Here is a 57,671-nt window from a genome sequence, read left to right on the forward strand (position 1 = left end):
CCAGCGTTCAATCTGAGCCATGATCAAACTCTTCAGTTTAAAATCATTAGTAGCTTATGGCTACAAATCTTGGCTCATCAATTACTGACTTAATATTTACTCAAATAAACTTCGAGAAATTTAAACCAATTAATCAATGAAATATTTTCGATCGATCAACCAGTAAAAATCCACACAAGTTGTTCTTCTATTCTCTTAATGATCTTCTCGATGATTCGTCATCATCAAGCCAGGTCGGCTATATTACTCTCAATTTCTTAAAAGTCAACAGGTAATTTAGATATTTAGCAAACTTATCAACCAACTCAAGAATCCAACCATTTTAGCCAAATCCTTGTTTCTCAACAAGTTTTTATCTGCATCACCGCCGATGGATGTGCATTCTACAGTATTCCCAACCCAATGCAACACCCTTTTCAATTTTTATTTAAATAATTTAACTAAGCGTCTATTTTTTACACAAATAAGGCTGAAAATGCGGAATTTGGTCGATTATTTGCTCGGTTTTATTTTTTTCCTGCCAATGTAATGGTCTGCAATCGATATATTCACAGTATCCGGTACCTTCATAATTTTTATTTTTCCATAATAGCTGGTAATGAAAGCTACCTACATATCCTGCAGCAAGACCAAACTTATAGTCTCCCCGACTTTTGGCCTGCAACTGGAAAATCACTTCATCTTTTTCTTGATACTGCCAAATAAACTCTCGTGGCAAATACATTTCCCGTCCATTCGGTGTTTTGACTTTCGGATATACACGGGTGATATCCAGAACGACTTGATGTTCATAGACAACATTGGTCTCTTTTGTTTGTATTTCTATCCGTGAAAAGACAATGTTATTCCATTGGTTTCTGAGTTCAGACATGATGATTTGCAAATCAGGATGAATCTGAATAATTTGATAGGTGAAAAAATGAAAAGCGATAAAAGGAAAATAAATCGCCCGGGCATGTTTTAAGACACCTCGCGCTTCAATTTGGTATTTTTGTTTTTTATAAACAATTTCACCCTCACATTGGCAAGAGACATACCAGTAATCTGCCACCCCCCATTGCAAAGCCGAGTGATTTTCAATATCCGTGCAGATCTTCACTTTGAGCTGACAACTGAGTTCTTCATCATTCCGTTTAAAATAATAATGAGGAAAATCGGCCTGAATATGATCGACATCAAGAAACTGATAGCGATCTACTTCTAACTGGCATTGTTCTTTTGCACTATAACTTTTTAGATGCCCCACCGTAGATGCGCTGCTACTGACCAGAACAGTAGCAGTATCAATAGCCGTCGTGGTAATGGCACTGGCGTTATAGCAAATCGGAATACGGGGTTGTCCAATCAGGCTAATAAAATTGAAATAATGAAATGGCTCAGGCAAATTCGGCAGGATCAGGGCCTGATAAACAATTTTAAATAAACCCTTAGGCGGGTGAAAAGTTAAAGCATCTGACTTATTGAGGTTCAGCTGCTTTAATTGATTATTACTCATCAATATTGGCATACTGAACCTCCTGAATTTTAGGTTGTTATTTTTTCATCATTTTTTTTGGCAAACAAAGTCGTTACAAATCCTGAAAGCACATAGAGAATACATACAATCAAGATCCCTACAGGAATGTTGTACGTGATTGCAGCAAAAATCAAGACCACAGGCAACATCACGACAAAAGGTACACGTTTACGATCCATTTGTTTAAATGAATAGTATTTGATGTTCGAAATCATCAGTAAACCGACTGCGACCATGACCACCGAATTAATCACCTGAATCACAATATCTCTTAAATCAAAGATAAACGGAAAATCACGACCAACCCATACTAATGAAATCACGGTAACGGCGGCAAGCGGACTGGCAATTCCGATAAAATAGCGCTTATCCACTACACCAATCTGTACATTGAAACGCGCTAGACGGAAAGCTGCACAAGCGGTATAGATAAAGCAACAGGCTAAACCAATACGCCCAAGGTCATGCAAGCTCCAGCTATACATCAAGATTGCAGGCGCCACACCAAAAGCCAATAAGTCAGAAAGTGAGTCGTATTGTTCACCAAATGCACTTTGCGCACCAATTGCACGTGCCACACGACCATCTAGGCCATCAAGTAATGCAGCCAGGAAAATGGCATAGATTGCCTGGTTAAAATTGCCATTCATACTGGCAATAATTGAGTAGAAACCAGAAAGAAGTGCAGCCGTTGTAATTAAATTCGGCCACAAATAAATGCCACGACGTTTCACTTTTTGTCCTTCGTGCGTATGCTCTTCTTCTTCTACTTCAAAAGTGATGCCATCAAAAGAATGGGCATCTTTATTTAAATCAGAATCAGGTTTAAGAGAATTTGTCATTATTTTCAATTCCTCAAGAATATTTGGACGTTGATGGGTTATTCACCCACCAACCAACGCACTGCAGCATGTCCACCATTTTCACTCATACGCAAATGTGGAAATAGCCATTGTAATGCCTGATCCGCATCTTCCGAGAATTTCCAAGGTGGATTAATCACTAACAAACCACAACCATTCAAACCGACTGGTGTGTCATCTGGCCATACACAAATTTCACAAATCAATTGACGGCGAATACCGGTTTTCAACATTTTCTTTTCAAAACGGTCAATCATCGCGCGATCTTTGATTGGATACCAAACAGCGAATACCCCTGTTGGCCATTTTTTATGAGCGGTTTGCAGTAATTCAACCAGCTGTGGAAAATCTTTACGCTCGATTTCGTAAGGTGGGTCAATCATGACCAATCCACGCTTTTCTTTTGGTGGAATGACCCCCATCAGACCTTCATAAAAATCACGCTCATGCAGGCCAGCACGTTTATCACGAATATTAAAATATAATTGCTGAAACACGTCACGCTGCATTTCAAACACAGTCGCTTTATCTGTTTCACGCATGCCTTCAAGCGCAAACCAAGGTGATCCTGGATAAGCACCTTTGCCCGAAGCTGCACGCATATCTTCAACAATTTTAAGATATTGCTTTACCCCTTCCGGTGCATTTCGTTTAATCGAATCGTCAAGTTTGACCAAACGATGAATACCCGTTAAGAATTCACCTGATTTTTGTGCTTCAGAAGTCGATAAATCATATTTACCGGCACCACCATGGGTATCAATATATCGATAAGGTTTATCTTTCGTATTTAAGCGAGCAAGCAGTTGAAGCAAAAGTACATGCTTCATAACATCGGCAAAGTTACCCGCATGGAAATGGTGACGGTAATTCATGTTGACAATTTATTCCTCAATTCAACGGGTAGTTTAACATGAAAATAGGGGCCGATGACATTTCACCTTGCGAGCCCTAGCTCTCATTGCGACTGTTGACATTTTTTAGCTGATACAAGGCATGGTTTTCGAAATTTAGCATTCTAAATAAGAGAAGCATAACGCCGAAGCAGCAAAAAATGTCGCAGTCCTTGAGCTTCGCCTTGCGCTGCAATCAAAGCAATGCTTTGCTTTTGCTCAGGGTTATAGCTAAAACTGCCCTAAACTTCGTTATGAAACTTGACAAGGGAATCGCCATTGCCTACGTTCCATGCCTCGTTTATGTCGTTTTAGCTTATAACGCAAGGCATGATTGAAATATCAGCGTCCCCTCAACTATTCTTTAGCGTTGATGTGATCGTCTAAAATCGCACTTTAATCCAACCCATCCTAAACTGGAGTGCCATGCAACCCACCTCTCTTGCTGAATCATGGAATTTAGAGCAAATTCTGGATGATTTAAATGAATTTGGCTTTGCCTTAATTGATGATGTCTATTCACATGAATATGTACACTCTCTTGTTCATGAATGCACCTCTCATCTTGCTGAATTCAGAGCAGCGGGAGTACAAAACGGTGTGGTCAGTCATATCCGGAGTGACCATATTCTTTGGATTGATGGTCAGTTACCGATTGCCCAACAGCATCTCAAGGCCTTAGAAGTATTATCACAAACTTTAAATCAGGCCTTTTATCTCGGCATCAAAGAAGTAGAAGCACATTTTGCCTGCTATAACGCAGGTGAATTTTATGCTTTGCATCGTGACAATCCGCAACAAAAAAATGACCGGATGATTTCCACCGTATTCTATGTGCATGAAAGCTGGCAAGAAGATTGGGGCGGTCAATTACGTTTGCAGGATAAAAATGGTCAATGGCATATTATCCAGCCCTCGCCTAATCGTCTGGCGATTTTCCAGAGCGATTTATTACATGAGGTCCTACGCTCAAAACAACAGCGCTTGTCGATTACTGCATGGTTACGTAGTGGAAGCTCAATCTGGAATCAGGGCCAAGCCCTTTAAATTGCTAAAAACAGCCTTATATACCTAGGCATAACTGACGATTCTGGATCAATACATGTCGAACGAAACTAAACAAGTCATTGCACGCATTGGTGAAACTGACCAACTCTTTTTAGAGAACAATAGTCCTGAACTTGCTTTAGAGCGTGCAGACCTGCGTTTACAGCTGGTTGTACTGAGTCATGTACGTCAGGAACAGTTGCATTTCTTGCAAGAAGCAATCGTATTGCTTGAACAGGCACGAATTGAATATGAGGAAATGCCCTTAAGCCTGTATCTCAACCTGTCGTTGTCTTTAGCCAAAGCTTATATGATTTATTTCGAGTTGACCAAAGAGCAACGTTTTGCCCTCATTACTCAGCAGATCTTAAAGCCCTTGGCACATCATGAGCATCTTGATATCTATTTCTTTTTGGCTTATGCATCTGCCGTTAAGCAAGAACAGGCCTTAACACGACACTGGTTGAAAAAGTATGTCTCTTGCCTAGAACATGATCTGGAATTATTACAGCTTCACCCCGCTTTTGTTGAAGTCCGTAAAGAAGACTGGTTTAGCACCCTATTACGCAATAAAGCTCACTGATGTGAGCTTTATTTTTATCGAATTATGACTTGGTACTGTCTACATGCAACTGTTGATTCAGTTCATCAATCACAATGGCCCAGTCATCATCTTTGTCCCAGTGACTTTTCAGAAAATCTCGCTGACCCGCACTCCAGAACTCGGCTTCATGCAATTTCTGGTCAGCACCAAGCTGATGCGTTTTCACAAAACTTTCAATTGCAGCATCATCTGCCCCAAGCCCAAGTTGCTCAAATAAAAGTTCCAGTGTGGGTTGTTGTTCAAACATTGTTATTCTCCATAAGTACTTCTGATTAAAATAATTTAACAGCAAACTCAGCGAATATGCTTAGGTATGTCTATATTTTCTTGTTGTTTTTTGTGATTCATGTATAAAAAAAGCACTCTATAGAGAGTGCTTTTTTCAATTTATCAAACTGATAAATTATTTAACCATGTCAGCAATCGCTGCACGTTCTTCTTCAAGCTCGTTCAGCGTAAAGTTGATACGCTCACGGCTGAATTCGTCAATTTCTAAACCTTGAACGATTTTGTATTCACCGTTTTCAGTGGTTACAGGGAAACCGAACATTACGCCTTCAGGAATACCATAAGAACCATCAGATGGAATACCCATAGTGACCCATTTGCCGTTAGTACCCAACGCCCAGTCACGCATATGGTCAATTGCAGCATTCGCAGCTGAAGCAGCTGAAGACAAACCACGCGCTTCGATAATCGCAGCACCACGTTTACCAACAGTTGGAAGGAACACATCTTTGTTCCAAGCCGCATCGTTGATTTTGTCTTTTAAGCTTACGCCATTTGCTGTTGCGAAACGGTAGTCAGCATACATAGTTGGAGAGTGGTTACCCCAAACAGTCATGTTTTCGATGTCAGAAACTGCAACACCTGCTTTTTGAGCAAGTTGAGTCAACGCACGGTTGTGGTCAAGACGCAACATTGCTGTGAAGTTTTTAGCAGGAAGATCTGGAGCAGATTTCATTGCGATGTAAGCATTGGTGTTCGCAGGGTTACCCACAACCAATACTTTAACATCACGGCTTGCAACTTCGTTCAATGCTTGACCTTGGCCAATGAAGATTTCGCCATTTACTTTTAATAAGTCAGCACGTTCCATACCTGGACCACGTGGACGTGAACCAACTAATAACGCGTAATCAGCATCTTTAAATGCAACTTTAGGATCATCAGTCCCGATCATGCCTGCCAATAACGGGAAAGCACAGTCATCAAGTTCCATCATCACGCCTTTAAGCGCTTGTTGAGCTTTCTCAAAAGGAACTTCAAGCAATTGTAAAATGACTGGTTGATCTTTACCTAACATTTCGCCGCTTGCGATACGGAATAATAAGCTATAACCAATTTGACCAGCAGCGCCTGTAACGGCAACACGAACGGGTTGCTTCATGTGATATTCTCCAATGAGATGCGTTAGCACGATTGAACGTTATTGTTATTCAACCGAATTATCATAAACGGCAAAGATTGTACTCTAAAGCGAATGCATATGCATGTAAAAGAGAATGAATTTCAACGAAAGTCTAATAGAAAATACAAATCAAACTAGGTAAAAGCCTAATAACTACCTTTAATCGTAAACTCACTTGGGCAGCCCGTCAAAATATGGCTAGCACATTGTTTATATTGACCATTTTTCTGATAACAAACCCGAATTTCCGTCAAAACCGAATTAAATTTTGAAGATTGGCAGGTAAAACGGATGCCATTTGGCGGCAACGATGGATTAAGCTTGGTAAACTGCTGTCTCAGGCTTTCTTTTTGTACTTCAATGGTATTTGGACTGGTCAAGTCAGCCGGTATTTTCAGGCGTTCAGCAAAATTAATAATGGTTCTAAAATATTGGCTGGCATTCATTGGCATACAGCCGCCCACATCCTGCCACAATTGGACCCGTGCATTTTCATCCGGCATAACCCGTGCAACCACTTTCGCTTGTAATGGTGACAATCTCGCAGAGGTCTTGGTCGAGCAATCCCGGTTTAATGGCACTTCAGGCAGCAAACTTGCAATGGTCAGCGAATAGCCTTCCAGACATTTACGTTGTTTTTGTCTTGATGAATCAAATGCGCAGGCAGCAGGCGTCATTTGTACATGCATGACATAACCGGCAACATCCTGTTTATCAGCTGCATATAACGGTGCAGCGAATGATAAGGCCAGATAACAGATCAATGCCTGTATCGCTTTCATCCACTGCCCTTTTAATAAGTCGACGGCTTTCATCAAATGCAAAAACTTCATTATCTCAATTAAACATCTTCGTGTGTTTAAGGACTATTGCGCACAGGTATGGTACTCATGCGTTTTTCTAACGACTGTGCGCCCTGTCCCAATACCACACCATAGTGCGTGGCATTGGTCATGACATGTTTCACATAGTCACGTGTTTCCAGTAATGGAATGGTTTCGGTGTACTGATCTGCGGCCATGGTCTGATTATCCGGCTGCCAACGACGGGCACGATTCGGACCAGCGTTATAGCCTGCCGTTGCCAGTACCGAACTGCCACTCAATTGACTCTGGATCATAGAAAGGTAATAGGTACCGTAACGAATATTGGTATTCATTTCACTTAATGCCGCAGGGTTATAGGTTTCACCCATTTGGCGTGCAATCAGTTTTGCGGTGTTTGGCATAATCTGCATGAGACCGCCTGCCCCGACATTGGAACGTGCAGAAGTCACAAAACGACTTTCCTGGCGCATTAAACCATATGCCCAAGCGGGATCAATACCAGCATTGTAACTATGACTGGTGACATTGCTGCGGTGCGGTGTTGCATAACGATAGGTATCGTTATGCCGAGAGGTGGTCCGGTCAGCCGCATAAATGGCGCGATCATACCAGCCCATGTCATGCGCGCGTTTTGCTGCAGCAAGCAACAAACCATCATCATGTTGCAAATAAGCCTGTCGGACCGCCCAGTTCCATTCACGGTTGGTATAGTTTGCAGGCGCATTGATATTTCTTAACGCAAAGGCACGGCGAAAATGAATATTCTGGTTCAGACGCTGGGTATCTTGAGCGCTCGGCTGTTCATTATAAGGCTGATGGTTATAGCGTTCACCAATACGGTCTTTGGCTAGCAAATTATGATAATCGTCGCCACCTTGTGCCAGTTTACGATAAATCTGCTGAGCCGCCTGCTTAGAACCACCATCGGAACGTTGCTCAGAGGCACGTGCTAACCAGTACTGCCAGCGATCTTCCTGTTTTTGGGTTACCGACATTGCATCAATGGCACGAATCAGACTTTCCCAGGCCCCGAAACGAATCGCCTGACGCGCGTAGATTTCAGCTTCTTCTGGGCTAAATGGATAACCATAACTCTGATCGAAAGCATTGAGCACTTCACGGTTAAAACCGTTTTTCATCACAGTGGTACCACCGACATAGCCAATGGTGCGGTAAAGATATTTCTGTACAGGTTGAGGCACATCCTGAACCACACGCTGCACATTACCTAAAGCATTGGTTAAGTCACTATCGGCAACACGACCGAGCGCAAAAATCAGATAAGCATAATCGGCATCGTTGGACTTAGGCGCACTCCATAAATAGCCCAATGGATTGGCCTGAATCTGGTTAAACTGAGCCAGCGAAAGATTCAAGCCCATGGTTTGAGCTGTCGCAATTGCTGGGCCAGATTGACCTGCGCGCAATTGTCCCCACAAACGTTGCTGACGATCTTGAGTACTCATTAACGGGCTAGACAGCATCAAACGACCCAAGCCATTACACGATTCAGGTTGGGTACTGGTGGTCAGCCAGATGTCTTTATATTCAGCAAAAACCAGACTATCGCCCGTCTTGGCACGCACTTGTGCTACCGCACAACTTTCTTCCTGATCAGGATTGGTGACATAACTGAGTACGGGCTTGGCATCGGCGAAACTGGCCTGTTTGACTTTTTCTTCGACATAATCGGCCGCGAGTTTCTCAGCCATTGCGGATTGCGGATAACGCTGAGCAAAACTGATAATCGAGGTGGCAGGCTGGAAGCCGAGATTGGTATTCAGTTTCCAGTATTCTGGATAATAACCCAATGCATCATTCTGCATTGAATATTGGTATTGATCGAGCAAAGCCGTGTTACCTGAGTTAGCAGCACGTAGGGCGTCATTGAATTGTTCATCCAAAGCATAGACCGATGAACAGGCAATCATTCCACTCATGGCAATAAAACGACGGAAACTGTTCTTATTATTCGATTTACGTCTTCCTGTTGTTATTAAATCACACTGCTTTTTCATCTTCATCAATATCTATGCCCAATTTTGCCTGCTTACATAGTGTAATAAGTCTAGCTTCTCACTATTGTTGTGTTATGTAAATTACTGATTCATATTCATTAAAATTCACACAATTTTATTCACAAACTGTCCATTTTTGTCAGTTTTTTATTCTCTGCGCACAAGCAAAAATACTGCTATAATCCGCGGTTTATTTAAATCCACCTTGTTTAGGAGCCTGCATGACGGTTCAAACATTCATTCCCAGTGCTGTAAAAGCTGCCTCAGAAAACACTGTTACCCAGCCCATGCACACCGCTGATGTTTCAATTAAGAAGTTATATATTGAAACTCAAGGGTGTCAGATGAATGAGTATGACAGTCATCGTATGGCAGATTTATTAGGTGATTCGCACGGTTATGTGCTCACTGACAATCCGAATGATGCAGATATTCTGCTGATGAATACCTGTTCGATTCGTGAAAAAGCCCAAGAAAAGGTCTTCAGTGGTTTAGGCCGCTGGCGCAAACTTAAAGAAAAAAATCCTGATCTGGTGATTGGTGTCGGTGGTTGTGTTGCTTCTCAAGAAGGCGACAACATTCAAAAACGTGCACCCTATGTCGACATGGTCTTTGGCCCGCAAACCTTGCACCGTTTACCGCAAATGCTGGATCAGCATAACGAGCAAGTAGAAAAGCCAAAGAAAGAAAAAATCAAACTGGTGGATATTTCTTTCCCGGATATCGAAAAGTTCGACTTCCTGCCGGAACCACGCGTCGAAGGCTTTAAGGCATTTGTCTCTATCATGGAAGGCTGTTCTAAATATTGCTCTTTCTGTGTGGTTCCTTATACCCGTGGTGAAGAAGTTTCACGTCCGCTGGATGACGTGCTGGCTGAAATTGCCGGTTTAGCTGAAAAAGGGGTTCGTGAAATCAGCTTACTGGGCCAAAACGTGAATGGTTATCGTGGTGAAACCTTCGAAGGTGGCATCTGTACCTTCCCGGAATTATTGCGCTTGGTTGCAGAAATTCCAGGGATTGGTCGTCTACGCTATACCACCTCTCACCCGCTTGAATTTTCAGATGATCTGATCCAGTGCTACCGTGATTTACCGCAAATGGTGTCGCATCTACATTTGCCAGTACAAAGCGGTTCGAACGATGTACTGCAAGCCATGAAACGTAACCACACCATTGATGTGTACATTGATAAAATTGCCAAGCTACGCAAAGTACGTCCAGATATGCATTTATCCAGTGACTTCATTATCGGTTTCCCGGGGGAAACAGATGAACACTTTGCTGAAACCTTGCAATTTATTAAAGATTTAGATTTCGATCACTCTTATAGTTTTGTTTATTCAAAACGTCCGGGCACCCCTGCATCGGACTTACCGGATAGCACACCTGAGCAAGTGAAAAAAGATCGACTTGCGCAAGTTCAGGAAGTGATTAAAAAATCGAGTATCGATAAAACTGATGCCATGCTCGGTAAAATTGAACGCGTGCTGATTGAAAAAGTATCGGATAAAGACCCGAATGTTTTAATCGGTACCGCAGACAATACACGTTTAGTCACCTTTATCGGTGATGCCACGTGGGTTGGTCGTTTCGCAGAGATCGAGATCACTGAAATCAAAACTTTAAATTTAGTTTACGGAGAACTCTTGAATCTTGAACCTGACGTGGCGTAATGTAAGGGTTATTCCTACAAAGCAACAAAAAGGGTTTATCTTGACTGCAGCGATTCGACGTACAGTAACGTTCCCTGAGATTCAATTGGAACGCTTAAAAAGCATGCTCGGTGCGTATAACGGGCATTTAAAACAAATCGAACAACGTTTAGATGTCAAAATTACTCACCGTGGCGATGCCTTTTATCTCGATGGTGATATAGAAGCGGTCGAAAGAGCCGAAGCACTATTGCAACGGCTCTATCAAGAATCAGAAATTTCCTCACAAATCAGTGCCGATGTCATTCATTTGATGATCCAAGGTTCACAGACCGACCGTGAACTCATGGATGATTCAGAACAGGAACATACTGGCCTTGACAGTGTTTGGTTGCAGACCCGCAAAGGGCGAATCAACCCACGTGGTGCCAATCAAAAACGTTACGTACAACGCATTTTACAAAGTGATATCTCATTCGGTATTGGCCCTGCCGGGACAGGTAAGACCTATCTGGCGGTTGCTGCTGCGGTTGATATGCTGGAACGCAATGAGATTCAGCGCATTTTGCTGGTTCGCCCAGCGGTTGAAGCAGGTGAAAAGCTGGGTTTCTTACCCGGCGACCTGACCCAGAAAATCGACCCGTACTTGCGTCCGCTTTACGATGCGCTGTATGAAATGCTGGGTTTTGAAAAAGTAGCCAAACTGATTGAACGTCAGGTGATTGAAGTTGCCCCGCTCGCCTATATGCGCGGACGCACCCTGAATCACTCTTTCGTGATTTTGGATGAAGCGCAAAACACCACCCCTGAACAGATGAAGATGTTCCTGACCCGTTTAGGTTTTGGCTCTCGTGCCGTGATCACCGGTGACGTGACTCAAGTTGACTTGCCACGCGGCCAGCAATCCGGTTTGGCACAAGCCTTACGGGTACTGGAAAATGTGCATGAAATTCATATCACCCGTTTCCACTCACGTGATGTGGTGCGCCATCAACTGGTACAAAAAATTGTTGAAGCTTACGAAGGCTGGGATAATGAGCAGCAACGCTTGTCAGCAGAGGCCCGCGCCGAACGCAAAGCCAAACAAGAAGCACTGATTGCAGAAAATGATGAGAAAGCTGATGCTCAGCATTAAATAATATTAATCTAATTCGATACTCGGAGCTGTCATTCGCAACCTGAGCGAAGATAAACAAAGCGATGCTTTGTCTGAGCGCAAGATGAACAGCTATGCTGTGAATGAAGGATGCGGATCTAACCTTGCAATAATGTAAAATCAGGTTTTGCCTACTTTTGCCAAAACAAAAGTAGGTCACGCCGAAGGCTTATCCAGCAAATGGATGAGAATATGGCAAGATTCCACCATGATCTTTATCTACATTTCTTAGACTCAATCTAAGCTCGTAGATCTAATTTATATCTAAGGATCTATTTTGAAAATCAATTTAAGTCTTCAACAAGACTTTCAAGCTGCTGAATTGCCTCTCAAACGTGGGCAAATCAAAAAAAATATCGAAACTGCACTGCGTCATGTCGGTTTCGATGTCAATTGTGAAATCGGGATTGCCTGTGTCGACATCGCAGAAAGCCATGAGCTCAATCTGCAATATCGTGAAAAAGACAAACCGACCAATGTGCTGTCTTTTCCAAGTGACATCCCTGAGGAAATGCTCAGCTTACTGGATGCAGAGCCACTCGGTGATTTAGTCATTTGTATTCCTGTGGTTTTGCAAGAAGCTGCTGAACAACAAAAAACACCAAATGATCATTTCAATCATTTATTGGTCCACGGCGTTTTACATTTACTCGGTTATGACCATGAGACCAGCGAAGCTGAAGCTGAAGAAATGGAAGCTTTGGAAATCGAGATTCTGAAAAAACTGGGAATCGCCAATCCTTACCAAGCCGATGAAAGCTAAGCCAAGCTCCTATGTATATCGTTATTTTTAAAGCCACGATCAAACAACTTGATGCAACGTATTCAGACATGGCCCAAATGCTCAGACATAAAGCCTTGAGCCAGTTTAACTGTGCCAAGTTTGAAGCATGCAGTGAAAATGGTTTTGAAATTGCCCTGTCTTATTGGCATAGCCTTGAAGATATTCAACGTTGGCAACAAGATGCAGAACATCAAGTAGCTCAGCGCTTAGGTAAACAAAAATGGTATCAGGACTTTAGCGTTGAAATCTGTAAGATTGAACGAGCCTATTCCAGTCAAAAGGAATTGTGAATAAAGACAAACTTATCCACAAAGCGCATAAAAAACGGCTGAATCCAGCCGTTTTTTATTGATTCAATTTTAGAATTGGTAGCGGAAAGTCAATGTTGCATTCCGTGGCGCTCCATAGTTCATACTATTTGCACCAATACCATCATAATATTCCTTGTCTAATAAATTATCTAAGTTAAGTTGCACACTGATATTTTGATCAACTTTATAACCCAACATTGCGCTCAGCAAGAAAACCTCATCTTGCTCAATCAAACTGGCACCAGTTCCCGTATACGTTTTTCCTCTATAATTTACGCCAAAGCCCGCATTCCACTGTTCCGCTTTATATTTAACAAATAAGTTTGATGTGGTACGAGCACTGTTGACTGCTACTTTCTGATCTTTAGCATCTTTGGCCTCAAAGTTTGCGATACCAAAATTCACGCCCCAGTTCTGGTTTATTTCACCATCAATTTCAAGCTCAACCCCTTTACTAACAACCCCATCAACAGCTCTATATGCTTTTTCATCAGGTTTAACACCAATAACGGTGACGCCTGAGACCTCCTCAGCAAAATTACTTTGTTCAATTCTGAATATAGAAAGCGCAGTATTTAGGCGACCGTCGAACCATTCACTTTTTATACCTGTGTCATAATTTCGACCAATAATCGGATCAATGTAATTCGCATTTACATCGCGACGATTTTGAGGTTTAAAAATATCCGTATAACTTGCATAGAAAGAATGATCTTGAGCAAAATCATAGACAAGCCCTATATAAGGCGTGACTTGATCTCTGAACTCACGATTCCCCTTACCATCTTCAGACTCATATTCCCAGTTCGATAGTCTTGCACCTGCCACTAATTTTAATGGATCAAGCACTTGGAATTTACCTGCAATATAGATACCTGTTTGTGTCGTTGTATTACCTGGCAATTTCTGTGGATTGGTAATAGGAGTGAGCAATTTGGTATTCATATCGGAAAAATCGAGTTGTTTCCATTTATCAATATCCAGATCATTTGTTCCTTTGTCCTTTCCTTGAATGGTTCCATAACGACTATTGACCAATTCACTTTTATTCCATGAACCACCCAATATAATTTCTTGCTTACGATCTGCAATGGTGAAAGGTGCTGATATATACATATCAATGTTATTTTCATCATTACGAGCATCTGACGAATACACTGAAACAGAACCTAGACTTTTATTGGTTGCCTTATCGACCTTGCCATCAATATAAAGTAAGGCGGTTTCTTTATCATTTCGCTGAAAGGAATAGGCAATATTTAAATTTACATCATTAAAAAGATTCTGTTTTAAGCCAGCAAAAACTGCTGTTGTATTAACATTCCAGTACGTCCAGTCTGAACTCACTGTTAGAGAGCGATCAAATTTGGTCCGCGTCCCATCATTATAAAAAGCAGGTAAGCCTCCCCAACGTATTCCATCACGATTTAATTCTTGGTAGGTCGCCGCAAAGGATAAATTTGTTTTATCCGTAACATCATAGTCAATTGCACCATAAACAATATTACGTTCTCTTGAGAAGAAATCCATGAAGGAGTCTTCATCTGAGTGCTTTATATAAACTCGCCCACGTAAAGAACCATCTGCATTTAATGCATTCGAAAGATCCGCAGAACTGGTATAGCGATTCCATGACCCAACAGATGCATTCACATTACCTGTGAATTCTTTGGCATTGGCACGTTTACGTACCATATTTATTCCCATCGAAGGGTTACCTGCGCCCGAGTTTAAGCCATTGGCTCCTTTGACGACTTCAACGCGATCATAGATTCCCAAATCCAAATCACCTTCTGCAAGTGATGATGTACTTGGCATGCCATCGATCAGGTGATAATCCACCTGAAAGCCACGGGCAAAATAACTTTGACGCTCATCTGTACGAGAAACAGTTACGCCCGTGACATTACTCATGAAATCTTGAAAAGAATCAATATTTCGGTCATCCAAATATTCACGTGTATAAACTTTCACAGCTTGAGGAGTATCTCTCAAAGACAAATCAAATTTAGTCGCAGTATTGGTACTTTTAGCTGTGTAACTTCCAGTTCCTTCGGTCGTTACCTGATCACTTTGTTCAGCTTTGACTGTAATCGTTGGCAACTGTGCAGTGTCATTAGATGGTTTACTTTCTGCAAAAGCCAATGATGGAAAAATAATTGTTGCCATCGCCAATACAAGCGGGTGCGCTTTAAACAGGCTCAAAGTCGGATCTTGGTGCATGAAATATGTCCTTATAAAGGGAAGTGCATTTGAAAACATGCATATCCTTCCCCCCGAAAATTTAAAGAAGGATGCATTCATTTTCAAAAAGGAGATTTAACAAAAAAGACGACGCAAATGATAATTGTTTTTATTATCAATTCAATAATTAATGAATAAATTTAAACTATTGTTTTTAATTAATTTAAATTATAAAAAATTCATTAAAAATATAGTCATTTGATTTTTATAGATATTTAATTTGGTTTTTAATCATCATAAATTCCAATCAGAAAGTATACTTGACTTCAATGCACTTCAAACTCTGCATCGACGGGGTCAAAACGCCAAGTCCGTATAATTCGCAACTCCGAAATATCCTTTTTCATTGCTGCATCAAATGCTCCAAATGGTGCACCACGCCGTACTGACGCTTTAGCAGCTTCATCCAAAACGGAATGTCCCGAACTTTCGATTAAGCGAATCGCCCGAATCCCGCCCTCCGCATTCAGAATCACCATTAAACGCACTTCTCCGGCTAAACGCTGCTGCTTTGCCTCATCCGGATAATAACGGTTGCCATACAATTCGACTTTTTGACGGAACTTATCCAGATAGGCAGCGGATGCATCTTGTTTGGCTTGAATGCCATCAACCGTTTTAATGCGTTGTTTGCGGCTAAAATTTTGCTGTCGTTGTAAATATTGTGCTTCCAAGCTCGCCACCATCGCGGCCTTGGCCTGAAACTGGCTTTGTAACTCATCCAGCGTCTTTTTACGTTCGCTTTGTTCTGCCTGTTTTTGCCAGCTTAAAACCGTCATTAAGACTTTTTCTTCAAACTTGAGCTCACGTTTCTGCTGAACTTTTTCCAGACTTTCTAGTGTAGACTCACCTGTTGTCGCATCAGCCTGCATGGGCGCTGGCATATCACTGGACATACGATGCGCTTGACGAAAATCACCCGAACCCTGTTGATCCGCCTGGGCCAGAAAATCCGCCTCTTTGACTTTATCCGCACTCGGACGCACAGTGACTGCAATCTCTTTGGTTGAGGTATCTGCAGGCGATGGCATGGTAAAATGAATAGCCAGTACAGCACCATGCAGCAGCATCGCCAAAGCAACCGCCCCGACAAAAAGCGGATCTTGCCACCAATAACCAGACAGCGCTGAACGAAAATTTATTTTATTCCACATGCGATTCAAGCGGCAAAAAATGCCTCATCCCCAACGGTGATAACCGTATAAAAACCCAAACAATATTCAAAAATTTACAAAAATGTGATCCACTTATAGTTACAGTGTTTCCATAACATCATTTTATGAAAATGTAGCAATTAATTTTGCTACACTGCAAGTTAGAAATTTATTTTTATTTTTTAGTTAATACAAAGATCGTGGTATTGCATGACCTATCAATTCACTTTCTGGAACAACTTTTATGCAAACGCTAATCTCGTCCGTTTTTAAACGTCTACGTAAAGTTTACCAAAAAGCAGAAGAATTCATCGAAGAAGAAAGAGAATTTTCGCTTTCGCAAGTTTTTGTGAATGCCACCATGGAGCGTTATGTCACAGAAAATGTCGACATGATGCAAGACCTGCATGCCGACTTATATGATGGCTGGTTACGCTTATATACCACGCTAGATGTAAAAGGCTTACATACCACGCTCTCGGTCGACTTGAAATTGATTCAGATGGAAATGAATCAAAACGTACAACTGATGGTGTTTGAACAGATCAGCAATACTCAGGTCATTGAAGCAAAATTCAAGAATATTTTTCAGAAATGGGGCTTTTACATTGCCATCTGGTATTACCAGAAATTTCGTGAAGAAGATCCACTAGGTAAAATCCTGGAACATTTTGATATCGTCAAGGTCAAGGATGAATTGCTTTATCTGGATCTGAATCGCTGGCTTGGCAAGAAAGCCAGTATTATCGAAACGCTGAGCAAAGTGCATGTAAACCGAGCCCGGGTTCGTCCAGCAGAGTTAATCGTCTGGGGCAATGTTAATCTGGCTGCAATTCTGTCGCCGTCAAACGATGACGACTTTGATGAAGATGGGCTGGAAGATACTGAAGTCACCCCGATTCAGCAAAAAGACCCTAAGCAGTAACAAATTGATTATTCGGTGGTATGTTGCACCATAACCCATACCACGCATATACACAACTTCATGATTTATACGAAAAATTAACAAGCGCTTAGTAAAAAGCCTGATCTTTTCTTCACAATCTAGCAGCATAATAGTATTCAATCGTAGTTTGAAATGAGTGATTGAGTTATCCAGATCACTCAGAGGATAGAATGTTATGACAAAGAAATTATTGAAAGTAGCGGGTATTACCTCTGCGGCCATTTTAAGTGCAAGCTTATCTAGTCATGCATTGGCGATGGCACCTTTTCAGGCCAGCTATCAGTTTAGCTACAACAATAAAAATCTGGGTTCTGCAACACGTACCCTTTCCCAACAAGGCAATAACTGGACCTATAAGTTCAATGCCAAAGCCGGTGCGATTGCGTCTGCCTCTGAAACTAGCCAGTTTAATTTTGCCAATAACAGAATTACCTCACAAAATTTCAGCCGCAGCAGCAAGATCCTGATTCACAACAATACGATGAATATTAATTTCAACCCAAGCAGTAAAGTGGTGAATACCAAAAAGGATGACCAGAGCCGTTCATTTGCATGGCAGGCGGGCGCGCTGGATGAGTTGAATGCCGAATTGCAAATCCGTGAAGATTTGAAAAATAATGCTCTGAAAAGCAAATACTTGATTGCAGATGCCAAAGCGTTGGATGAACGTCGTTTTGTTAAACAGGGTACTGAAAGTATCAAGACCCCTTATGGGACATTTGATGCCATTAAAGTGGTCATGCAGCATGATAAACCTGAACGTAATACCGTGTTCTGGTTAGCGCCAAAACTTGACTATCTGCCAGTAAAAATGGCGCATAATGATGGAAAATCGTCTTACGGACTGTTATTAACCAGTTATTCGGGTAAAACAAACTAAGCAACTGGTCAATTTTGGCTTGCATTTTTTTTGATGCTTTTTAAAATATGCCTTTGCTTGAACAAGCATCCGTTTAGAGGATTCTCCCGTGTACGCTTTAGAACAGAAAATCTTAAATGAAGGTATCGTTCTATCTGATCAGGTGTTGAAAGTTGACGCTTTCTTAAACCACCAAATCGATCCTGTGTTAATGCAGCTGATTGGTAAAGAGTTTGCCGCTCGCTTTAAAGATGCAGGTATTACTAAAATTATTACCATCGAAGCTTCAGGTATTGCACCTGCAATCATGGCAGGTTTAGAACTTGGCGTTCCTGTTATTTTCGCCCGTAAATACCAGTCATTAACACTCAAAGACGACCTTTACCGTTCTAAAGTGTTCTCGTTTACCAAACAAACTGAAAGCACCATTGCGATTTCGAACAAGCACATCAGCTCAAGTGACAAAGCGCTAGTGATTGATGACTTCCTTGCCAATGGTCAGGCTGCTTTAGGTCTTATTGACCTGATCCACCAAGCAAACGCTGAAGTGGTTGGTGTCGGTATCGTGATTGAAAAATCATTCCAGCCGGGTCGTGACGTGTTGCTTGAAAAAGGCTACCGCGTTGAGTCCTTAGCCCGTGTTAAATCTTTAGCAGACGGCAAAGTGACTTTTGTGACTGAATAAGATTCAAACACGAGAAAAAAGCGGATGACAATTCATCCGCTTTTTTTATTTAACAACAATCCCAGTTATATAGCACTTTGGAAAAATCTCTGTTCTTTAAATCTTCTGGGTGAATAAAGAAATTCCCTACACCCGAATCGCCCCACATAATTTCGTTTTCGGCATCATCGGTATCCAGCTGGAAAAGCAGTACATAATCTTGAACTTTTTCATTATATTGACGTGGATCAGTTTGGGTAAAATAAGGATAACCGCCTAAACGGTGTCCACTTGCGGAAGCAACTTCATCATAAGGCTCGATAAAATCATCTTCGAAATCGCCACCTTCGAATCGCTCTTCAAAATCGTAAAGCTCTTCAACCCCTAAAATCTTCGGTGCAAAGGCAAAATCACCGAGGCTAATGGGCTGAGAAGTGAGGTTAAATTCAATCGAGTATTGTCCCGTAAATGGTAAATAAGCATCTTCATCAAACTCAAGCTCGGAAAAATCCTGTTTTAATTGCGCTGCGTCTGCAATCACCTGATCAAAATATAAGACCTTAAAACCCGATTGCTGTTGTTGGTCGTCGAAATTCATTCCATACAAATCATCGGCTGCAATATAGAACTGCAAAATTCCCTGGTCTGGAAAATTGGGTAAACTTGGAATTTCAGCAAAATTAAACTGTGCCAACAAGGCCAACGGATTGCCATTAGAATCGACTGGATAAGCGGTATCCAAAGGTAAATACGGCTCTCCCCCAATCTTACTTTGCCATAAGCTTAAGTCATCACTTGCTGTGAGTTGCATCGTAATTGTTGGCAGAATAGTGGCTGAAATTTTTTCTAGGTATGGATGTAAAATATGCGGTAAATGCTCGGCTTGAAGATTCATTTTGTTGATTGTCTCTGTCGTTATTTATAGAACTTAATATAAAACAAGCAGCTAAATTAAAATAGAGAACAAAGTCTGTACCACGACAGTTAATGACGCTCAACTGCCCCCTTATTTATTACCTAAATTCTGCTAAGATGAGCCCAGGCAAAATCTGCGATAGGAATGACGATGCGTACATATTTAGACCTTTTACAACATATCCTCGATAATGGCGGCGACAAAGGTGACCGTACAGGAACAGGAACACGTTCAGTATTCGGTCATCAGATGCGCTTTGATCTTTCACAAGGTTTTCCATTACTGACCACCAAAAAAGTACATTTCCGTTCCATCGTGATCGAGCTGCTCTGGTTCCTCAAAGGCGATACCAACGTTCAATACCTAAAAGACAACAAAGTCACGATCTGGGATGAATGGGCAACGGCTGAGCAAACGGCGCGCTTTGGCCGTCCAGAAGGCGAACTTGGCCCTGTTTATGGTCACCAATGGCGTAACTTCGGCGCAACCCAAAATGCAGATGGCAGCTATCAGCAAGATGGTTTTGACCAGATCAAATGGCTGGTGAATGAAATCAAGACCAATCCAAACTCACGTCGTTTGATCGTGTCTGGCTGGAATCCGAATGAAGCAGGTAAAGTTGCTTTGCCGCCTTGTCATACCCTGTTCCAGTTTTTTGTCCAAGATAACAAATTATCCTGCCAGCTGTACCAACGCAGTGCCGATGTTTTCTTAGGCGTACCCTTCAATATTGCCAGCTATGCCTTACTAACACACATGATTGCGCAAGTGTGCGGTTTAGGGGTCGGTGATTTTGTCTGGACAGGTGGCGACACACATTTATATGCCAACCATTTTGAGCAGGCCCAATTACAGCTTTCTCGTGAACCATTGCCACTCTGTGAATTAAAATTAAATCCGGAAATTACCGATATTTTTGATTTTAAATTTGAAGATATTGAAATTGTTGGCTATGAGTCACATCCAGCAATTAAAGCACCCGTTGCAGTTTAAAAGATTAGAGAGAATATAAAATGGCATGGCAAGGCACTGAAGTTGTTCACGTAGTTGCGATGGATAAAAATCGCTGTATCGGCAAAGGCAATGCTTTGCCGTGGCATATCTCGGCTGATCTTAAGCACTTCAAGGCCATCACGCAAGGTGGTGTGGTGATCATGGGGCGTAAAACCCTTGAATCTATGGGCCGTGCTCTTCCCAACCGTGTCAACTGGGTGATTACCCGTGATCCTGAATGGCAGTTCGAAGGGGTTAAAGTTGCACACAGCATCGAAGAGGCATTAAACGGCGCACTTACAGATGCACAACACGCTGAAAAAGCCTCTTTATTTATTATTGGGGGTGGAGAGATTTTTACTCAAACCCTTAGTATTGCTGATCGCCTAGAGTTAACCCATGTGGAACTTGACGTTCAGGGCGATGCACATTATCCAGAACTCTCTGAGGATTTTCACAAAGTAAACTCAGAACAACATCGCGATGAGAAGTCTGGTGTCGCTTTCGAGTTTGCGACCTACCAAAAATAATAATGGATCGCAGTTGCCATGCATAATATAGGATCACGTGAGTTTTTTATTGCCTTAGGGATCGGGCTTTTACACGGTCTGTTCACCTTATGCGTGGTTCTTTCCAGTGTCTGGCTTTGCCTTGCGCTCTGGATTCAACAACCGCTCGGTACCTTCTTTAGCCGGGTGACAATTGTACTCTGGAGCCTGTTTGCACTGAGCCTGCTGGGTGTCTATTTCAGTGGTCATCTCATCAGCCGCCGTACCGATATCATTATTTATTGTGTTGCCTTTGCCTGTTCCTTGATCTGGTATTTTTCTATCGAAGCCAGACAAGACCGTGACTGGAATCCAGAAGTTGCCGAACAGCTCAGCTATAGCAAACAAGGTGATCTGGTTAGCTTACACAAGGTTCGTAACTTTGACTGGCATGCGGACGGGACGTATGACATCCGCTGGGAAGACCGAAACATTGATCTGAACAAAATTACCGGGATCAATGTCATCACTTCTTACTGGATGGGTCCGCAGATTGCACATACACTGGTCAGCTTTGATTTTGCCGATCAAAAGCCTTTGGTATTTTCAATTGAGATCCGCAAAGAGAAAGGCGAAGATTTTTCTGCCATTGGCGGTTTTTTCCGTAAATATGAACTCAGCCTAGTCGCTTCAGATGAAAAAGATATTGTGTATACACGCAGTAATATTCGTCATGAACAGGTGTATTTATTTCCGGTCAAAATGCCTGCAGCCGAGCGCAAAGCGCTGTTTATTGAATATCTGAAGCAGGCTGATGAGCTCCGCGGTGAAGCAAAATGGTACAATACCCTAACCAGTAACTGCACTACGCTGGTATTTGATATGGTTCAGGCCATTAACCCACAAAAATTACCGAAAGATTATCGCTTACTGGCTTCAGGATATTTGCCCAACTATCTTTACGACCTGAAAGCACTTAACCAGAATTACAGTATCAATGAATGGTATCGTCTGGCACATATCAACCCACGTGCTGAACAGTACGATCAACAGTCCAATAAAAGTAGCGAGTATTTTTCGGATGTAATTCGCGCAGGTTTGCCGAAAGTTGAGTGATTTTTCCACTAATTTCATTAAAAGTATCTGAACATTTACAAAAGGATACTGAATATCCTGTGCTACTCCATGTTGTTTTCTTTTAATAAATACTTATAGAAACACAATGATTCGGATTTAAAATCTTATGTTAAAGCCTTTTTTAACAACATGTACTTTGGCAATTGCCGTAGCAATGACGGGTTGTGCAGCCACAGAATCTCTCCAGACTTCACCAAACGCTTCTCAGAAAGAAAGTATCGGTCTTTATAACCGTAACTGGATCGCTACCCATATCAATGGTGTGGAGATTAAAAGCAATGATCTTTCTGGCAAACGTCCAGCCATTCAGTTCGATGCTCAAGGCAAGCGTTTCTTTGGTGCAGATGGCTGTAACCAGATTCAGGGGACTTTTGAAAGCCAAGGTTCGATCTTACGCCTAGGCCCAATTGCTTCAACCATGATGGCATGTATCGGCAAGGACAATAGTGCCCTTTCTCGCCAATATGCAAATGCTTTGGCAAGTACCACCAATTATGAACTGAAAGGCCATGAGCTTAAATTCATGGATGCATCCGGCAAAGTACTGGTCAGCTTCGTAACAGTCATCCAGCCGCTTCCTTAACGCGATTACTATAAAAAGTAAAAGCTCGTTTCAAACACGGGCTTTTACTTTTTGGGTAGTTCGTTTAAGTTAGTGGCATGCTTAAAATTAAAAATCGGGGAGTTATATGCAACAGGCAATGTTAGGTGGTGGATGCTTTTGGTGTGTAGAGGCCGTATTTCTACAACTGAAAGGTGTTGAAAAAGTGGTAAGTGGCTATGCCGGCGGGATTACCCAAAACCCAAGCTACGAGCAGGTCTGTCAGGGCAATACACAACATGCGGAAGTCATCCTGATTGATTTTGATGAACAGCAGATCAGCTACACCCAATTGTTGAATGTATTCTTTACCACTCATGATCCAACCACATTAAACCGTCAGGGTAATGATATTGGCACCCAATATCGCTCTGTGATTTATTACTTTGATAATGAGCAAAAGCAGCAAGCTGAGCAGGTCATTCAAAGTCTGGAAGATGAAGGGCTGAATATTGTGACTGAACTCAGTCCGGTACCTACGTTTTACCCGGCTGAGGAATATCACCAGAACTTCTTTGCCCGTAACCCGTCACAAGGTTACTGCAACTTCAGTATTCCTCCTAAGCTGTCTAAACTCCGCGCCAAGTATCTTGACCTGCTCAAAGATGAATAGACATAAAAAAAGCAACTCACCGAGTTGCTTTTTTATTACGATCGCGCTTTAGTTTTCACTTACAAACGCAATATCACTTAAGCCGGCTTCACTGGCACGCGACATGACTTGTGCAACCGTATCATATTTTGATTCTTTATCTGCACGTAATTGCACTGTCGGTTTTGTCTGTGCCTGACCCGCTTCTTGGAAACGCTTCTCTAGCTCATCCAGGCTAATGATTTGTGCATCCCAAGCCACTTCACCTTTGTCATTAATACTGATGGTGATTGCTTTTGGTGGCGGATCAACAATTTCAGCCGTTGTTTTTGGTAAACTTAATGGAATTGATGGGTTAGCAACCGTTGCTGTGACTAAAAAGATAATCATCAATACCAACATAATGTCGATCAGAGGAATGAGATTCATCTCATTCATGCCACTGTCGTGGTCTTCACCCAATTGAAAGCCCATTTTAAGCTTGACCTCCAACTAAACTTTGTTGAGTCGCTTTAGTTTCTGTTTTTGCCGCTGTTTCTTGCTGCAACATGGTATCGATTAACAAGCTATGTGCCTGATCTTGTAAGTCATGTGCCAGGCCACGGTTGAAACGTACACAGATGTTATAAGCCATTACTGCAGGAATTGCGACGGCTAGGCCTAGACCGGTCATAATCAAGGCTTCACCGACCGGTGTTGCTACCTGAGCCAAACCAGCCTGTCCGCTTTTACCTACCGCAACAAGCGCATGGAAAATTCCCCATACTGTACCGAACAAACCCACAAACGGTGCCAATGAAGCGATTGTTCCAAGCACTGATACCCCTTTTTCTGCTTGAGATTTCTCAGCAGAGATCTGGCGAAGTAATGCCTGTTCAGCGACAGCTTTACGTTGTTCAAACGATAAAGGCTGTAACTTTGATTTTAGCGCAGCCAAAGCTTGCACCAGTTGGTTATAAGCCTGTTGTTTTAACTGGCGTGTTCCTAAAATGCGCAGAATGAAAATAGTCCACGTTGCAATCGACATTGCTAATAGGATGAAATACAGTGTCTTACTTACTGCATCTGCATGTTGCCAATAAACTGAAAAGTTCATATACGAACTCCTGATTTAATCTGCTACAAAAGGCTAAGAGGAACTCTTCACCAGCTCTAATGGGAGATCCCCATTAATAGCTCGCCCATCTTTAGTTGGTTTAAATTTCGCTCTTCGTACTGCTTTGAGTACGATGTCATCTAATTTCGGTAATCCTGTTGATTTTTTTACCGTTACATTCAAAATTTTGCCTGAGGGTTCAGCTTCAATATGTACAATAATTGTCCGCTCACTACCCTCTAAATCCGAATCTTTATAAGCAGGCGCAGGTTTTCTCGACCAAGACACTTCACCAGGCGCAGCAGGCTGACTCTTTCGGGCCTCCTCTTCTGCTCTTTGATTTCTAAGCGCTTGTTCACGGGCTTGCTGTTCTTTCAACGCCTGTTCACGAGCCTGTTGCTCTTTTAACGCTTGTTCCCGCTGGAGCTGCTCTAATCTCTGCTTTTCCAACTCTTGCTGTTTCTTTAATTTCTCTTGCGTATCATCTTGTTGAATCACCTTTGGTTCTACCTTCTGTACTTTCTGGGCAATAACTTTTGGCTTTTCAACAGGTTTTGGCTCTACCTTCTTCTCTACAGGTTTAGGCTCTACTTTAGGCTTGATCGGCTCTACTTTTGCAGGAGGAGGTGGCGGTGGTGGTACATCTTCTTTAATTGTTAAAAAACGTACTTTTAACGGCTCTTTGTCGACGGGCTTAAGCTCCATCGTTTTCATGTGGCTAACCGCCCACAGAACTCCTACATGTCCAATCACAACCGCAACTAAGGCAGTGATGATTTTCTTTTTCATCGGGTGTGGCGTGTTGAATGTAGCAGGAGATTGACTCATAAGAATCTAAGTACCTATATAGATGGTGAGACTTTCAAAAAAGCGATTTCACTCATCGGATAGAACAATGAAAGTGCCGTAATAATAAATGAGAAGTGTTTTCATTTGCAACCATTTTTTCTTGTATATTTGCTAAGCTTTGAAAAATAGGCATAAAAAAACATGCCTGACGGCATGTTCTTTTTATACAACGGCAGGATAGCGTTTCTTAGAACACTACGGTTTTATTGCCATCTACAATAATACGGTCTTCTAAATGCCATTTTACCGCACGTGCCAAGACATTACGTTCAACGTCTTCACCTAACTCACGCAGCTGTTCAACGTTATAGTCATGGCTCACACGTTCAACGTCCTGTTCAATGATCGGGCCTTGATCGAGATCAGCCGTCACATAGTGTGCTGTTGCACCAATCAGTTTCACGCCTTTCTCATAGGCTTGCTTATATGGATTTGCACCCACGAAAGCTGGCAGAAAGGAATGGTGAATATTGATAATCTTCATTTCCCATTTCGCAACAAAGTCTTCGCTGAGAATCTGCATGTAACGCGCCAGCACCAATAAATCGTTGCCTTGCATCATTTCATCAATCTGAGCATAAGCTTCAGCTTTATTGTCTTTATTCACTGGGACAACATGGAAAGGAATACCGAAGTTTTCAACCGCTTCACGCAAATCTGGATGGTTTGAAATCACCTGGGTAATTTCACATGGTAATGAGCCACGCGCATGACGCCATAACAGTTCTAGTAAAGCATGGTCAACTTTCGACACCAGAATACCGACTTTTTTCAACTCGCCAACGAAATTCATTTTCCATTGCATTTCATAACGTTCAGCCACATTTACAGCAAAAGTCTGCATAAGCGCTTCTTTACGAGATGGCAAATTATCAAGTTCAAATTCAACACGCATGAAGTAACGCCCGCCCTGAGCTTCTGTTGCGTACTGATCAAGTGCGGTAATGTTTGCTCCCTGATGATACAAAAAGCTCGATACGGCTTGCACGATCCCCGGCTTGTCTTCACAAGTAATCAGTAATCGCGCTGTGTGGGCTGTAGTCGTGTTCATTTGGTTAATATCACTTATTCGAATCAAATTAAAATCAAGCCGAGCATTCTAACCCTTTTTTGCCCCTGACTAAATAGCTAAGGCTCACTCGTCGTCATTTTTAAGATTAGATAAGCTGGCAAACAGGTCGGATGGACCCAATGATTTCAATAATTGTTCATAAGTCTGGCGGCTTTCCCCCATCAAATACGGGCCTTCCAGAAACACCATCTGACGCAAAGCCTGCCATACCCATTTTTCTTCAAGGCGATTGTTATCACTGATATGACCAGACATATATAAGAAGTTAGTCCAGTTGGTCAGCACAATCCACAGGTTAATAATCAAGGCTTCGATTTCCGAATCGGTCATCTTCATCAGGCCGGCATCCACGAAAGCGCGATAGATTTTTTGGCCCTGCTGCATCACCTGCCCCGCAAAACGCGGATAGATTTTTCTAAAGTCTTCATTATTTTCCACCAGATGATACACATCGCGGTGAATAAAACGATAGGCCCACAACTGATTACTCAGCACCTGAAAGTAGCTGATCTTGTCATTGGCATTCAATGGGCGATCGGCCGGCAAAGCCAGCATTTCCAAGGTTTCAGCCTGATACTGCTGCGCCAGTTCCTTGATAATTTCCTGTTTGTTACGGAAATGATAATACAGGTTACCAGGGCTAATCCCCAGTTCAGCCGCAATGTGATTGGTGGTGACCGAACGCTCTCCACGCTCATTAAACAACTGCAAACTGATTTGCAAAATTCGATCTTTTGTTTTGTTCGGTTTAGCGTGCGACATTGAGTTTAACCATCTATAACATTATCAATAGGTTATAAAACAAACCTATAAAGCGACTTGACACTTTAGAGTATTTACTCTAAAAATTAAAAAATAATAAGCTTTCTTTTGGTCCACTCCTATGAACAGTCAAACAAAAACAACCGCTATGACACCTCATGTTGATGTACAACGGCTACATGATTTGCTTGAGCAGCAAAAAGCAGCTTACCAACGCCATCCTGTGCCAAGCGCCAAAGAACGTCTTGATCGCTTAGCCCGACTTAAAAATATCCTGGTAAAATATCAAGATCAATTTGCTAACGCAATTAATCAGGATTACGGCAACCGTGCCGTGATGGAAACCAAGATTGGCGAAGTTCTGACTTGTCTGGAACATATCAAATATTACAGCAAGAACCTAACCGAATGGATGAAACCGTCCAAACGCCATATCAGCATGTTACACCAACCAGCGAAAGGCTGGGTAGAATATCAACCTTTAGGTGTAGTCGGCATTATTGCACCATGGAACTATCCTCTGCTCCTTTCACTGGGTCCACTGATCTGTGCCTTGGCAGCGGGTAACCATGCCATGATCAAAATCTCGAGTGCATCCTCACACTTTGGTTATGTACTGGAAAATGCCCTTTCAGAAGCATTTCCGCAGGAACTGGTGGCTGTGGTAAATGGTGGTGGGGTTATTTCAGATGCATTCAGCCATCTGGCTTTTGACAAAATGATTTTTACCGGTTCAACCTCGGTAGGTAAAACTGTCATGGCTGCGGCGGCAGAGAATCTTGTCCCCGTGATTTTAGAATTAGGTGGCAAATCCCCTGCGCTGGTGCATTCCGCCATGAACATTCGTGATGTGGCACAGCGGATTGCGGTTGGTAAACTCTGGAATGCGGGCCAAACCTGTGTTGCCCCTGATTATATGTTCCTGCCTAAGGGCAAAACGGCCGAGTTTACCAAGCACTATAATGACTTTGTCACCACCATGTATCCAAGCTTGCGTGATAATAACGACTATACCTCTATTATCAATGACAAGCAGTACAACCGCCTGCAAGGTTATCTGGAAGATGCCCGTGAACAAGGCGCCAATATTGTTGAGCTCAATGCCAAGAATGAGTCTCTGACCGAGGTTCGTAAAATTGCACCGACCCTATTAAACGGTGTGACCACAGAAATGGAGATTATGAAGAACGAGATCTTTGGTCCAATTCTTCCTATTCTGGAATACGAGCATATTGACGAAGCCCTACAGTTTATTAATAGTCGCCCTCGCCCACTGGCTTTCTATTACTTCGATACAGATAGTGCCCGTGCCGATTATGTCGCAGGCCGCACGCATTCAGGACACTTCGGGATTAACCAGACCCTGACCCACGTGGCTCAAGATGACTTGCCATTTGGCGGCATTGGCGCATCGGGCATGGGCAAATATCATGGCAAAGAAGGTTTCTTTAGCTTCTCACATGAACGCTCAATGATGTCGAATCCGGTCAGCCCTAAACTTTACAGTTTAAAATTCATTCTGCCACCGTATAATAAAGCGACACACAAACTGCTTTTAAAAACACTATTTCGTTAAGCTGGTTAAGGCATGATCTATCACACCAGATCATGTCTTGTTTTTACCAAATTCGCTTGTCTTTTAATCGTATTTTTGGTATAAAACGCCCCTTGAATGATTTCATCCGTTTACTTGAATGGCTAGTTGCACGAAATTGTGCTGTATAAACTAGCAATGGAGTTCACCATGTCTAAGGTTTGCCAAGTTACCGGCAAGCGTCCTATCGTTGGTAACAACGTGTCGCACGCAAACAACAAAACCAAACGCCGGTTCGAGCCGAACCTGCACCACCACCGTTTTTGGTTAGAAAGCGAAAAGCGTTTTGTACGTCTTCGTTTAACCACTAAAGGTATGCGTATTATTGATAAATTGGGTATTGAGAAAGTTGTTGCTGATCTCCGTGCTCAAGGTCAAAAGATCTAAGGAGTCTGAACAATGCGTGATAAGATTCGCCTCGTTTCTACAGCTGGTACAGGTTATTTCTATACCACTACTAAGAACAAACGTACTATGCCGGAAAAAATGGAAATCAAAAAATTTGATCCAAAAATCCGTCAACACGTCATCTTCAAAGAAGCTAAAATTAAATAATTTTAGTTCTTTAAAAAAACGGCTTCTTTTGAAGTCGTTTTTTTTGCCTGAAAAACGCGGTATAACTAAAAAAACACATGAATAAATCTCTTACATAATTTTTTTTGATAATTAAAAAAATTATCATCAACAAATTCGATTTTAGTTGTTACAATTTATTCGCTGTTTTCTTGGCATGTTTTATGCTCATTTATTTCTACCTTAACCGCAACGATTAAGGAGCTCCGATGCCACATGATGTTGATTTAATTATATTACTTGCTGTCGGTTTTGGTATGGCCCTCATTTTTGGCTATATCGCAGCACGTCTACGCCTCCCCCCTTTAATCGGCTATCTTGTTGCCGGTATTATTATTAGTCCAAATACGCCCGGTGTTGTGGGTGATATCCAGCTCGCCAATCAACTGGCCGAACTCGGGGTCATGTTCCTGATGTTCGGTGTGGGGATGCATTTCTCCCTCAAAGATTTATTACAGGTTCGACGTATTGCCTTACCGGGTGCGATTTTACAAATCGCCGTGGCAACCTTACTCGGCGTTGCGGTGTCCATGTATTGGGGCTGGAGCTTCGGTTCAGCGTTGATCTTCGGTTTAAGCTTGTCCTGTGCCAGTACCGTGGTCTTACTCAAGGCGCTAGGAGATCGTGGCCTGCTCGATTCGGTGAATGGAAAAATTGCCGTCGGCTGGCTTCTGGTCGAAGACCTAGTGATGGTGTTAGCACTGGTACTTCTCCCTGCAACGGCGGTATTGCTAGGCGGACAAGCCCTTTCTGGTACCGATACTTCACAAAGCATCTGGGTCACGATCGGGATCACCCTGCTAAAAGTGACGGGCTTTATTGCCTTCATGCTGATTATTGGTAAACGTCTTGTGCCGATGATCATGCAATTTGTGGCACGTCTAGGCTCCCGTGAACTATTTACCCTGACTGTAGTAGCAGCTGCGGTCTCCATTGCTTATGGTTCATATGCGGTATTTGGTGTATCCATGGCATTGGGCGCATTCTTTGCCGGGATGGTGGTTAAAGAATCGGACTTTAGTCATCGTGCCGAAGAAGAAACCCTGCCTCTCCGTGAAATCTTCTCGATTTTATTCTTCGTTTCCGTGGGTATGTTATTCGATCCAAGTATCTTGGTCGAAGCCCCATTAAAGATTTTAGCGGTGGTTGCCATCATTATGGTGGGTAAAACCTTGGCTGCAATGGCTTTGGTGCTGTTCTTCCGCTACCCGATTAATACTGCTTTAACGGTAGGTGCAAGTCTGGCCCAGATTGGGGAATTCTCCTTCATTCTGGCAACACTGGGTTTATCACTCGGTTTACTGACACCGGATGCACAAAACCTGATTCTTGCAGGCGCATTATTCTCAATTACGCTGAACTCATTTGTGTTCTCTGCCATCGAACCCGTACAGCGCTGGATTCGTGAGCGCTCGCATTTGGCACGCTTACTGGAACGTAGTGGTGACCCACTGGCGATGCTTCCGGATGAGGTTGATCAGGCTTACCTGCGCGATCAGGTGGTAATTATCGGCTATGGGGGGGTGGGTCGTCGTATTAGTGAAAATCTGATGCAGCAAAACATCAAAGTGGTGATTGCAGAAGAAAACCGGGAAATTGTTGAAAAACTACGTGCCCAAGGCAGAGCAGCGGTCAGCGGTGAAGCCACCGAACCGAATGTCTTGATTCAGGCACACATTCAGCATGCACGCCTGTTAGTGATCTCACCGATGGATATTCTGGATATTCATCGTATCGTGGATATTTCTAAACAGCTTAATCCTGAAATTCAGGTCCTGATCTGTGCAGAAAGTAAAGAAGAAGCAGTGATTATCCGTGAGGAAAATATTGGGGAAGTATTCTATGCCAAAGAGGAAATGGCCAAGAATATGAGCCATCATATCCTCAATCAGATTGAACTCGCGCATCAGACCGAAGCCCATTAACAAACTGCTTTAAACGAAAAAGCGTACCTTGAGTACGCTTTTTTATTTTTCAGGATTAGCTGAAATGGCTAGGTTGCTCATCCAGCACTTCGGCTTGCCACTGATTCATCTGCTTTTCCAGCAATCCGAACAAGGCTGCCTGAATCATGTGTTGCGCGACCGCTGGCGTCTGGTCTCCGAGGATGGCTTTCACCTCATCGCTAAACTGGATTTTGACCAAAGGCTCATTTTCAGAACCCGCATTGCGCAAAGCAAGCTCACCACCTTCGAGTTGAACCAATTCAAGAATTGCTTCCTGATTACCAAATAATTCTTTTAACTGTTGCATTGACATAAATTTTCTCCATGTTTCAACATGGTGGCAAAGTATTTGGCACTTTGCGCTCTCACGTCTTATTTATATAAGTGCTGAGGGAATAGATTTCAAGTCGTCTTAAAGTTTCGACTTAGAACTCCACCATTTCATTACGAAAACCATCAATTAAGTGACTTAATTCACGATGCCATTCACGTAAGATTTTGGCATCGGGCAACCATGCCTGTGGGCTTTGCGTCACCTTGATAATCAAATTAGAAGAGGTTTCATTTTCAGGTTCTGGTGCAGAGGGCTCGGGTGCATACTGACACATCCGATAGGCACGTTTCAATTCAGCCACAAAACCATCTTTAGCCAGTTGTTGTAATACCTGAATCTCTGGAGAGACCTGCCCTTTATCTGCCATATGTTCTTCAATCGACTTAAAGGTCGGCTGCAAGTCATTCAGGCGATAATAACGCACCAGTTCTTGCAAAAATGCCAATATTGCCCCATGCAAATGGAAAACAGCAGCTTCACGATAAGCCTGTGCTTGTTGAATATGTTCTGTTTGCTCAGCTTGTTGACATGCGAGACGGGCGAAATACAGTTTCTGATTGGTACGATCTGCATGATAACGAGCAACACGGGACATAATATTTTTCCTTCAAAATCCTTCCACTTGGATAGCTTAAGATTAAATGCTTTAATGATAAAATCAATATCTTTTGAGCCCGCTCATGCGTCATATTCAACAAGCCATCCTGAGCTTAATATACTGTATGGCGATTTCAATGAGTTATAGCTGTGAACCTGCCGGTTTGGACTGGGAAAAGCTCTATGCCGATTACGATCTCAACCGAGATCAAATGATTGATCAAAATGAATGGACAAAACTCATTGACCTAAAAGATCAACCTGTTTCCTGGCAAAAACAATTTTTCCCGCTCGACCGTAAACGCATAAAGATTTTTAAAGCACTCGATCAGGATCATAATGGCTTAATCGACCAACAAGAAATCACCAATATCTATGGCTATTTTATCAACCCTTGTCAGGGTTGGGGACAAACATGGGGTAAATAAGGCGAAGACAAGTTACTCGATGCCCACCTCGAGCAGATAAAGTTTTCGCTGAGCCATGACTTGAATGGGTTGGTCGAATGGACGGACATTCGCAATCATCCAAGCGAAATAGCCTTCAGCCCAATATGATGCGCAAGCAGCTTCAACTTCATCCACTCGCCATGCATGAACGGCTTCTATATCGACTAAGGCAACGGTCAAATCAGCTTCTTCATCACCATCCTGCAACAGAAAGTTTTGATTCTCGACAATTACTACATCTTTTAAAGGCAATACCTCAGGATGCCATGAGCGAACTTCCAAGGTTTTCTGACCTTACACAATTCGCCCGGCATTTGGAGCAACAACCGATAAAGCGGTATATTGCTTTAACATACAGAATTAAGCTTGATCTTCCGCAATTTTCACACGGATGCCGTAGCCTTTTACTTTCAAGGTGTTTAAGCCTTTTACCGCTTTAATCGCTTCACGCGGATTTGGCATCTCTACAAATCCAAAGCCTTTCGATTTTCCTGTTTCAGCATCTTTGACCACCACACACGACTCGACTTTGCCATAGGCTTTAAATAAGTCGAGCACTTCTGCTTCGGTCACGCTACGATCTAAATTACGAACTAAAATTTTCATGCTAAAACCTAAAACATGATTCACCCTCAAATCGGTGAATCAAAAGAAATTGAATCTGCCTAGTTTAATCGAAATCAATGCCAAAACCTAAATTGATTGCAGCGCTAAGAGAACGATTGCTTTGGCCATAGCCACGTGGAATATCCCGGTGAATCTGGACATCAACTAAATGTTGAGGTAAATCATTGAGAAAATAACTTTCTATTTTGCGACCGAGCTCATCATATTGATCATGTGCCCATAGATTTAAATTCTGTTTTGTCAAAATGAGTTCATTCTCGGCACGCGTTAAGGCCACATACAACACTCGACGCTCTTCTTCCACATCGTCAAAATCGCCCTGTGCCCGTGCATGCGGATACTGCGTTGGCGAAACATGCGGTACATAACAGACTTTTTGCTCGGCACCTTTAGCCGAATGGATGGTAATCAATGTTACCAAGTCCTGATCTGGGGTTTTATCAATTTCCGAGACCGAAATTGGATCGAGTACATATTCCTCCAGAAACTCCCCAAGCGAACTGTGCTTACGTGCCAGTTGCTTGACCAAGTCAAAATCTTTGACACGGCGGGTCCAATCTTTGGTTTTATAGTTATTTTCCAGTTGTTCATTCAAGGCATCCAGCGCCAGCCCAATACAGGCTTCGACATGTTGCTGCAACACATCCAGCTGCATCAGGATCAGAATGGCTTGTTGCGGCACTTTGCCATGACGCTCTAAACGCTGGCAACGCGCCTCAATATCAGGCAGCTGGATCAGTTCCTGAGCCAGCTTGCTGGCACCAATATCACCGACACCATCCCAGAGCGTCAGGAAGCGCATCCATGCCAGATCGTCCTGCGGATTGACACTAACACGGAGTAGACTCAGCACATCCTTCACATGTGCCGATTCCAGCAGTTTCACCCCACCAATAAAACGGTAGGGAATATTGGCGGCAATCAAGGCTCCTTCCAGATAACGTCCACTAAAACCCGAACGCAACAGCACCATATGCTCTGCCCATGCAGCTCCCTGCATATGCCGGCGATTTAAATCCTGAATAATCCAGTTGGCTTCTTCAAACTCATTGCTCAGGATATGCAACTGAGGCTTTAGGCCCTTACCGCGATAGGCTTGCAAATGTTTGCCATACTCAATCGGACTTTGCGCCAGTAACCAGTTGGATAAGTCCAGAATACCCTGCGTGGAACGATAATTCATTTCCAGCGTCAGCACTTGGGCATCAGGGACACGTTCCTTAAAATGATGGATATTTTCAAAATCTGCCCCACGAAAGCCATAAATCGATTGTGCATCATCGCCGACACAAAACAGTTTGACCTTACCGACTAAGGGTTGCAGCAACGCCCATTGCAACGGATTGGTGTCCTGCATTTCATCGACCAGTAGTGCTGAACAGAAGCCGGTAACCCATTGCACCAATTCAGCTGAGTTTTGCAAATGCACGGCCACAATCGACAAGATGTCATCATAATCAAGAAAATTACGTTCTTGCTTACGTTGTTCATAGGCTTGCATCAGTTCCGCAATTTGCGCCTTGTACTCCACTGCTTGCGGTAACTGTTCTAATAAGGCATCTGAAAGTTTGGTCTTGGTATTACGGGCATATGAATACAGATCACATAATTCAGCCGCTTTTGGCAATACATTGCCCTTATCCTTGCCGCGCAGTAAACGGAACATCAGCAACTGATCATCACGATCAATAATGCTGAACTGGGTCAGTCCAAAAGCGCGCGGATTACGACGTAACAAATACATGCAAAAGGTATGGAAGGTGGATGCACGCAAACCTTTGGCCTGTGCACCCATATGCTGCTCGACACGGGTGACAATTTCACTTGCAGCCCGACGGGTAAAGGTCAGAATCTGGATCTGCTGTGCAGGCAAACCCTGATCAATTAAATATGCCGATCTCGCCACAATGGTCTTGGTTTTACCACATCCCGCTCCTGCCAAAACCAGACAATTTTGTGCAGTCGTGGTGGCAGCCTGTTTCTGTTGTGGATTCAGTTCATCAATTAGCTTGGCAAGCGTCATATAATCGGTCAGTTACAAACGAATCGATATTTTAACAGACTAAAGCCATGCAAATGTTTCTCGCTACAAAACAAAAAGGGCGTGCAAAAGGCACGCCCTACAATTTTAGCGAATGAGTTAGGCGGTGGTTGAGCTATGCGGCAACTGTTTGATCGCTCCCGCAAAGGTCAGGTAATTAATTCCCTGGAATAAAATATCAATTGCCAAGAACATTCCCAACACCCAGAAAGGTGAATCCGGTGATGAAAGGATTAAAATCCCGGTAAGTAAGGTTAATATGCCTGAAAACAGCACCCAGCCCCAACCAGAAACCGGTCTCAGGATAAATGCATTCACAGTGCGTATAATCCCCGCAATAATCAGGGCAATTGCCAAAAAGCTGGTGAGCACCACCGCAGTGATCACCGGTGTGGTAAAGGCAAAATAACCTGCCACCAAGTACAGCACACCAAATAAAGCCCACAACCAGCGCGTACCGCCTTTAAAGACGGTAAATGCGGCAATAAAATGCAAAATGCCGCCCAGCATCATCAAGACACCAAATAAAAGTACCGCAGACAAGGTGGCGAATGGTAGCGCAGCTAAAAGAACCAAGCCAAAAATAACCAGTAACACGCCCAATAACAGATACCATTTACGATCAGCGTGGAGCTGATTGCGAATCAGATCGTTACCCACTGTTTTCATCATTATTTACTCTTTTATCTTCAATGTTATATGTCTATATTGGGCCTGTTCGACACAAAATTCTGTATAAGGCATGTTGAAAATTAATGATGGAATGTCAGAAAACTTGGGTTTTATTTCATATTTTTGAGTGTTCTGTTGAATGCTATGGATAAATCTAAACTTATCCACAATTTACTTGATCCAACCCACTTCCCTGGCCGTTAAAATACTGATGACTGTTTCATTCAGGTCATTGGGCATTTTACTTTTATGTTCGGACAAGGGAATTCTTCCTCCCATAATTTCAGCTTCAGTTTGTGGATATAAAGGCTGCTGATCGGCTTGGGCATAGCCAATCGGGAAAATCGGTTCGCCATTATTCAGATTATATTTATCTGTCGCGCCGAAGCCATGCAGTAACTCATGTACCAACACCACATTGTTCTGTGCAGCCTGTTTGGGTGAAGCAAATAAATTGACCGAACCAATCCGTCCACGCTCCAGTGCAGTTGAATGCTTCAATTCCCTGCTCTGCTTCGGATCGTAGAAATTCAGATATAAGGTCAAACTCGGAGAGCCATCTCCCGATTGATGCTGTTTCCATGCATAGAATCTAAACTTTAGGCTCCATAGAATATTATTTAAGATACTCGGCTGTTCAGACATCTTTGGTGGTGTTTGTTGCAGTTCCCGCCCAATCTGAATCATGAAATAGCTGCTTTGCCCGCGATACTGCTGGCTATTTTTCTCTAAATACTGTTTCACCTCAGCAAAGTCATCTTGCTGTAATTGTTGAATATACTGTTGTGTGGTCTCTAAACCATCAGCATTAATCGGATGCAATAAAATATGAATCGGTTGATTCCAGTCCTGATTCTGATCACGATAGGCATTTACAGCGACCACCAGCAACACGACCAGCAAGATCGCGACCCGAATATTTTTCCACATAGACTTTCCCCAATAAAAATATCGTTGTTGTTTTTCTTGATGCGATAAAAAATGCTAGCAAGTGCTAGCATTTTTTTAAATCTGAATGTTTAAGCTTCAACCCATTTTCCGTCTTGGAACACCAGACTCCACTTGGTTTGTTTGCCTTCTGCCGTTTCAGAACCTACGTATTGTGACTGGTTCTTACGACTAAATTTCACCACGGTTGGATTGCCTTCAGGATCAACATCTGGCGCTTGCAGCAGGAATTGATACTTCGGATCAAGCTGTTCCGCAACGCTACGTAACTCAGCCACTTTCGGGGCACGTGTTTCGCGAATTTTCGGGAATTTACTTGCAGCCAGGAATAAACCAGCCGCGCCATCACGCAATACAAAGAAATCATCATGCTTGGTTGAGCGCAAGTGTTCCATTTTGATCGGATCAACACGTGGAGGTGCTGGCTGACCACTCTTCAAGACCTTACGGGTATTGTCACAGCTTGAGCAGGCAAAATACGGACCAAAACGGCCAGTTTTCAACTGCATTTCACCATCACATTTATCACATGGAATGGTTGGGCCATCATAGCCCTTGATCTTGAATTCACCTTCTTCGACTTCGTAGCCATCACAATCCGGGTTATTACCACAGACATGTAATTTACGCCCCCCGTCAACCACATAGCTGTCCATCGCCGTACCGCATTTAGGACAACGATGTTTCGACATCAAGTCAGCGGTTTCAGCACCATCATCATCCGACAATGCAGCTAAAGACTCAACTGGTGTTAAATTCAGTGTACCCTTACAACGCTCTTTTGGTGGCAGGTTATAACCTGAACATCCCAGGAATACGCCTGTTGTTCCGGTACGTACCTGCATCGGGCGCGCACATTCAGGACATGGTACATCTGGCACTTCAACCGGCTGGTTACGGCGCATGCCGCTTTCGCCTTGTGCATTGGTCAAACGCTTTTTAAAGTCACCGTAGAAAGTGTCTAACAGCTCTTTCCAGTTACGCTCACCTGTCGCTACACGGTCAAGCTGACCTTCTAAATCTGCGGTGAAAGCATAGTTCATCAGGTTATTAAAACTTTCATCCAGACGATCCGTCACAATCTCACCCATCTTCTCGGCAAAGAGACGACGGTTTTCCAGTTTGACATAACCACGTTCTTGAATCGTTGAGATAATCGCCGCATAGGTCGATGGACGGCCAATGCCTTTTTTCTCAAGTTCTTTTACTAAAGATGCTTCGGTAAAACGTGCAGGTGGTTTGGTAAAGTGCTGGCTTGGATCAAGCTTTTCTAACTTGAGCACTTCGCCTACTTTTACGGCTGGCAGCAGAACATCATCATCTGATTTGTTGGCACCACGAACACGGATAAAACCATCAAAGACTAAAGTACGGCCTTTTGCCTTTAACTCAACATTTGCCGCTTCAACCGTCAGAGTCGAAGATAAATATTCTGCTGGTGTCATTTGACAAGCGACAAACTGACGCCAGATCAAATCATATAAACGCTGAGCATCACGCTCGACACCCGCAAGTTTGTCACCCGTCAATCCGACATCGGATGGACGAATCGCTTCATGGGCTTCTTGCGCACCTGCTTTATTGCCATAACGGTTTGGCTTGGCCGGCACATATTTTTCACCAAAATTTTGCTGAATATGATTACGCACCATATTCACCGCGTCATCACTCAAGAAGGTTGAGTCGGTACGCATATAGGTAATAAAACCACCTTCATACAAACGCTGTGCCAGCATCATGGTTTTCTTCACCGAGAAACCTAGACGGGTACTTGCTGCTTGCTGGAGGGTTGAGGTGATATACGGTGCACTTGGATTGACCTTGGTCGGTTTATCTTCGCGTAATGCCACCTTATATTCGGCATCTTTTAATACGTTCAATAACGCATCGGTTTCGGCTTTATTCTTGAGTTTAAGCGTCTTACCTGCTTGTTTCACCGCTTCCAGACGAATGTCATCTTTCTTCGACAAGGTATCTGCAAACACCTGCCAGTATTCTTCCGGGATAAAGGCACGGATTTCACGTTCACGCTCGACCACCAGTTTGACTGCAACCGATTGTACACGGCCTGCCGATAAGCCACGGGCAATCTTTTCCCACAGCAATGGCGACACCATAAAGCCCACCACACGGTCAAGGAAACGACGTGCCTGCTGTGCATTAACACGGTTTAAATCGAGGCGTGTTGGCTGTTTAAAAGCTTCCTGAATGGCATTTTTGGTAATCTCGTTAAAGACCACACGATGGTAACGACTGTCATCGCCACCAATCACTTCTCTTAAATGCCAGGCAATCGCTTCCCCTTCTCTATCCAAATCCGTTGCGAGATAGATTGCATCGGCATCTTTGGCAAGTTTTTTCAGTTCGGCAACCACATGTTCTTTGCCGGGCAGCACTTCATAATGTGCAATCCAGTCATGTTCCGGATCAACACCCATACGGTTAATCAGCGCAGATTGGGCTTTTTCCGCTTTTTGCTGTTCAGTCAGCTTGACACGCGTTGCCGGCTTCTTTTCGCTAGACTTCGCTCCGCCGCCTGTCGGTAAATCACGGACATGACCGACCGATGACTTCACCACAAACTGTGAGCCTAAATATTTATTAATTGTTTTCGCTTTTGCAGGCGACTCCACAATCACTAAGGCACGTTTCTTTGCAGCAGACGCGGAAGCTGCTGTGCTTTCTGAAGCAGAGCGTGGAGTTTTCGCCATAATAAATCGTTTTTCCTGTGTTCAATCAATAAATTAGCGTTGAGCCAATTCATGTAAATAAGTTTTTATCTGTTCAAGCTGTGTGGCTTTTAAGTCAGTTTCTTCATCCCAATATAGCCCAACACAGTTTGCCTGCATATCAATAGCATAAACTCCTTTTAATGCAATGGTTAAATCATTAAATTTCTGATCACCTTGCACGACCTGAAGCTTGCCATCCACCACTCTTGCACGCATAAGCGGCAGGCGGGCATCTGGAATCAGGACACTATAATAAGCCACCATGCTGGCACGCTTTTCTGATGCCATTGGAATTTTCGTCCATTCTGGTGCGGCGATTAAACGTGGATGCAAGCCCATTTTTCGTGCCTGATCGCGCATCATGCCCAATGCTTTTTCTCGGGGACTGACACGTAAGCCAAAAATCGAGCCAAGTACAAACAGTACAATCGCAACTGTGATCCAAATTCCAATATTACTCATAAAGTTGCCCAAAATGTCCTTTTATTAGCGTTACATAACTTGAATCCAAAAGGCAAGCTTTCCTTACAGTCGACTTTCAAGGCTTTGATTTATCATTCAAACTTGAAGAGATCGCAGTTATCTAACCTTATTTTTCTAAAGTTTAAAATATGATGAATGCCAGAAATACACAATAAATACATCTCTGATTCTTGAATCTCTATTCAACAGGTATTTTATGATGGCAAATCGCTTAATAATGCGGCGGTTTATCACTCATCGGATCAAAAGGCGCAATCCCGTCCGATAAATCCGATGATTCAACCCGACGATATAACAGTTGCATCTGTTTTTTTAGATCGGCTATTTCTTGGGTCTGAAGTGCCAGTTGTTGATTCAATTGTTCAACTAAATCATCTAAAAATGCAATTCGGACTTGCAAATCTTCAATGGGTGCGGAAAATGACGCGTGATCATCAAAATTTTGTGGTTTAGTCATTTCAGACCTCATCTGAACTTTTAGGAAACATTATGGCCTATATTACTTTAAGGGATGTCCATCTCGCATTTGGCGGACCTGCCTTACTCGACGGCGCGAACTTTAACCTGGAACGTGGCGAACGAGTCTGTTTAATTGGTCGTAATGGCGAAGGTAAGTCTACTTTATTAAAACTGATTGAGGGAAGCCTGTTACCGGATAACGGCGAAGTTTCCATTCAAAACGGTTTAACTGTTTCAATGTTAGCCCAAGACGTCCCGATGGACTCGGGTAAAGTTGCAGATATCGTGGCCGAGGGTGCTGGCGAAGCTGCCAATGTTTTAAAAGAATATCATGAAGCCAGCGATGCCTGCGTACTGGGCGATATGGAAGCCTGTGACCGTATGGGCATGCTGCAGCACAAACTCGATCAGCTCGATGGCTGGGCGCTCGAAAACAAGGTCAACTCGATTCTCAGTAAAATGGGACTTGATCCGAATGCTGACTTGGCAGATTTATCTGGCGGACGTAAACGTCGCGTACTGTTGGCGCGCGCTTTACTGACTCAACCCGATGTTCTGTTACTGGACGAACCCACTAACCATCTCGATGTTGAAAGTATCGAATGGCTCGAAAAATTCTTACTGGATCAGAATAACCTGACCCTACTATTTATCTCGCATGACCGTTCATTTGTTGACAGTATCGCGACCCGTATTGTCGAGCTGGATCGTGGTATTTTGCGGAGCTACGAAGGGAACTACTCACGTTATCTCGACCTCAAAGCACAGCAAATGGAAGCAGAAGAAAAGCAGAATGCTCTATTCGATAAAAAGTTAGCTGAAGAAGAAGCCTGGATTCGTCAAGGTATTAAAGCACGTCGTACCCGTAACGAAGGGCGTGTTCGTGCCTTGAAAGACTTGCGTGAACAGTCTAAGGCACGTCGTTCACAACAAGGCAAGGTCAGCATGGCAACCCAGGAAGCCAATCGCTCTGGTAAGCTGGTGTTTGAAATTGAAAACCTGAGTGTGAGTTACGACAGCAAAGCCCTGATTAAAGATTTCTCTGCCATCGTGTTGCGTGGCGACCGGATCGGTCTGGTCGGTGACAACGGTGTCGGTAAAACCACCTTAATCAAAGCCATTCTGGGTGAAATCGAGCATGGCGGTTCAGTCAAGACCGGTACCCAACTTGAAATCGCCTATTTTGACCAATTACGTAATGCACTCGATCTGGAAAAGACCGTGATGGCTAACGTTTCAGAAGGCTCAGACTTTGTCGATGTGAATGGTAACCGCCGTCATATCTATAGCTATTTACAAGACTTCCTGTTCTCTCCAGAACGTGCCCGCACCCCTGTTAAAGCGCTTTCTGGTGGTGAACGCAACCGTATTCTCCTCGCAAAATTGTTACTCAAGCCATCCAACCTGATTGTGATGGATGAGCCAACCAATGACCTGGATATGGTGACGCTTGAGTTGCTGGAAGAAATGTTATCGGAATACAAAGGTACCTTGCTGCTGATCTCGCATGACCGTGCCTTTATGGATAACGTTGTGACCTCAACCTGGGTATTTGATGGCAAAGGTAATATTGATGAATATATCGGTGGCTATCAGGACTATCTAGAACAACGTCCAGACCAGAAAGTCGTTGATCAGAAAAGTGATGTAAAAAAAGCACAAGCCAAAGCTGAAGCGGCTGCCGCAGCTGCAAACGCTACTGCACCGAAGAAAGTAAAACTCAGCTATAAAGATCAGCGTGCGCTTGAACAGTTGCCTGCTGAAATTGAAGCATTGGAGACTGAACAAGCCACCTTATCAGAGAAACTGGCGGATGGTTCATGGTTTGTCAGTGATACCAATGCAGCGACTCAAGCCAGCCAGCGTCTCGCAGAAATTGACGAGTTATTGCTAGAAAAGCTGGAACGTTGGGATGAGCTGGAAAATCTCAGCAAAGGCAATTAAATAACCAGTGAGCATCTATCTGTTCGGGATGGATGCTCTATTTAAAATCAAATCGAAGATTAAATCTTAAGATTCTCTTTTAATGACTGATAAATATTAAAATTCTCATCATCAAAGCAGACAAAAATGACATCTGTTATAAACTGACTCTGTTTTAATTGTTCAGCAATTGTTTTTAACGCAATTTGAGCAGCCAGCTGTTTAGGAAAACGATAAATTCCTGTAGAAATATTCGGAAATGCCATACTTTGTAGTTGCAAATTTTCAGCCAGTTTAAAACTATTCCGATACGCATTTTCCAGCAATAACGCTTCATCGTGCTGGCCATCGACCCAAGTGGGTCCAACGGTATGAATGACATATTTTGCAGGCAAATTTCCGGCAGTGGTTATAACCGCCTCACCAACCGCACAACTACCCTGTTTTGCCCGTATTTTTTGACATTGCGCTAAAATTTCGGCGCCGCCTTTTCGATGAATTGCACCATCTACACCACCGCCACCAAGCAATGAAGTATTCGCTGCATTTACAATCGCATCTACGGCAATCTGAGTAATATCTCCCTGGATGATGTTTATCGTTTTCACCCTGATCTCCTGATCGAAATAATGATTGGCCTATCGATAAAAGCATGCGCTTTATCTTTTAGATTTAAAAGTGTAGAGACAATTTGATCTAAGCTTCAATTCGCAACAGGTAAATTCTTGTAGAGCATGAACTCACTCAAAACCAAGCGAGCTATTATCATCGCGTTGCAGAATAAAGAAATAAGGCTGGGGCTGCTGTTTCATATCCATCCAGCCCAATACGGTATTCTCATCTATTTTTCGAAACACATCGTGTATCGGCTTTTCATCATAAATCATCGTGGCCGATATTTTCCCTCGAAACTCAGTCATTCTTAAACGGGCCTTACTGTCTTTGGTTTTTAGAAGTTTCAAGCCACCAGCCAGAGACTTGGCATTTTTTTTCAAGAATTTAAAATCCAGATTTAAAGGCAGCCACTTTGGATCAATGAAAAATAACGCTGTTTTTTTGGTATTCAGCAACACTAGGGGATAGACCGTTTCCTGATCTATCAATAATTTTCCATACCAGTTTGCCTGCGCTAACAGACCATTCATTGGATGCCCAGTGATGACCTCATATCCTTTCCAGCGACCATACATAAATGCACAGTCTATTTCCTCTAGCTGATCATAAAACTCGATCATTTGCTGAGCGTCGACTTTCTTTCCTTGTGATATTTCCTGAATATTCATCATCCTTCACCTTTTTTTGTTGTATGGGGCTTAATCTTAATTAAGTCAGGTATGAGCTCATTGTATTACAGCAGTACAACAAGCAAAAAACTCTCATTCATTTTCCGTCGAGTAGCAGCCGAACCAAAGCGTGTGGGCATATTCTCAGGCGCACTTCATGTTACACTGCTCCAAAATTCAACATTATTTACTCTACTAAGTTTATGAGTCAAAAGCAGTCTTATATTCCTGGCGAATTTCAATGGGAATTTCTATTACCCAAGTATTGGAAAATCTGGATCGCCATTTTTTTCCTTATGTTATTGGCCATTCTCCCTTGGGCAATCCAGTGGCGCTTGGCCCATGGCTTAGCAGGCTTATTCTGGCATCTGCTCAAGTCGCGCCGAAAAACCACGCTTCGCAATCTGGAACTGTGTTTTCCAGAATGGTCGCCTGCGGAAGTCGAAACTCAGGCCAAGCAGGTTTTTGTTGATATGATGCTGGGAGTGTTTGAAACCCTGAATGCCTGGTACTGCCCGCAATGGTTTAAGGGCCGTCATAGCATTGAAGGTTTAGAACATATCACTGAAGCAAAGGCTCAAGGCAAAGGCATCCTGTTATTGGGTACGCACAGTACCTTGCTTGATGCCGGCGGTTATATCTGTGCCCAGTATTTTGAGCCGGATGTGGTGTATCGACCACAAAACAATCCTATGCTGGATATGCTGATTTATCGTTGCCGTGCCACTATTTATCAGCACCAGATCGATCATGATGATATGCGCGGCTTGATCCGTCGCCTTAAAGACGGTGGCGCCATCTGGTATAGCCCGGATCAGGATTTCGGTTTAAAACAAGGTGTCATGGCCCCTTTCTTTGGTGTCCCCGCAGCAACGGTCACGGCACATCGCCGTTTACTCAAAATTTCAAAAGCGGTGGCAATTCCGCTGTATTTTTATCGCTACGGCGATGTCCGTAATCCACAATATAAAGTCCTGATTGAACCGATTGTGGACAATATGCCAAGCGAAGATGAAGTGGGTGATGCGATTCGGGTCAATCAGATTATTGAAGCTCAATTACGTATCGCACCGACGCAATGGATGTGGTTCCACCGCCGTTTTAAAACCAGAGCCGAAGGCTACGAAAAAATTTACTAAGCAACAAAGAGCCGATCCATATACATGAATCGGCTCTTTCTTTAATAAAACAACAAGACTTAATTCGGGAAAATCACGCCTGAACTTAAATCGTAATAGGTTGGGGTGTTACTATAAACCGAGCCTAATTTCACATTGATAAACCAGCCAAGATTACCCTGATCTTGTAATCGGTTTTGTACCTCGCTCGCAAGATCCAGTTTATAAATTGCATCTTCGTTAAAGACCTTGGATTCAATATTGCTTGTGCTGCTGCTATCACGTTCAAATAAATAGCCTTTGGTGTTAAAGAATGCAATTGCATTATCCTTATCAATCAGGTGATAGCCTTCCGCGGCCTGCTGTTTGAGTAACAGGTCTAGCTTGGTTGGATTGTCATCATAGAATCCTGCTTCCGTTTTTGGCATTTCAAAATAGCGATAACTATAAGTACCGTTATGAGTACTGCTGTTTACACAGGTGGGTACATAAAACGTGCCATTGGTTGTACCGTTATAGGTAAAGGTACTGCCCGCATAAATTAACTTACAGCCCTGAGCCCCGAGCTGGTTAAATACGGCCAGAATATTAGCGCGGCTGGTATCGGTCAAGAAGCGGTTGTCATAACTATAAGTTGCTGGTTTTTTATCATTTTTAACAAATAAATATTTATAAGTATAGCTTGGTGACTCACCCAATGATGACTTATACGCGAAGCCTGCAACGCCTTGTTTTTTAATTTCGGCTAACCAGAACAGATAAACATTGGCTACTACATTGGTGGTGACATCAGCGATTTTATAACTATAGCTATCGGTCGAAGCATTATTTTTAATATATAAATTTTTAGGTTCAGGGAAATCACTATTGGGCTTTTTTACATCCAGAGAGTGACTGACTAAGGCAAAGCCCTGACGCCCCTGCTCATTGGCTTGCGTCAGGAAATTCTCGAGAGAGCTCTGGTTGTCTAATAGGCGATAGCTTGCGGTGGCTTTTTTTACAGTCGGTTTAAATAAGCTATAGCCCTCAACATTGGTACGGGTATAGCAGGTTACGGTCCTCGATGGATCAATAGCATCCATAATGGACTGTACTTCTTGCACCGTGATTGTGCCATTTTGAAATTCACACATTGCATCTGCTTTAAAACCATAGCTATAAATCGATCCATTCGGCCTAAACTTATCACTGTTTTTTGCTCGGTTCATGGTCGTCGTACCACTACTTTGTGTAGCCGCAATCTCGGTAAGCAAGGCATCCTCATTGGCAACCACATAGTTCTTAATCACAGCCCCAGTACAATCTTCTTTTTCAAACTGACGTTTTTCAGTGGTAAAGCGAACACTATTATCTGAAGTTTTATACACGGTTAAATTTGTTCGTGCACCGTTATGGCAAAGGCCGCCTAGCCAAGAACCAACAAAGCGGTCAGCCACGACTGGGGTCGGTGTAGGCGTTGGTGTTGGAGTCGGTGTTGGAGTTGGTGTCGGCGTTGGGGTTGGAGTCGGAGTCGGTGTAGGCGTTGGGGTTGGAGTCGGTGTAGGCGTTGGGGTTGGAGTCGGTGTAGGTGTTGAATCGGAATCATGATCCGAGCCACAGCCGACTAGTACTGCACAAGTCATGCTCAGTGCGAATTGTGTCCATATATTTTTCATTATTTTACCCTCTGTGTGATTTTTTCACATATTTATAGATGTGAAAATTTAACACTTTTTTGCTTGAGTGCAAATATATTTGTGCGTAAATTAATAACGAAAGGTCAAAAATAATTTATTGATGGGCTGAATGTATGGATACACAAGAAAACTTAGCCAGACAACTCAATGCCTTACCTCAAGAATGGCAGCAGTGGCTAGAAGAAAATTTAGAACGCGGCTGTCATCCCAATGATCTCGTCAGGATTTTACGACGTGAAGGCTTAATTGATCTGGACAAAAATGTTGCACCCCAGACGTCGCTGGATCCACAGCACTATCATCAACTCGAACAGATCGCATTAGAAAAACAGGCCCAACTGAGCAGTGCTTTTAATCCCCAGCAAAAAAAATGGCTGGCGCAGGCGGTGTTGAATGGAGCAGATCAAACCTATATTTATCAAAGCTTGCAACAACAAGGCTTAAGTGAAATTGATATCGCCCTCGAGCTGGTGCAGTTAAAACAGCATCCTTATTTTCAAATCGCTCAAGAACAGCATTTTTTAGTGCAGAAAAGAAACTGGTTGCTCCACACGCTCGACCATTTTGCCCGTTTAAATCCTGACTATCAGTCCTTGAGCCGTATCGCGCTCCCCTCATTCGAGCAATTCATTCAAGCGTATTACAGCCGGAACTTAGCTGTGGTGCTCACAGGTTCAATCGATCATTGGCCTGCATTACATAAGTGGTCACCGCAGTATTTCAAAAAAACGGTGGGAAATCAGGAAATTGAAGTACAGTTTAACCGTGAACAGGATCCCCTATTTGAACGCAACTCGGTGCAACATAAAACCAAGATGTTGATGCGGGAATTTGTCGATTTAATTGAACACACCCCTCACTCGAATAATTTTTACATGACGGCCAACAATGCCAAAGCCAGCCAGTCCTGCTTAGCCGCATTATTTCAGGACATTGATCATTTCCATGGCTATACAGATCATCGTCAGGTCTATGATCGCAGCTTTATCTGGTTTGGACCCAAAGGTGCATTTACCCCTCTACACCATGATTTGACCAATAATATTCTGGTTCAAATTTACGGCCGTAAAAAAGTCACCTTAATTCCGGCGCTACAAGTTGCCAATTTATATAATGATGTCGCAGTATTCAGCAAAGTTGCCAATCCTTATCAACCCGATATCACAGAATCGTTTCCAGACTTTGCCTTAAGCAGCACAATCGAATGCATTCTGGAACCAGGTGAAGCTTTATTTATTCCTCTCGGCTGGTGGCATTGTGTCGAGAGTCTGGATATCTCTATCAGTGTGTCATTTACCCATTTTAATATCGACAATACTGGCGCTGAATCATTTCCCACGTCCAGCTATAGCTAATACCGGATCAGACAATGACTGATCCTGCTTCAACTCTTCAGGTGCTTTAATGGTAAAACCAACCCATCCGCTCATGACCGAAAACGAATTATCTGCCGACAATACCCAGGGCATCATTGCCCAGCAGGCAGAAACCACTTTGGAAAGCATTTTTCCAATGATGCAGCATATTGCGCGCTGGTTAATTCATTCAGGGGTAGGCTATACCGACTTTGTTGCTGCCTTGAAACCCATCTTTTATCAACAGGCACTCGCAGAACTCGACCGGATTCAACAGAATAAAACCGATTCAGCGGTCAGTTTACTATCCGGTCTACACCGTAAGGATGTCAGTGCGTTTCGGCAACAGGCCACTCAAACTTCCAGCGAAGCACCCAATTTTGCCATTAGCGTTCCGGCCCGCGTCATTGCACGCTGGATTGCCCTGGATCTTCCCCATCAGATTCCGGTTTCTGGTGAAACCGATAGCTTTGAAGCGCTGGTTAAGCATATCTCGACTGAAAAGCATCCGCGTTCGATTCTTTTTGAACTGCAACGTTTAGGTGTGGTTGAACAACAAGACCAGCAGGTGATTTTGCAGCAAAATAGCTTTACACCGGATAATCAAATGCAAGAGAGTAAAGCGCTCTTCTCTGCCAACCTGACTGACCATTTAGCAGCCGGAATTGATAACTTTATCAGTGAAAAACCGTTTACTCATCTGGAACAGGCCGTCCATGCCGAGAAACTGACTGCCCAGTCGGTGGAAGCACTTCGACAACTCAGTCTCGACCTGTGGCAAGACATGGCAAAACAATTATTAAATGCTGCCATCCATCATTGCGAACACGACCAGAACCAAGCAGAGGCGACCTATCAGTTCCGTTTTGGCGTGTATCAATATGATCGCCAGATAAAACTGCAAGTGCCTTATCTCTTTAAGGATCAATAAAAATGAAAACAATACTTTTCCCAAGCATTTTTTTAGTTTCCGCCCTGGCATTGACCGCATGTGGTGAAAATTTTTCTGCGGCTAATGTCAGCTTGGGAGGAAGTGGTTCGGGAACGCTGAAACCTTTGCCGGGTGGAAATAACGGCGGGATTTCCAATCCGTCAACAGGTGATAAGGATGAGCGTTATGAGTACGTCATCGCGATCCCGAAAGAGAGTCAAAGTAGCTGTAAAGGCATACAACGCACGATGGGTTTTATTGATGCTAAAACCAAACAGCCGTTCCCCGTCAATTCGCTTCAGCCCTTGGCAATGGCACCTTTACAGATTGAAATTAGCAATACCACCTCCAATTATATCTATCAGCGTGTACCGCTTTGCCGTCCAATTGAATTTCAGGTCGGTGAAACCATCATGTTTCATGGACAATCATTGAGATGTGCGACAGATCAGGATGAAATTCAGGTCTTGCGCCCTTATGAAACCCGCCGCTATGAGCTGGATCTGAGTTTTGCCGAGACCGAACTGCCCTTGATCGTCAGCTATAATGCTTTTTATGCTACAGACTTACCGAGCATTGACCTGGCATGGGAAAAATGTGAAGCCGCGCAGATCACTGTGCCTATTTATAAAAAACTGGTACCTAAAAAACCTGAACGTATTGATCCACCGCACCCTGATACTGAAATATCGGCAGGAGAGAAAAATAAAGCATCTGAATGAATAAAAAAATTAAAACCCGAGCCTTGCATCCTGCAAAACTCGGGCAAATGAGGTTGTGCTTTCACGTTATTTTTATTGGGTTGCGTCCATCGCATGCATCATATCCATGATGACTGTTCCATCTCAGCGCTGCTTATCCTTAATCGGAAATCCATTCCTGCGTCCTTGTGCTGATGTATTTAGAATAAATCTTTTGTAGCTGTAGGGCTATTCGTTACAAACTTAAATCCATGTACGAAATAACGTACATTGATTAGCTAAAGTTTAAAATCATAGGTTTTAGCAACGCGCTGAAATTAAAAGGAATTGCATCGTTTCAACACAATCGCATTGCTATTTATGCGGTTGAGCCAATGGATCAATCACGACTTTTTCCTCTTCTTCGGCCTTCTCTATGCCTTCCTGTATGGCCTCTTGGGCTTCCTGTTCATCTTCGGCCGTCTGTTGCAGTGATTGTTGTTGCTGTTCAAAGCGAAGACCTGTTTGCAACACCACATAAATTGGAAAATGATCTGAACCGATATGGGACAAACGTTTCATTTTAACTAAACCAAAATCGGTACTATGAAAGATATGATCCAGTGACCAACGTAGTAAAGGATAGTTGGCATGGAAAGTATTCATAAAATAGCGTCCAACCCGCGGATCGAGCAAGCCGCTAATACGCTGGAACAAACGCGTTGTTCGCGACCAGGCCACATCATTCAGATCACCCATCACAATACAGCTCTGGTCCAGATCTTTGATCTGATCACCCACAAGCAATAACTCGGCATCCCTTAAAGTCGAATCTTTGGCCTCAGTAGGACTCGGCGGCTTCGGATGTAAACAATACAATTTGACCTGCACCCCCGACTTCAAGGTCAGGCAGGTATGAATCGAAGGAATTTCATCACTTAAGATAAACTTCACTTCGGTATCTTTTAACGGCAAGCGACTGTACAGATGCATGCCATACAGATTTTCCAAGGGTACAGGGACCCGAAACGGATAGTCTGGCTCAATCTGGCTAAGTGCCTGTTGCCAGGCAGCATTGGATTCAAGCGTCAACACCACATCAGGCTTTAAAGTCTCAATATGCTCCAGCAAAAGATGATATTGATGATTGGGAGTCAGTACGTTGGCGACCAGTAATGAAATTTGCTGTTCTGGCTTTAAGTCCGCCTGTTTGACTTGTTGTACCTGCTTTTTCCATAACGGCGTATAAGGCAGCACCATTTTGAGCTGATAGGCAATCGCAGCCATTAAGCCAAGAAAAAACAGCTCGGTGCTCAAGGTCCAGTCCGACAAACCAAATAACATTGCCCCGGCAGTCACGATCCCCAATGCCAAGATCTGTAATCTGGGAAAATCCGCGCCCCGAATCCACCATTCATCTCTCGGGATTAATGACCAAAAGGAAAGCCATATCACCACTGCTGCGCAAATCTGAATCCACATCATGTTCATTTTTCTCTTAGGGATAGCATAGATTTACAATAAAGCTGTCGCTTTATCAATTTTCTCTCTAATATAAACAAGATATTCCACTCAATAAACTGACTGTTTTAGTTCGCTAAAGCTTGCAGTTGTGGACGCTTTTGATACACTCAAACCCCTTTAAAATTTTTTACATACCGAGGCACAATGACATGAAAGTAGGTCTGGTCGGTTGGCGTGGGATGGTTGGTTCTGTCCTGATGCAACGTATGGTTGAAGAGAATGATTTTGCTCATATTGAGCCATTCTATTTCTCTACCAGTAATGCAGGTGGTGAAGCACCTGCATTTGGTGGTAAGACTGCCCCAGCACTTATGGATGCAACGGACATTAACAGTCTGAAGCAAATGGATGTCATTTTGACCTGTCAAGGTGGTGATTACACATCTGAAGTTTTCCCGAAACTCAAAGCTGAAGGTTGGGATGGCTACTGGATTGATGCAGCCTCTACTTTACGTATGGCGGATGATGCAATCATCGTTCTTGATCCAGTGAATTTAAACGTGATCAAAGATGGTTTAGTGAATGGCACTAAAACTTTCGTTGGCGGTAACTGTACGGTTTCACTGATGTTGATGGGCTTGGGTTCACTGTTCCAGAACAATCTGGTGGAGTGGGCAACCTCAATGACCTATCAGGCAGCATCGGGTGCAGGCGCGCAAAACATGCGTGAACTGATCACCGGTATGGGCTATCTGTATAACAATACCAAAGATTTACTGGATGATCCTAAATCTGCGATTCTGGATATTGATCGTCAAATTGCTGACTTGCAACGTGGCGAAGGTTTTCCGAAAGCAAACTTCGGCGTGCCATTGGCAGGCTCATTGATTCCATATATCGATAAACAGCTCGAAAGTGGTCAATCAAAAGAAGAATGGAAAGGTCAGGTTGAAACCAACAAGATCCTCGGTAACCAGCAAATTGTTCCAATCGATGGACACTGTGTCCGTATCGGTGCGATGCGTTGTCACTCTCAAGCGATTACCTTGAAACTGAAAAAAGATGTGGCACTGGACGAGATCGAAGACATGATTCGCAACTCGAGCCAATGGGCAAAAGTGGTTCCGAATACTCGTGAAGCTTCCATGACTGATCTTACCCCAGTTGCAGTCACCGGAACTTTAACTGTGCCAGTCGGCCGTTTACGCAAGCTGAATATGGGTAAAGAATATCTCGGTGCATTCACGGTTGGTGACCAGTTACTCTGGGGCGCTGCAGAGCCGTTGCGTCGTATGCTTCGTATCCTGGTTGAATACAAGAACGCTTAAGCAAAAATCCCGAAAAATCAAAAGCCGATCACATTTGATCGGCTTTTTTATACTGATGAAAAATGAAGAATTTACAATTCATTTACATCACGGTAATGTATACTTTTTTCTGACCATCACATCACTTTTTCATGGATCGAGATGACTGTTTATAACAAATTAAAAATTGCCATTTTAACCATAATTTCTTCGCAACATCTTTATGCCATTACACTTGATCCATTGCAAATCCAGTCTGCGCCAGGTGAGTTACTGTATGCGGAAATGAGTTTTCATCAGGCCGATCTCAACTCGAAATTTGATGTCAGTCTGGCCACACCAGAAGACTTATTGATGATTGGCGCAGCGCATCAGCCGCCTTCAAATCTGAACTTTTTTACACGCCGCAATAATCAGGGTGAAGGTGTCATTGTCATTACCTCTTCCCGTCCAATGACCGATGCTGAACTGAACATTATTATCAAAATACAGGAAGGCGGCGCTTCTCATTTAAAACATATACGCCAGTCCATGCGTCAGGCAGCCAAAGCACCACCGCTCAGCGTAAAAAGTAATAATGAAAAATCACTGACACCCAAATTTATCGTCAGCGAAAAAGATATAGCCTTAAACCTGCCTGAAAGTACCCATTTCAATGTTACAGATAGTACGGCACAACCCGTGGCTAAACAGGAAACCCTGTTAAATGCACCCTTTGCCTTACCGCCTGCATTAAAAAAACAATCTTCTTCTGAACTGGACAATGCAGCCGTCATATCAGTTGCCACGCCTGTCAATACAGATCCCTCTGTAGCAGCACCACTTCAGCAAACAGCATCAAATATAGAGCCCAAAGCAGAGAAATTAGAAAAAGCAGCCGAAGTGACTGCTCTTAAACAGGACAATGTTCAAACAGCCCAAAGCTCTCCAGTCGAAACATCAACTGTTCAACCGGAAAATGAGTTAAAAAATACGGCATTAAAGTCTGTTGAAGATGCAGAGAAAACCAAGGCCCAGTATCAGGCCAAAGAACGTTCCACACCGGTCAAGCAAAAAGCACCTGTGCAGAATACGCCAATGCCCTCTACGCAGACTGCACAACAACATGTGGTACAACGCAATGAATCGCTATGGAGTATTGCACAACGTATTGCCGGGCAGACCCAGCAGCCTGTTGCTCAGGTGATGCATCAAATCAAGGCGCAGAATGAACATGCCTTTATTGGCGGCAATGCAAACCGGCTTAGACAAGGCTCACATTTGAATTTTAATGTCAGTGCCACTGCCACTCAGCAGCCTAAAAATATCAATCAGATTGCAGCACAAACGCAGCGCCCTGCCGCGGCTAAAGCCAAATATCGCTTACAGCAGGCAGAAATGTCCTTAGTTGCTGAAAGTCATCAAGATTCAAGTACGGGAAGTGCCAAAAAAGACACATTACAACAAAAAACCAGTGCAGACTTGTCATTAAAAGTTATGACAGCACGAGAAAAAACCGTTACATTACAAAGAAACGTTACCCAGTTAGAACTGGCACTGCATCAAAAGGAACAACGTATTCAGCTGTTAAATGCCCGGCTTGCCGAATTACAAGATCAGTTGAAAGCGCAGCAGGAAACTAAAAAGCCAACACGCTAGGTAACGAGAAGATTCTCATAAATTTGCATAAAAGCGGCGCTATCTTTAAGGGGTAAAGATCATGTCAAATATCATCATCGTGCTACTGGTCATTGTGCTGGTGGTCGCGATCTTTTTAAAAAAACGTGAAAGTAATCAGGCCAATGCTGCACCAAAGAAAGGTACAGCCAAAACGCCGAAAAAAGCTGCCACCAAAACCGCTTCACGTACAACACTCGTTCGGGAAGAACAGGAACTTGCCCCTCAAGTTAGCACTGCAATTTCTGAAAGCCTGCGCCAACAGCTTGAAAGAAATATTCAAAGTGGTAATTTTCAAGCTGCTGAGGCACAAATCAATCAGTCTTTGAAACAAGATAACTCTCAACATGAGCTGTATCTGTTTTTGCTGGAGATTCATCTCAAACAGAAAGATGATTTTGCAATTGATCAACTGATCAAACATCTGCATGCACTAAAACTTGAAGATATTGTGCAAGCCGCTGAAATCAAACATCGCGAATATCTACAAAACAAACAGCCCGATTCAATCGAATTTAACGCGACCAGTTTTCATCAGACACCGACAGCAGTTGAACCCGTCGCTCAAAACAATAGCGCTGATTTTGATGCTTTGGTGCAAACACCGGCAGCACAGTCTTTTGATGATTTACAATCCGAATATAACGCGCCTGCAGAAGAAGCCAAACCTGTAGAGCCAGCGCCTGAAGTACAGCCCCTAGATTTCAACTTTTCGTTTGAACAAAAGCAAACGGTTGAACCTGTCCCTGCACCTGTTGAAACACCTGAAGCAAAACAGCAGCAGCCGCTTGAGTTTTCTTTTGATCTGGATTCCACCCCAGCGCAGACTGAACAAGCCAAAGTTGAAGACACTAAACCTGAATTAGACTTTAACTTTGCGGATTTAGAAGTTGTTCCAAATCAGCCTGAAGCTAAGCAGCAAAGTACAGAAACAGCACCAAGCCTTGATTTCAGTTTTGAACCGTCTCAGGGGCAAGTTGAAGAAAAAGCCCCGATTGAAAAGACTGAATTTTCATTTGACGCTGTAGCGCCCGCACCTGTTGTCGAGCCTAAAGTTGAATTTACGCCAGCACCGGCTCAAACATCAGCAAGTCATGATCCACTGGTACAATCCTTCCCGGATTTGCAACAACTGGATGAAGCACAGTTAAATCTGGAACTGGCTGAACAGTATATTGAACTGGGTGCTTACCAATCTGCTCGTGAACTGTTAAAAAACACGTCAACATTGAATGCAGAGCAACAACAACGTTCAGAAATTTTACTGAATAAAATAGCTTCCTGAATTTGATCAGTCTAATATAAGCAGTCTCTAAGACTGCTTTTTTTATGATGAAAAAAATCGCTTTAATCTATATGGGTGGGACTTTTGGCTGTATTGGCGAACCGTTAATGCCAATGCCGGAACAGGACTTTTTACCGCTACTCGGCAAGGTGATCCCACCGCATTTACAGGTCGAATGCTTCGCTGCACCCAGTATTAAAGATAGCAGCGCCTGCACAGCATCTGACTGGCTACAACTGGTCCAACAAATCCAGCAACTCCAACTGAATGGCTTTCAGCATTTCGTGATTATTCACGGAACCGATACGCTCAGTTATGCAGCAGCCACACTGGCACGCTTCTTAGGCCATTCTTGCCATGCCATTATTACCGGCAGTCAATATCCATTACTGAATATTGAAGGCAATGATACTCGTGAATTTACCGATGCGATTGGTAATTTATACCTAGCTCTAGAGCAAGTACTAAGCCTACCCAGCGGTGTTTATCTGGCCTTTCATCAACAAATCTTCCATGCCCAAACCACGCTAAAAGCCCATACCACCGAGCTGGATGCTTTTGTCGGGATCAAGGCAGAGCAAAATTGTCAGACCACCGCCGATGCTTTTGTGATCCACAATCAACATATCGAAAAAGCAGCGCAACTGAACATACTCAACCTGATGTTACAGCCGATTGCCAAAGAACAACTGGTCACGCAGTTAAAAAATCTTGCGCTTGCGCCACCCAATTTTCTGGTTTTACAAGGTTTCGGAACAGGCAATATTGCCGTCAATGATGAAATCCTTGGGTTATTCGAAACACTTTATCAGCAGCAATGTCTGCCGATTATTAGTACACAGGTCACCTTCGGGCAGCTGGATCAGCGTTATGCCGTCAGTTCATGGATTCAATCTGCCAAAGTTTTGGTCAATGATTGCCATAGCCATGCCGATTTATATGCAAAAGCCCTGCAAATGTATTTAAAATACCCGACCCACGAACAATGGTTCGAACATTGGCAGCAACACTAATATTGAGGTGAGAACATGCAACGTTATGCAATAGGTATTGAATTTTGCGGTACTCAATACCGTGGTTGGCAAACCCAACAGGCTGGCGTTGTCACTGTGCAGGAAACCATTGAAGAAGTGCTGAGTCGTATTGCCAATCAACCGATCGTATTGCATGGCGCGGGCCGTACCGATGCTGGTGTGCATGCAACCAATATGGTGGCGCATTTTGATACCGAAGCGATCCGTCCGGAACAAGGCTGGATTCGTGGGGCCAACAGTCAACTACCCAAAGATATTTCGATTCAGTGGATTAAATGCATGGATGAAAATTTCCATGCACGTTTTAAGGCGGTGGCGCGTCGTTATCGTTATGTGGTGTATAACGCCCCGACTCGTCCGGCGTTGCTGTACAAGCAAGTTACGCATCTCTATCAAACGCTTGATGTCCAGAAAATGATTAAGGCTGCATCCAAATTTGAAGGCACGCATAATTTCGAAACCTTCCGTGCGGCAGCCTGTCAGTCGAATCAACCGGTACGTCACGTCAAGCATTGCCGTCTGTTTGAGCATGGCCGTTATCTGGTACTCGACATTCAGGCAGATGGTTTTTTACATCATATGGTGCGCAACATCATGGGCTGCCTGCTTGAAATCGGTCAAGGCATGTATGACATCGACCATATCGATACCATGTTTGCTGCAGAAGACCGTACTGCTGCCGGAATTACCGCCCCTTCCGATGGTCTTTATTTTATTCAGGCCTATTATCCAGATGAGTTTGAATTACCGAAGATGCCTTTAGGCCCGCAGTGGCTCAATTTACCGGATTAATTCAAAATCCATGAACAAATAAAAAAGCCTGATCGATTTGACCAGGCCTATTTATCGAAACAGAATTAACGCTGTTTACGCTTACGATATTCAACAGGGGTTTCATTGGTCCAGCGCTTAAACGCCCGATAGAATGTACTTGGCTCAGAAAAACCGGTTAAATACACAATACGTTCCACACTTTCACTGGTATTCGCCAAAAGTTTTTTCGCCAGACGACAGCGATAGTCTGAAAGAATTTGCTGGAAGCTGGTATT

58 protein-coding genes and 1 pseudogene (1 of these 59 running past the window's edge) are annotated in these 57,671 nt (G+C 43.2%); 29 read left to right on the forward strand and 30 right to left on the reverse strand.

The genetic code is table 11. The annotated features are described in order from the left end of the window. Positions 1-448 precede the first annotated feature (448 nt). From ACINWC323_RS05730 to ACINWC323_RS05720, 3 genes are read right to left on the reverse strand one after another with little or no spacing between them, the layout of a single operon-like run. Complete coding sequence (locus tag ACINWC323_RS05730) at positions 449-1,507, reverse strand: DUF6670 family protein (protein WP_009514354.1); 1,059 nt, start codon at positions 1,505-1,507, stop codon at positions 449-451. 17 nt (positions 1,508-1,524) lie between these two features. Continuing rightward, positions 1,525-2,358, reverse strand: coding sequence for a CDP-diacylglycerol--serine O-phosphatidyltransferase (pssA, locus tag ACINWC323_RS05725; protein ID WP_005226718.1), 834 nt, complete (start codon positions 2,356-2,358; stop codon positions 1,525-1,527). A gap of 38 nt (positions 2,359-2,396) precedes the next feature. Next, positions 2,397-3,254 (reverse strand): 23S rRNA (adenine(2030)-N(6))-methyltransferase RlmJ, encoded by an 858-nt coding sequence (locus tag ACINWC323_RS05720; protein ID WP_005280560.1) that lies wholly within the window; start codon positions 3,252-3,254, stop codon positions 2,397-2,399. A 444-nt stretch (positions 3,255-3,698) separates the two neighbouring features. Between ACINWC323_RS05720 and ACINWC323_RS05715 the strand changes: the two genes are divergently transcribed. Both ACINWC323_RS05715 and ACINWC323_RS05710 read left to right on the forward strand, forming a co-directional pair. Beyond that, complete coding sequence (locus ACINWC323_RS05715; protein ID WP_009514356.1) at positions 3,699-4,319, forward strand: 2OG-Fe(II) oxygenase; 621 nt, start codon at positions 3,699-3,701, stop codon at positions 4,317-4,319. Between the two features lie 55 nt (positions 4,320-4,374). Beyond that, positions 4,375-4,902, forward strand: coding sequence for a hypothetical protein (locus ACINWC323_RS05710; RefSeq protein ID WP_005226712.1), 528 nt, complete (start codon positions 4,375-4,377; stop codon positions 4,900-4,902). 22 nt (positions 4,903-4,924) lie between these two features. On the opposite strand, the gene ACINWC323_RS05705 is transcribed toward ACINWC323_RS05710, so the two are convergent. The 4 genes from ACINWC323_RS05705 to ACINWC323_RS05690 all read right to left on the reverse strand — a co-directional run bounded on the left by ACINWC323_RS05705 (position 4,925) and on the right by ACINWC323_RS05690 (position 9,101). Further along, positions 4,925-5,170: a DUF2789 family protein gene (locus ACINWC323_RS05705; RefSeq protein WP_005280568.1), complete on the reverse strand. Its 246-nt coding sequence runs from the start codon at positions 5,168-5,170 to the stop codon at positions 4,925-4,927. Positions 5,171-5,326: 156 nt separating this feature from the next. Beyond that, the gene (locus ACINWC323_RS05700) at positions 5,327-6,313 is read right to left on the reverse strand and encodes a malate dehydrogenase (protein WP_005226708.1); all 987 of its coding nucleotides are present in this window, start codon (positions 6,311-6,313) and stop codon (positions 5,327-5,329) included. Positions 6,314-6,480: 167 nt separating this feature from the next. Then, positions 6,481-7,149: a ribonuclease T2 family protein gene (locus tag ACINWC323_RS05695; RefSeq protein WP_032881649.1), complete on the reverse strand. Its 669-nt coding sequence runs from the start codon at positions 7,147-7,149 to the stop codon at positions 6,481-6,483. A gap of 44 nt (positions 7,150-7,193) precedes the next feature. Further along, on the reverse strand, positions 7,194-9,101 hold the full coding sequence (locus tag ACINWC323_RS05690; RefSeq protein WP_171062213.1) for a lytic transglycosylase domain-containing protein: 1,908 nt from the start codon (positions 9,099-9,101) through the stop codon (positions 7,194-7,196). Positions 9,102-9,400: 299 nt separating this feature from the next. Here ACINWC323_RS05690 and miaB point away from each other — a divergent pair, with 299 nt between their 5' ends. The 4 genes from miaB to ACINWC323_RS05670 all read left to right on the forward strand — a co-directional run bounded on the left by miaB (position 9,401) and on the right by ACINWC323_RS05670 (position 13,061). Continuing rightward, positions 9,401-10,852 carry a tRNA (N6-isopentenyl adenosine(37)-C2)-methylthiotransferase MiaB gene (gene miaB, locus ACINWC323_RS05685; RefSeq protein WP_009514230.1) on the forward strand — a complete coding sequence of 484 codons (1,452 nt, stop codon included), beginning with the start codon at positions 9,401-9,403 and terminating at the stop codon, positions 10,850-10,852. Positions 10,853-10,892: 40 nt separating this feature from the next. Next, on the forward strand, positions 10,893-11,966 hold the full coding sequence (locus tag ACINWC323_RS05680; RefSeq protein ID WP_032870775.1) for a PhoH family protein: 1,074 nt from the start codon (positions 10,893-10,895) through the stop codon (positions 11,964-11,966). A 298-nt stretch (positions 11,967-12,264) separates the two neighbouring features. Further along, positions 12,265-12,750, forward strand: coding sequence for an rRNA maturation RNase YbeY (gene ybeY, locus ACINWC323_RS05675; RefSeq protein ID WP_005280578.1), 486 nt, complete (start codon positions 12,265-12,267; stop codon positions 12,748-12,750). An 11-nt stretch (positions 12,751-12,761) separates the two neighbouring features. After that, positions 12,762-13,061, forward strand: coding sequence for an antibiotic biosynthesis monooxygenase family protein (locus ACINWC323_RS05670; RefSeq protein ID WP_009514141.1), 300 nt, complete (start codon positions 12,762-12,764; stop codon positions 13,059-13,061). Between the two features lie 69 nt (positions 13,062-13,130). Here ACINWC323_RS05670 and ACINWC323_RS05665 read toward each other — a convergent pair whose 3' ends face one another. Together ACINWC323_RS05665 and ACINWC323_RS05660 are read right to left on the reverse strand one after the other, a co-directional pair. Beyond that, entirely contained in the window at positions 13,131-15,305 is a 2,175-nt protein-coding gene (locus ACINWC323_RS05665; RefSeq protein ID WP_009514303.1) for a TonB-dependent siderophore receptor, read from the reverse strand. Positions 15,306-15,592: 287 nt separating this feature from the next. After that, positions 15,593-16,480 carry an energy transducer TonB gene (locus tag ACINWC323_RS05660; RefSeq protein ID WP_009514149.1) on the reverse strand — a complete coding sequence of 296 codons (888 nt, stop codon included), beginning with the start codon at positions 16,478-16,480 and terminating at the stop codon, positions 15,593-15,595. Between the two features lie 244 nt (positions 16,481-16,724). Here ACINWC323_RS05660 and ACINWC323_RS05655 point away from each other — a divergent pair, with 244 nt between their 5' ends. The 3 genes from ACINWC323_RS05655 to ACINWC323_RS05645 all read left to right on the forward strand — a co-directional run bounded on the left by ACINWC323_RS05655 (position 16,725) and on the right by ACINWC323_RS05645 (position 18,970). Further along, positions 16,725-17,405: a hypothetical protein gene (locus ACINWC323_RS05655; protein ID WP_005280587.1), complete on the forward strand. Its 681-nt coding sequence runs from the start codon at positions 16,725-16,727 to the stop codon at positions 17,403-17,405. A gap of 196 nt (positions 17,406-17,601) precedes the next feature. Continuing rightward, positions 17,602-18,306, forward strand: a complete 705-nt coding sequence (locus tag ACINWC323_RS05650; RefSeq protein ID WP_009514244.1) for a DUF3108 domain-containing protein — start codon at positions 17,602-17,604, stop codon at positions 18,304-18,306. Positions 18,307-18,394: 88 nt separating this feature from the next. Continuing rightward, positions 18,395-18,970 carry a xanthine phosphoribosyltransferase gene (locus tag ACINWC323_RS05645; RefSeq protein ID WP_005226682.1) on the forward strand — a complete coding sequence of 192 codons (576 nt, stop codon included), beginning with the start codon at positions 18,395-18,397 and terminating at the stop codon, positions 18,968-18,970. Between the two features lie 49 nt (positions 18,971-19,019). Here ACINWC323_RS05645 and ACINWC323_RS05640 read toward each other — a convergent pair whose 3' ends face one another. Then, on the reverse strand, positions 19,020-19,844 hold the full coding sequence (locus ACINWC323_RS05640; RefSeq protein WP_009514298.1) for a YwqG family protein: 825 nt from the start codon (positions 19,842-19,844) through the stop codon (positions 19,020-19,022). 171 nt (positions 19,845-20,015) lie between these two features. Here ACINWC323_RS05640 and thyA point away from each other — a divergent pair, with 171 nt between their 5' ends. From thyA to msrA, 5 genes are all read left to right on the forward strand, one after another. After that, positions 20,016-20,858, forward strand: a complete 843-nt coding sequence (gene thyA, locus ACINWC323_RS05635) for a thymidylate synthase (protein ID WP_005280599.1) — start codon at positions 20,016-20,018, stop codon at positions 20,856-20,858. A 20-nt stretch (positions 20,859-20,878) separates the two neighbouring features. Next, complete coding sequence (locus ACINWC323_RS05630; RefSeq protein WP_005226679.1) at positions 20,879-21,388, forward strand: dihydrofolate reductase; 510 nt, start codon at positions 20,879-20,881, stop codon at positions 21,386-21,388. 18 nt (positions 21,389-21,406) lie between these two features. Next, positions 21,407-22,462: an Lnb N-terminal periplasmic domain-containing protein gene (locus ACINWC323_RS05625; RefSeq protein ID WP_009514184.1), complete on the forward strand. Its 1,056-nt coding sequence runs from the start codon at positions 21,407-21,409 to the stop codon at positions 22,460-22,462. 127 nt (positions 22,463-22,589) lie between these two features. Next, positions 22,590-23,066 carry an META domain-containing protein gene (locus tag ACINWC323_RS05620; protein WP_009514143.1) on the forward strand — a complete coding sequence of 159 codons (477 nt, stop codon included), beginning with the start codon at positions 22,590-22,592 and terminating at the stop codon, positions 23,064-23,066. Between the two features lie 106 nt (positions 23,067-23,172). Beyond that, positions 23,173-23,697, forward strand: a complete 525-nt coding sequence (msrA, locus tag ACINWC323_RS05615; protein WP_005226675.1) for a peptide-methionine (S)-S-oxide reductase MsrA — start codon at positions 23,173-23,175, stop codon at positions 23,695-23,697. A gap of 48 nt (positions 23,698-23,745) precedes the next feature. On the opposite strand, the gene ACINWC323_RS05610 is transcribed toward msrA, so the two are convergent. The 5 genes from ACINWC323_RS05610 to ACINWC323_RS05590 form a co-directional block, all read right to left on the reverse strand. Continuing rightward, complete coding sequence (locus ACINWC323_RS05610; RefSeq protein ID WP_005226674.1) at positions 23,746-24,150, reverse strand: ExbD/TolR family protein; 405 nt, start codon at positions 24,148-24,150, stop codon at positions 23,746-23,748. A 1-nt stretch (position 24,151) separates the two neighbouring features. Beyond that, the gene (locus ACINWC323_RS05605) at positions 24,152-24,772 is read right to left on the reverse strand and encodes a MotA/TolQ/ExbB proton channel family protein (protein WP_004774288.1); all 621 of its coding nucleotides are present in this window, start codon (positions 24,770-24,772) and stop codon (positions 24,152-24,154) included. Positions 24,773-24,805: 33 nt separating this feature from the next. Beyond that, on the reverse strand, positions 24,806-25,600 hold the full coding sequence (locus ACINWC323_RS05600) for an energy transducer TonB (protein WP_005226673.1): 795 nt from the start codon (positions 25,598-25,600) through the stop codon (positions 24,806-24,808). A gap of 208 nt (positions 25,601-25,808) precedes the next feature. Next, positions 25,809-26,672, reverse strand: coding sequence for a formyltetrahydrofolate deformylase (gene purU, locus ACINWC323_RS05595; protein ID WP_005226672.1), 864 nt, complete (start codon positions 26,670-26,672; stop codon positions 25,809-25,811). Between the two features lie 84 nt (positions 26,673-26,756). Then, a complete protein-coding gene (locus ACINWC323_RS05590) occupies positions 26,757-27,455 on the reverse strand; it encodes a TetR/AcrR family transcriptional regulator (protein ID WP_009514347.1) in 699 nt (232 codons plus the stop codon). A gap of 121 nt (positions 27,456-27,576) precedes the next feature. Between ACINWC323_RS05590 and ACINWC323_RS05585 the strand changes: the two genes are divergently transcribed. The 4 genes from ACINWC323_RS05585 to ACINWC323_RS05570 all read left to right on the forward strand — a co-directional run bounded on the left by ACINWC323_RS05585 (position 27,577) and on the right by ACINWC323_RS05570 (position 31,547). Next, the gene (locus ACINWC323_RS05585) at positions 27,577-29,031 is read left to right on the forward strand and encodes a coniferyl aldehyde dehydrogenase (protein WP_032881631.1); all 1,455 of its coding nucleotides are present in this window, start codon (positions 27,577-27,579) and stop codon (positions 29,029-29,031) included. A gap of 168 nt (positions 29,032-29,199) precedes the next feature. Continuing rightward, positions 29,200-29,436, forward strand: coding sequence for a 50S ribosomal protein L28 (gene rpmB, locus ACINWC323_RS05580; protein WP_004649871.1), 237 nt, complete (start codon positions 29,200-29,202; stop codon positions 29,434-29,436). Between the two features lie 12 nt (positions 29,437-29,448). Then, on the forward strand, positions 29,449-29,604 hold the full coding sequence (gene rpmG, locus ACINWC323_RS05575; RefSeq protein WP_003654787.1) for a 50S ribosomal protein L33: 156 nt from the start codon (positions 29,449-29,451) through the stop codon (positions 29,602-29,604). Between the two features lie 227 nt (positions 29,605-29,831). Further along, on the forward strand, positions 29,832-31,547 hold the full coding sequence (locus ACINWC323_RS05570) for a cation:proton antiporter (RefSeq protein ID WP_009514135.1): 1,716 nt from the start codon (positions 29,832-29,834) through the stop codon (positions 31,545-31,547). Between the two features lie 55 nt (positions 31,548-31,602). Here ACINWC323_RS05570 and ACINWC323_RS05565 read toward each other — a convergent pair whose 3' ends face one another. Both ACINWC323_RS05565 and ACINWC323_RS05560 read right to left on the reverse strand, forming a co-directional pair. After that, positions 31,603-31,881: a hypothetical protein gene (locus tag ACINWC323_RS05565; protein ID WP_005226660.1), complete on the reverse strand. Its 279-nt coding sequence runs from the start codon at positions 31,879-31,881 to the stop codon at positions 31,603-31,605. Between the two features lie 112 nt (positions 31,882-31,993). Beyond that, entirely contained in the window at positions 31,994-32,497 is a 504-nt protein-coding gene (locus tag ACINWC323_RS05560) for a DUF6586 family protein (protein WP_005280620.1), read from the reverse strand. 85 nt (positions 32,498-32,582) lie between these two features. Here ACINWC323_RS05560 and ACINWC323_RS05555 point away from each other — a divergent pair, with 85 nt between their 5' ends. Continuing rightward, positions 32,583-32,927, forward strand: coding sequence for an EF-hand domain-containing protein (locus tag ACINWC323_RS05555; protein ID WP_009514136.1), 345 nt, complete (start codon positions 32,583-32,585; stop codon positions 32,925-32,927). A 12-nt stretch (positions 32,928-32,939) separates the two neighbouring features. Here ACINWC323_RS05555 and ACINWC323_RS0119275 read toward each other — a convergent pair. The 8 genes and pseudogenes from ACINWC323_RS0119275 to ACINWC323_RS05520 form a co-directional block, all read right to left on the reverse strand. Further along, positions 32,940-33,302, reverse strand: a pseudogene (locus ACINWC323_RS0119275) (ASCH domain-containing protein). A 6-nt stretch (positions 33,303-33,308) separates the two neighbouring features. Then, positions 33,309-33,554, reverse strand: coding sequence for an RNA recognition motif domain-containing protein (locus ACINWC323_RS05550; protein WP_009514340.1), 246 nt, complete (start codon positions 33,552-33,554; stop codon positions 33,309-33,311). Positions 33,555-33,618: 64 nt separating this feature from the next. Next, positions 33,619-35,598 carry an ATP-dependent helicase gene (locus ACINWC323_RS05545; protein ID WP_009514332.1) on the reverse strand — a complete coding sequence of 660 codons (1,980 nt, stop codon included), beginning with the start codon at positions 35,596-35,598 and terminating at the stop codon, positions 33,619-33,621. 117 nt (positions 35,599-35,715) lie between these two features. Then, on the reverse strand, positions 35,716-36,288 hold the full coding sequence (locus ACINWC323_RS05540; protein WP_009514147.1) for an HdeD family acid-resistance protein: 573 nt from the start codon (positions 36,286-36,288) through the stop codon (positions 35,716-35,718). A gap of 171 nt (positions 36,289-36,459) precedes the next feature. Next, positions 36,460-37,218, reverse strand: coding sequence for a hypothetical protein (locus ACINWC323_RS05535; RefSeq protein ID WP_009514329.1), 759 nt, complete (start codon positions 37,216-37,218; stop codon positions 36,460-36,462). A gap of 89 nt (positions 37,219-37,307) precedes the next feature. Then, positions 37,308-39,947, reverse strand: a complete 2,640-nt coding sequence (gene topA / locus ACINWC323_RS05530) for a type I DNA topoisomerase (protein ID WP_009514124.1) — start codon at positions 39,945-39,947, stop codon at positions 37,308-37,310. A 33-nt stretch (positions 39,948-39,980) separates the two neighbouring features. Continuing rightward, positions 39,981-40,430, reverse strand: coding sequence for a hypothetical protein (locus tag ACINWC323_RS05525; RefSeq protein ID WP_004774271.1), 450 nt, complete (start codon positions 40,428-40,430; stop codon positions 39,981-39,983). Between the two features lie 232 nt (positions 40,431-40,662). After that, positions 40,663-40,908, reverse strand: a complete 246-nt coding sequence (locus ACINWC323_RS05520) for a SlyX family protein (RefSeq protein WP_005280646.1) — start codon at positions 40,906-40,908, stop codon at positions 40,663-40,665. A gap of 32 nt (positions 40,909-40,940) precedes the next feature. Here ACINWC323_RS05520 and ACINWC323_RS05515 point away from each other — a divergent pair, with 32 nt between their 5' ends. Next, positions 40,941-42,854 (forward strand): ATP-binding cassette domain-containing protein, encoded by a 1,914-nt coding sequence (locus ACINWC323_RS05515; protein ID WP_009514131.1) that lies wholly within the window; start codon positions 40,941-40,943, stop codon positions 42,852-42,854. A 59-nt stretch (positions 42,855-42,913) separates the two neighbouring features. Here ACINWC323_RS05515 and ACINWC323_RS05510 read toward each other — a convergent pair whose 3' ends face one another. Beyond that, complete coding sequence (locus tag ACINWC323_RS05510) at positions 42,914-43,441, reverse strand: O-acetyl-ADP-ribose deacetylase (RefSeq protein WP_009514280.1); 528 nt, start codon at positions 43,439-43,441, stop codon at positions 42,914-42,916. 132 nt (positions 43,442-43,573) lie between these two features. Then, positions 43,574-44,116, reverse strand: coding sequence for a DUF4334 domain-containing protein (locus ACINWC323_RS05505; RefSeq protein WP_009514300.1), 543 nt, complete (start codon positions 44,114-44,116; stop codon positions 43,574-43,576). Positions 44,117-44,319: 203 nt separating this feature from the next. Here ACINWC323_RS05505 and ACINWC323_RS05500 point away from each other — a divergent pair, with 203 nt between their 5' ends. Continuing rightward, on the forward strand, positions 44,320-45,255 hold the full coding sequence (locus ACINWC323_RS05500; RefSeq protein ID WP_009514208.1) for an LpxL/LpxP family acyltransferase: 936 nt from the start codon (positions 44,320-44,322) through the stop codon (positions 45,253-45,255). 59 nt (positions 45,256-45,314) lie between these two features. On the opposite strand, the gene ACINWC323_RS05495 is transcribed toward ACINWC323_RS05500, so the two are convergent. After that, entirely contained in the window at positions 45,315-46,889 is a 1,575-nt protein-coding gene (locus ACINWC323_RS05495; protein WP_009514205.1) for a PT dipeptide repeat lipoprotein, read from the reverse strand. A gap of 134 nt (positions 46,890-47,023) precedes the next feature. Here ACINWC323_RS05495 and ACINWC323_RS05490 point away from each other — a divergent pair, with 134 nt between their 5' ends. From ACINWC323_RS05490 to ACINWC323_RS05480, 3 genes are read left to right on the forward strand one after another with little or no spacing between them, the layout of a single operon-like run. After that, entirely contained in the window at positions 47,024-48,265 is a 1,242-nt protein-coding gene (locus tag ACINWC323_RS05490) for a cupin-like domain-containing protein (RefSeq protein WP_009514336.1), read from the forward strand. Between the two features lie 49 nt (positions 48,266-48,314). Then, the gene (locus ACINWC323_RS05485) at positions 48,315-49,196 is read left to right on the forward strand and encodes a DUF6502 family protein (RefSeq protein WP_009514217.1); all 882 of its coding nucleotides are present in this window, start codon (positions 48,315-48,317) and stop codon (positions 49,194-49,196) included. Positions 49,197-49,198: 2 nt separating this feature from the next. Then, a complete protein-coding gene (locus tag ACINWC323_RS05480; protein ID WP_009514100.1) occupies positions 49,199-49,918 on the forward strand; it encodes a hypothetical protein in 720 nt (239 codons plus the stop codon). A gap of 333 nt (positions 49,919-50,251) precedes the next feature. Here the strand turns inward: ACINWC323_RS05480 and ACINWC323_RS05475 are convergent, their stop codons facing one another. Further along, a complete protein-coding gene (locus ACINWC323_RS05475) occupies positions 50,252-51,361 on the reverse strand; it encodes an endonuclease/exonuclease/phosphatase family protein (protein ID WP_009514248.1) in 1,110 nt (369 codons plus the stop codon). Positions 51,362-51,549: 188 nt separating this feature from the next. On the opposite strand from ACINWC323_RS05475, the gene asd reads away from it, so the two are divergent. The 5 genes from asd to truA all read left to right on the forward strand — a co-directional run bounded on the left by asd (position 51,550) and on the right by truA (position 57,414). Continuing rightward, a complete protein-coding gene (gene asd, locus ACINWC323_RS05470; protein ID WP_005226618.1) occupies positions 51,550-52,668 on the forward strand; it encodes an aspartate-semialdehyde dehydrogenase in 1,119 nt (372 codons plus the stop codon). Positions 52,669-52,809: 141 nt separating this feature from the next. Beyond that, positions 52,810-54,285: a FimV/HubP-related protein gene (locus ACINWC323_RS05465; RefSeq protein ID WP_009514358.1), complete on the forward strand. Its 1,476-nt coding sequence runs from the start codon at positions 52,810-52,812 to the stop codon at positions 54,283-54,285. A 61-nt stretch (positions 54,286-54,346) separates the two neighbouring features. Next, on the forward strand, positions 54,347-55,588 hold the full coding sequence (fimV, locus tag ACINWC323_RS05460; RefSeq protein WP_009514103.1) for a T4P machinery localization factor FimV: 1,242 nt from the start codon (positions 54,347-54,349) through the stop codon (positions 55,586-55,588). Between the two features lie 44 nt (positions 55,589-55,632). Further along, entirely contained in the window at positions 55,633-56,601 is a 969-nt protein-coding gene (locus ACINWC323_RS05455) for an asparaginase domain-containing protein (protein ID WP_009514126.1), read from the forward strand. A gap of 15 nt (positions 56,602-56,616) precedes the next feature. Beyond that, complete coding sequence (truA, locus tag ACINWC323_RS05450) at positions 56,617-57,414, forward strand: tRNA pseudouridine(38-40) synthase TruA (RefSeq protein ID WP_009514260.1); 798 nt, start codon at positions 56,617-56,619, stop codon at positions 57,412-57,414. A 65-nt stretch (positions 57,415-57,479) separates the two neighbouring features. On the opposite strand, the gene ACINWC323_RS05445 is transcribed toward truA, so the two are convergent. Then, a protein-coding gene (locus ACINWC323_RS05445; RefSeq protein WP_005226611.1) for an AraC family transcriptional regulator crosses the window boundary here: on the reverse strand, positions 57,480-57,671 show its end. Its footprint extends 816 nt past the window's final position; 192 of the gene's 1,008 nt are visible here — the last part of the coding sequence; the start codon falls outside the window, past its right edge — the gene reads right to left on this strand; it ends in the stop codon at positions 57,480-57,482.

It is taken from the genome of Acinetobacter sp. WC-323, assembly GCF_000314615.1.
Lineage (GTDB): Bacteria > Pseudomonadota > Gammaproteobacteria > Pseudomonadales > Moraxellaceae > Acinetobacter > Acinetobacter courvalinii.

Coding starts and splice junctions, on each gene's coding strand:
- ACINWC323_RS05640 (WP_009514298.1), bottom strand. CDS start 19,844: ATGAATCTTCAAGCCGAGCATTTACCGCATATTTTACATCCATACCTA.
- ACINWC323_RS05630 (WP_005226679.1), top strand. CDS start 20,879: ATGGCATGGCAAGGCACTGAAGTTGTTCACGTAGTTGCGATGGATAAA.
- ACINWC323_RS05520 (WP_005280646.1), bottom strand. CDS start 40,908: ATGACTAAACCACAAAATTTTGATGATCACGCGTCATTTTCCGCACCC.
- ACINWC323_RS05535 (WP_009514329.1), bottom strand. CDS start 37,218: ATGTGGAAAAATATTCGGGTCGCGATCTTGCTGGTCGTGTTGCTGGTG.
- ACINWC323_RS05715 (WP_009514356.1), top strand. CDS start 3,699: ATGCAACCCACCTCTCTTGCTGAATCATGGAATTTAGAGCAAATTCTG.
- asd (WP_005226618.1), top strand. CDS start 51,550: ATGAAAGTAGGTCTGGTCGGTTGGCGTGGGATGGTTGGTTCTGTCCTG.
- ACINWC323_RS05665 (WP_009514303.1), bottom strand. CDS start 15,305: ATGCACCAAGATCCGACTTTGAGCCTGTTTAAAGCGCACCCGCTTGTA.
- ACINWC323_RS05660 (WP_009514149.1), bottom strand. CDS start 16,480: ATGTGGAATAAAATAAATTTTCGTTCAGCGCTGTCTGGTTATTGGTGG.
- topA (WP_009514124.1), bottom strand. CDS start 39,947: ATGGCGAAAACTCCACGCTCTGCTTCAGAAAGCACAGCAGCTTCCGCG.
- fimV (WP_009514103.1), top strand. CDS start 54,347: ATGTCAAATATCATCATCGTGCTACTGGTCATTGTGCTGGTGGTCGCG.
- ACINWC323_RS05490 (WP_009514336.1), top strand. CDS start 47,024: ATGGATACACAAGAAAACTTAGCCAGACAACTCAATGCCTTACCTCAA.
- ACINWC323_RS05590 (WP_009514347.1), bottom strand. CDS start 27,455: ATGTCGCACGCTAAACCGAACAAAACAAAAGATCGAATTTTGCAAATC.
- ACINWC323_RS05505 (WP_009514300.1), bottom strand. CDS start 44,116: ATGAATATTCAGGAAATATCACAAGGAAAGAAAGTCGACGCTCAGCAA.
- ACINWC323_RS05475 (WP_009514248.1), bottom strand. CDS start 51,361: ATGATGTGGATTCAGATTTGCGCAGCAGTGGTGATATGGCTTTCCTTT.
- ACINWC323_RS05500 (WP_009514208.1), top strand. CDS start 44,320: ATGAGTCAAAAGCAGTCTTATATTCCTGGCGAATTTCAATGGGAATTT.
- ACINWC323_RS05610 (WP_005226674.1), bottom strand. CDS start 24,150: ATGGGCTTTCAATTGGGTGAAGACCACGACAGTGGCATGAATGAGATG.
- ACINWC323_RS05600 (WP_005226673.1), bottom strand. CDS start 25,600: ATGAGTCAATCTCCTGCTACATTCAACACGCCACACCCGATGAAAAAG.
- ACINWC323_RS05655 (WP_005280587.1), top strand. CDS start 16,725: ATGCAAACGCTAATCTCGTCCGTTTTTAAACGTCTACGTAAAGTTTAC.
- pssA (WP_005226718.1), bottom strand. CDS start 2,358: ATGACAAATTCTCTTAAACCTGATTCTGATTTAAATAAAGATGCCCAT.
- ACINWC323_RS05515 (WP_009514131.1), top strand. CDS start 40,941: ATGGCCTATATTACTTTAAGGGATGTCCATCTCGCATTTGGCGGACCT.
- truA (WP_009514260.1), top strand. CDS start 56,617: ATGCAACGTTATGCAATAGGTATTGAATTTTGCGGTACTCAATACCGT.
- ACINWC323_RS05540 (WP_009514147.1), bottom strand. CDS start 36,288: ATGATGAAAACAGTGGGTAACGATCTGATTCGCAATCAGCTCCACGCT.
- thyA (WP_005280599.1), top strand. CDS start 20,016: ATGCGTACATATTTAGACCTTTTACAACATATCCTCGATAATGGCGGC.
- ACINWC323_RS05480 (WP_009514100.1), top strand. CDS start 49,199: ATGAAAACAATACTTTTCCCAAGCATTTTTTTAGTTTCCGCCCTGGCA.
- ACINWC323_RS05625 (WP_009514184.1), top strand. CDS start 21,407: ATGCATAATATAGGATCACGTGAGTTTTTTATTGCCTTAGGGATCGGG.
- ACINWC323_RS05710 (WP_005226712.1), top strand. CDS start 4,375: ATGTCGAACGAAACTAAACAAGTCATTGCACGCATTGGTGAAACTGAC.
- miaB (WP_009514230.1), top strand. CDS start 9,401: ATGACGGTTCAAACATTCATTCCCAGTGCTGTAAAAGCTGCCTCAGAA.
- ACINWC323_RS05620 (WP_009514143.1), top strand. CDS start 22,590: ATGTTAAAGCCTTTTTTAACAACATGTACTTTGGCAATTGCCGTAGCA.
- purU (WP_005226672.1), bottom strand. CDS start 26,672: ATGAACACGACTACAGCCCACACAGCGCGATTACTGATTACTTGTGAA.
- ACINWC323_RS05670 (WP_009514141.1), top strand. CDS start 12,762: ATGTATATCGTTATTTTTAAAGCCACGATCAAACAACTTGATGCAACG.
- rpmG (WP_003654787.1), top strand. CDS start 29,449: ATGCGTGATAAGATTCGCCTCGTTTCTACAGCTGGTACAGGTTATTTC.
- ACINWC323_RS05690 (WP_171062213.1), bottom strand. CDS start 9,101: ATGAGTGGAATGATTGCCTGTTCATCGGTCTATGCTTTGGATGAACAA.
- ACINWC323_RS05650 (WP_009514244.1), top strand. CDS start 17,602: ATGACAAAGAAATTATTGAAAGTAGCGGGTATTACCTCTGCGGCCATT.
- ACINWC323_RS05695 (WP_032881649.1), bottom strand. CDS start 7,149: ATGAAAGCCGTCGACTTATTAAAAGGGCAGTGGATGAAAGCGATACAG.
- msrA (WP_005226675.1), top strand. CDS start 23,173: ATGCAACAGGCAATGTTAGGTGGTGGATGCTTTTGGTGTGTAGAGGCC.
- rpmB (WP_004649871.1), top strand. CDS start 29,200: ATGTCTAAGGTTTGCCAAGTTACCGGCAAGCGTCCTATCGTTGGTAAC.
- ACINWC323_RS05465 (WP_009514358.1), top strand. CDS start 52,810: ATGACTGTTTATAACAAATTAAAAATTGCCATTTTAACCATAATTTCT.
- ACINWC323_RS05705 (WP_005280568.1), bottom strand. CDS start 5,170: ATGTTTGAACAACAACCCACACTGGAACTTTTATTTGAGCAACTTGGG.
- ACINWC323_RS05545 (WP_009514332.1), bottom strand. CDS start 35,598: ATGACGCTTGCCAAGCTAATTGATGAACTGAATCCACAACAGAAACAG.
- ACINWC323_RS05720 (WP_005280560.1), bottom strand. CDS start 3,254: ATGAATTACCGTCACCATTTCCATGCGGGTAACTTTGCCGATGTTATG.
- ACINWC323_RS05525 (WP_004774271.1), bottom strand. CDS start 40,430: ATGAGTAATATTGGAATTTGGATCACAGTTGCGATTGTACTGTTTGTA.
- ACINWC323_RS05565 (WP_005226660.1), bottom strand. CDS start 31,881: ATGTCAATGCAACAGTTAAAAGAATTATTTGGTAATCAGGAAGCAATT.
- ACINWC323_RS05730 (WP_009514354.1), bottom strand. CDS start 1,507: ATGCCAATATTGATGAGTAATAATCAATTAAAGCAGCTGAACCTCAAT.
- ACINWC323_RS05485 (WP_009514217.1), top strand. CDS start 48,315: ATGGTAAAACCAACCCATCCGCTCATGACCGAAAACGAATTATCTGCC.
- ACINWC323_RS05560 (WP_005280620.1), bottom strand. CDS start 32,497: ATGTCCCGTGTTGCTCGTTATCATGCAGATCGTACCAATCAGAAACTG.
- ACINWC323_RS05455 (WP_009514126.1), top strand. CDS start 55,633: ATGATGAAAAAAATCGCTTTAATCTATATGGGTGGGACTTTTGGCTGT.
- ACINWC323_RS05570 (WP_009514135.1), top strand. CDS start 29,832: ATGCCACATGATGTTGATTTAATTATATTACTTGCTGTCGGTTTTGGT.
- ACINWC323_RS05550 (WP_009514340.1), bottom strand. CDS start 33,554: ATGAAAATTTTAGTTCGTAATTTAGATCGTAGCGTGACCGAAGCAGAA.
- ACINWC323_RS05555 (WP_009514136.1), top strand. CDS start 32,583: ATGCGTCATATTCAACAAGCCATCCTGAGCTTAATATACTGTATGGCG.
- ACINWC323_RS05495 (WP_009514205.1), bottom strand. CDS start 46,889: ATGAAAAATATATGGACACAATTCGCACTGAGCATGACTTGTGCAGTA.
- ACINWC323_RS05605 (WP_004774288.1), bottom strand. CDS start 24,772: ATGAACTTTTCAGTTTATTGGCAACATGCAGATGCAGTAAGTAAGACA.
- ACINWC323_RS05585 (WP_032881631.1), top strand. CDS start 27,577: ATGAACAGTCAAACAAAAACAACCGCTATGACACCTCATGTTGATGTA.
- ACINWC323_RS05700 (WP_005226708.1), bottom strand. CDS start 6,313: ATGAAGCAACCCGTTCGTGTTGCCGTTACAGGCGCTGCTGGTCAAATT.